Here is a 54,685-nt window from a genome sequence, read left to right on the forward strand (position 1 = left end):
CAGACGATAGAATCAAAGATGATTCGTCGGGTGGTTGGGGGTTGATTGAGTAAAGTGGATGTTTATTGAGTTCGTGTTTGTTCTGTTGAAGTTTTCGCTCTGAAATGTTGGTTAATAACTAACTGGTTGATTGATGTTTGGTTCTGTTTAAAGTTTAAAGGCGTCGATTATGACGCTAATGAATTTAAACTAGGACAGAACATGAAGATCAGAAGTGGTTCCTCTGGTAGTGCAGTTGTGGCTGCGCAGGAAAATCAGTTATGCATTAAAGCTGATGGGCTAGAGCGGAAAAAATAACGTCAGTGCTTTATGCGTTGTATAAAGTGCGACAAAGTGCAGCGTTGATCGATATGGAGTCAATTACTTTGACCTTGGAGGAAGAATCCTCTTTTTATTATGTGCACAAGACTTTCAGCAAAATGCTGGCGGATCTGATCAAGCCATACGATCGTAACGCGGTTGCAATCGTCACCAGCGCCGGGCTTGACGTCTGGATCAACAACGGAAGTGGCGCTGAAAGCATACGACAGAAAATACAATCTGACCCGAATGAGCAGGCAGTCCTGAAAATAATCATGGAGGGCGCGGCGCAAACGGGTGGAGCAGTCCGCTCGGTAACGGACGATGCCAGTTATGCTCAATGGCTGCGCTTTCACGGGCTGTTGGTCCCGACTGATGTCGAGCAACTGGAATCTCTGCTGAATTTTCTGCAATGGGAATTCCGCCGTAGTGACCGTATCGCCAGTTACTGGGACTACATCAACGGCCACGATGGTGGCTCAGCTGCATTGACCGTAACTCAGTGTCAAGAAATTCGTACAGTGACCGCAAAACTGGTTCCCGCCGGAAAAGGTTTACTGGACATGTTGTATGAAAACGTCAAGCCCGTTTTACATGACGGGATTGATTGGGAGACTGCCGACGAGGTGCTGCAGGAACTTGTGCATCATCAGTTTTCCTATGATTTGGCGAAGAAGTATATTGATGCACTGCAGTGGTGGGGCGCTCGTGCTGTCGAGGAGTGCGATGCGTATGATTATGCGCAAGTTCTCTACACGGCCATTCTTCTTCAACTTGATCCAGGTATTGGCAACAAGAAACAGCGCAACGTAATCGCTGGCTATGATATTTATCATCCAGCCGTTGCCGCCGATAAGAGCATGTCCAGTATTCGGCAGAGCTTTGAGCAGCATCTTGTCGGCCAGAAAATCGTGCCCCGCGCGTTGGTGCCTTTGGCATCACATATGCTGCTGTCCGCGGTGGCCCCGGTACTGTTGATCGATGGTGTGCCGACATGGCTGACTGCTGGTTCAATCGGATGGGTAACGTTGTCTCAGGCGGTCGGCATGATCGAGCTCAGCGTCAGAGGATCTTCACGCTTTGTTCATTACGATGACGTAATGCTATTTGCCGACATGGGCTCGATAAGTCATGCACTGGGCCAACTCCAGGGCCTGGCTGCAGTTGACGTCATCATTGATTGGGCGTTGATCAACGAGGTGATCACGCAAAGTGATCTGAATGCATCTGTCGCCAATGCCGCCGAGAAAGCTCTGGGTGCCTATCAAATACATGTAGAAACGATGGTCAACGGCGTGAAGGCGTTTTCCACGCCAGTACCCAATCGGAAGAAGCTCGCGCTGGAGGCTTTGCAAAAAGCTTTACCGGAATGTGATTTTCTCGAGGACCCGCTACTTCGGCCGGAAACTTTTTCCAGTGCACGAGTATCAATGCTGGATTTGCACATCGAGGGTGTACTGACTTCGGGCGAATGGGACTGGAATGAAACACCACACATTCTGAGCCGATATCCGCAGTTGATGAGGCTGGCGATTAATCAAGATGTTTTTGAGGCGGAGGTTCGAAAGTATCACCGCAACATTCACAAAGCGATAGCTTCCAATATAAAGCTGGCCCTGTCTGGAATGCCCCGCCCGGATCGCGATATTTTTGCAAAAAACAAGATAACTTTCTTTACTGTGCGGGCGCCAGTTACTGAAATTATCTACCCCAGTAGCAATTACAACTTGGTGGGCGTGGCCAACAAGGGGCCTCAAAGTTTCGAGGTGCAAGCGAAGAAAGATCAGGCACGGGGCGCTTCGCGGTGATCATGATCGCCTCATACGGTGATAATGAATTTCTCTGCTATGAGTTGTTCAGCCTTTTGGGCGAATGTCGAAGAAATGACGCTTTGGGTGAATTGATTCTGAAAACTCAAAAAATGAAGATGCAAGCCAGGCTGGATTTTCAAGGAAAGAGCAATGATAAGTCATCTCCTCTTCCCGCAACCCATAATGTTCCGACTGACTTTCATAGCTACACGCAGGGTACACGTCCCCGCCCTAATGCCTCCGATATCATGGTCATAGAAAAGCTGGGGACGCTTGCTGCGCCGACAACTCCGCCAGCGGGCAAGCACAGTCTTTATCAGTTCTTCATGGACGAACATATAAACAATATCGCGCAATTCGTGATAACGCACCGGCCTATCGGCAGCCTCGATGAACTGAAGTTGGCGTTTACTGATCTTACGGAAAGAGAGTCTCTGACCAAGAAGACCGACGAATGGGTGACGTTTGTAGTTGATCTGGTTGTGCCCTTCAAACGATGCATTGAAGACATTGCTTCGGGTGAGCGCAACAAAGTCGTGGATGGCATTTATGCCTGCACGATGGATGCGATCGGGATTTTCTTCACTGTCTTGGGCGCCCCGGCAAAGATACTGACTATTGCAGCAAGAACAGTTTCGCTGACGGCGAAACTCGCCAGCGTCGTGAAATATTCCTTGAAGTTGACGGTGTCGACATTCAACCCCATAGATGGGTTACCGACGGCCGGATACCTCGCGACCAAGTCACTTTTGAAAAGCGGCCTTGAATTAAGCAGGCAGGGCGTCAAGCTACTCGACTCAGCGACCTCGCAATTGCATCGATTGACCGGTAGACGTCAATCCGTGGACTTTCTGAAGTTATCCAGTTTGCCCCAAGCCGGTCAGGGCAAATGGAAACCCCGGGCAGGTGCCGCCGATGTGGTTAACGTATGTGCGTTGAACAGAAACAATCAATGGTATGCGATAAGCAGTCGCGGTACTCCGTGGGGAAAACGCTGGCTGACTTCCAGTTTCAGCACGCGTTCACTGTGCCTGGCGTGCGTCCCGAGAGCTATACGCGACATATCGTCCAGAACAGTCTGCCGATTGCGCGGGAAAAGGTTGACGCGGCAGTCAACCTGCTCAGCATGCCAAAGCTCAATACCAAGACCGATTTTGCCATTGGCCTGTTTTTAGGCACCACCCCTGGAGGGCGAGATGAGTTTGCGACTTTATTGACGGCTGTTCGATTGAACGTCTGCGACACCTCCGCCAGCAATTTCGTGCTGGACAGTGCAAAAATCGGTGATCAAACCATTGAAGTCAGCCAGACCCAATACAGCGAATGGAAAAAGGCCGGCTTGCACGAGAAGGAAAGTGTCGAGTACTTGATCATCAACAACCGAAATCTCAATTCCCGTTTCAATGCAGCAGGTTTTAATTACGGTGAGGTTGCGGACGATCTGCTTCATGAGATGTTCCGCGCAGGGGCAGGCAAAACTGATTTGATTACCGCCCCGGCCAGTATGCAGAACAACACTGCCGTCCTCGATGTGGCACCGTTGCTGAATCTCGCGGCTGGGCGCCTGCCGAAACCGGGTGGCGGGTTTCACAGTGCTGCTGAAGCTCGTTCGAATGCCGACTCCTATGCAGTGTTGACTGCGCTGCTGAGTCAGGTGGAAACGGATGCTGCTGCATACTTCAAGAACGTCCAAATCCTCAATGCAGCGGTCAACCGTCACATCGGTCGGACGATAGAGAGTGAAGTTCTCATTGAATTGAACGGTGATTGATTCGTAACCCTGCCCCATGCTGGCACGGGGCAGCGTTGCTTCATGGCGCGCAGTCGCTGAGCTCACGCCGATCCCGAAACTGCTCCAGCGCTTCGGGATTGGCCAGCGCATCGGTGTTCTTCACCGGCCGCCCATGCACCACGTCTCGCACCGCCAGCTCGACAACCTTACCGCTGATGGTGCGTGGAATATCCGTCACCGCAACAATCTTCGCCGGTACATGCCTAGGGGTGGTATTGGCGCGGATAACGTCACGAATGCGCTGTTGCAGCTGGTCGTTGAACATCAGTCCTTCGCGCAATCGCACAAATAACACGACCCGCACATCATCCTGCCACTGCTGGCCAATGGCGACGCTGTCCAGCACGTCGGTGATTTTCTCGACCTGACGATAAATTTCCGCCGTGCCGATCCGCACGCCACCCGGATTGAGCACGGCATCCGAACGGCCATGAATCATCATCGCGCCGTGGGGCAATTGTTCGGCGTAGTCACCCTGTGCCCAGACGCCAGGAAACAGGCTGAAATAAGACTGTCGCAGCTTCGCGCCGTCAGGGTCATTCCACAAACCAATCGGCATCGCCGGGAAATGCCGAGTGCAGACCATTTCGCCTTTTTCACCGATTACCGGCTGGCCTGCGTCGTTCCATACCTCCACGGCCATGCCGAGGCTTTTGCCCATGATTTCCCCGCGCCGTACCGGTGACACTGGGTTGCCGTTGACGAAACAGGACACGATGTCGGTGCCACCGGACATCGAGGCCAGGCACACGTCGGTTTTCAAGTCGCGGTAAACGAAATCGTAACTTTGCGGCGACAGCGCCGAGCCTGTACACAACAGCGTTTTCAAGCTGCTCAAGTCATGACTTTCCCTGGGCCTGGCGCCGCTGCTCTCCAGCGTGGCAAGAAACTTGGGACTGGTGCCAAACACGCTGATGCGTTCGTCGTCGATCAGGTCGAGCAGACGCTGAGGGTCCGGATGAAACGGTGAGCCGTCGTAGAGCACGACAGCGCTGCCAACCGCGAGCGCCGAAACCAGCCAGTTCCACATCATCCAGCCGCAGGTTGTGTAGTAGAACAGGCGATCACCAGGTCCGAGGTCGCAATGTAGGCCGTGCTCTTTGACGTGTTGCAGCAGCACGCCGCCGGTGCTGTGGACGATGCATTTCGGTACGCCGGTGGTGCCGCTGGAGTACAGCACGTAAAGCGGATGGTTGAACGGCACCGGGGTGAAATCCGGCTCGCAGCCGGGTAGATAAAAATCTTCCCAGAAGGAGACGCCGGCCAGGGTTTGGTAATCCTCGATGCGAGCTTGCGGGCGAGCGTACGGCACGATAATCAACTGCTGCAGCGACGGCAGTTGCGCCAGGATTTCGTTGAGCTTGGCGGTCTGATCGAGGGTTTTTCCGGCGTATTGATAACCGGCGCAGGTGAGCAGCACTTTCGGTTCGATCTGGCCAAAGCGATCAATCACGCCATGGGTGCCAAAGTCGGGCGACGAGCAGGACCAGATCGCGCCGAGGCTGGTGGTGGCCAGCATTGCCACCAGCGTCTGCCAGGTGTTGGGCATGCACGCCGCCACGCGATCACCTTGAGCCACACCGGCCGCGCGCAGGCTCGCCTGAAAACCGGCGACGTGTTCGGCCAGTTCGGCCCAGGTCAGCTGTTCGCGCTGGCCATTTTCCGCGACGGCGACCACTGCTACCGCATCATCGCGACGGCGCAGCAGGTGTTCAGCGAAGTTCAGCGTCGCGCCCGGAAACCATTCGGCGCTGGGCAGCTCTGCACCTTCACGCAGAATGGCGTCTGGCTGAGTGTGGAAGCGGATGTCGAAGAAATCGACGATCGCTTGCCAGAAAGCGGGGCGCTGCTCGATGCTCCATTGGTGCAGGGCAGGGTAGCCATCGAGCTGCAGCGAATGCCGTTGATTGATCTCGCGCCGAAAGGCGTCCAGACGCGAACGGGCGATACGCTGGGCGTCGGGTTGCCAGAGGATCTCGGACATGGGGTTGCCTCTTCTTATCGGATTACACATACCCTGTACGAGTGAGCCTGCTCGCGATAGCGGTGTGCCAGACCCGTAACAGGTGACTGATGTACCGCTATCGCGAGCAGGCTCACTCCTACAGAGGGCCAGGTGTTTATTGCGCCAGCCAGCCACCATCGATATTCCACGCCGCGCCGCGCACCTGGCTGCCCGCTTCGCTGCACAAGAACAGCACCAGCTCACCGAGATGCTGCGGCGTGACGAACTCCAGCGACGGCTGTTTTTCGGCGAGCAGATCATGCTGAGCCTGCTGAGGATCGATGCCCTTGGCCGCGCGATCATCGATCTGCTTCTGCACCAGCGGCGTCAACACCCAGCCCGGACAGATCGCATTGCAGGTGACATTGCTGGTCGCGGTTTCGAGCCCGACCACTTTGGTCAGGCCGATCACGCCATGCTTTGCGGCGACATATGCGGCTTTGCCGGTGGAGCCGACCTGACCATGCACCGAGGCGATATTGATGATGCGCCCCCAGTTTTTCCGACGCATGCCCGGCAGGCTCAGACGCGTGCTGTGAAACACCGACGACAGGTTGATCGCGATGATCGAATCCCAGCGCTCCACCGGGAACTCTTCCACTGCCGCGACATGCTGAATACCCGCGTTGTTGACCAGAATGTCGACGCCTCCAAACTCACGCTCGGCGTAAGCAACCATGTCGGCAATCTGCGCCGGGTCGCTGACATCGGCGGGATGATGGCCAACCTTGCCGCCGTACTGAGCGACGTCAGCGATCACTTTCGAGGCGTCGCCGAAGCCATTGAGAATCAGATTGGCGCCGGCCTTGGCCAGGCTCAGCGCGATGCCCAGGCCGATGCCGCTGGTGGAGCCGGTCACCAAAGCTGTCTTGCCGGAAAGAGTGGTCATGAATACCTCACACAATGCCAGTGGCGTAGAAAGTGCCGATCACCACGAAAACTGCCAGGGTCTTGATCAGCGTAATACAGAAAATGTCTTTATAGGCTTCGCGGTGGGTCAGCCCGGTCACCGCCAACAGCGTGATCACCGCGCCGTTGTGCGGCAGGGTGTCCATGCCGCCACTGGCCATCGCTGCGACGCGGTGCAGCACTTCCAGCGGAATATTCGCCGCGTGCGCCGCACTGATGAACTGCTCGGACATCGCCGCCAGCGCAATGCTCATGCCGCCCGAGGCCGAACCGGTGATGCCGGCCAGCAGCGTCACGGTGATCGCTTCGTTGACCAACGGATTGGGAATCTGCTTGAGCCAGTCAGCCAGCACGAGGAAACCGGGCAGCGCCGCAATCACCGCGCCAAAACCGTATTCGGAAGCGGTGTTCATAGCCGCCAGCAGCGCACCGCTGACCGCGCTTTTGCTGCCTTCGGCAAGCTTGCTGCGAATCGCCTGAAGGCCGAACGCCAACACCATGAGGATGCCGACCAGCAACGCCGCCTGCACCGCCCAGATCGCCGTGAGTTTGGCGATCTCGGTGGCGACCGGCGCGGCCATGCCCGGCAGCGCGAGGCTATGAGTCTTGCCGTACCACTGCGGAATCCACTGGGTAAACAGCAGATTCATGATGCCCACCGCCAGCAATGGCGACAGCGCAATCCAAGGGTTCGGCAGCTTGAGATCTTCTGCCGTTTCCGGTTCGTTGCGCAGTTCTGTGCCGTAACCTTCGCCGGCACGCTGCGCCTTGTTGCGCTGACGCTGCAGGAACAGCATCCCGGCGCAGAATACGAAGATCGTGCCGATCACCCCCAGCCACGGCGCCGCCCAGGCGGTGGTGTTGAAGAAGGTGCTGGGGATGATGTTCTGGATCTGCGGCGTGCCGGGCAGGGCGTCCATGGTGAACGAGAACGCACCGAGGGCGATGGTCGCCGGTATCAAACGCTTGGGAATATTGCTCTGGCGAAACATCTCCGCTGCAAACGGGTAAACGGCAAAGACCACGACGAACAGCGACACGCCGCCGTAAGTGAGCAGGGCGCAGACCAGCACGATCACCAGCATCGCTTGCCTGGTGCCGAGCAGGCGAATGGCCGCAGCGACAATCGAGCGGGAGAAGCCCGACAGTTCGATCAACTTGCCGAATACGGCGCCAAGCAGGAACACCGGGAAATACAGTTTGATGAAGCCAACCATTTTGTCCATGAACACCCCGGTGAACGCGGGTGCGACGGCAGACGGATCGGTGAGCAGCACCGCGCCGAGGGCGGCGATCGGGGCGAAGAGGATGACGCTGTAGCCACGGTAGGCAGCCAGCATCAGCAGCGTCAGGGCTGCCAAGGCAATGATCACACTCATGGTGTGTCTCTCCAGGATTGTTATTTTTGTGGGTGGAACGGGTGTGGAGATGTGTTAGCGATTATTGTGCCAACTACCTAACATGTTGATATCTATAGATATTTCATGAAGTACTGAGATTGTGCCGGAAAATTTGTCTCGTTTGTGAGACCAAAAGATCGCAGCCTTCGGCAGCTCCTACAAGGAAATACGTATCAACCCTGTAGGAGCCGCCGAAGGCTGCGATCTTTTGATCTTAAAAACACTATCCAAGATAAGAGATCAGTGTCTCTTTATGTAGACTCAACGATCCCCAGCGCAGCCATTTTCTTGTACAGGGTCGACCGCCCCAGCCCCAGCCGAGCGGCAGCCTCCGGTACTTTCCCATCGCATTGCGCCAAGGTCGACTCGATCAACTGCCGATCAAACCGCGCCCGCGCCTTGGCAAATGTCTCACCGGCCGGCGCTTGCAGACTCGGTTCGGGCGTTCGCTGAACCGGAGTAAACGTGCCAATCGCCGCGCGAATATCCTGTTCGGTCAAGATCAGATCATCACTGAGCAACGCCGCCCGCTCCAGTACGTTGCGCAACTCGCGAATGTTGCCCGGCCACGCATGCTGGCCCAGCAACGCCAGCGCATCGCGGTGCAGTTCATGCTGGCTGCGCAGTTCTTCCAGAATCGCCTCGCTCAGCGCCGGCAGATCATCGAGACGTTCGCGCAGCGGCGGCACCTGGATCGGCAGTACGTTGAGGCGGTAGTACAAATCGGCGCGGAATTCGCCGCGCTTGATCGCCGCCTGCAGATCCGTCGAGGTCGCGGCGATTACCCGCACATCGCTCTGGATCACTTCGTTGGAGCCGACCGGTTCGTACTCTTTTTCCTGCAACACCCGCAGCAGTTTGCTTTGCAGCGGCAGCGGCATGTCGCCGATCTCGTCGAGAAACAGCGTGCCGCCCTGAGCGACCTGCAGTTTGCCGGTGCGCCCCTTGCGATCGGCGCCGGTAAAAGCGCCGGGTGCCGTGCCAAAGAATTCGGCTTCCAGCAGCGCTTCGGGAATCGCCGCACTGTTGATGCTGACGAAGGCTTTGTGTGCCCGTGGCGAGGCGCTGTGAATCGCTTGGGCAAGCAGCTCTTTGCCGGTGCCGGTTTCCCCAGCAGCAAAACGGGCGAATCAGCGCTGGCACTGCGCCGGGCGCGGCGTTTGACTTCGAGGCTGGCGGCGCTGGTGCCGATGAAATGGGCGAAATTGTATTTGGTCTGCCGCGCACGCAGCAGCGAGCGGGTCGAGGCGAGTTCTTCCTGCATACTCAGGTAGCGCTTGAGCATCGGCGACAGCGTGCGCAACTCGTCGAACAGGGCAAAACCGATGGCGCCAATCACGCTGCCGGCGTCGTCGTGGATCGGCAGGCGCATCACCACCAGCGGTTCCTTCGGCGTGTCCTGCATGTCCAGCAGAATGGGGCGACCGGTGCGCACCACTTCGCGCAGCAAGCTGCCGGGGATCACACTTTCGCAGGATTTGCCGATGGCGCCTGCCGCCGATTCGAGACCAAAGCGCCGCGCGTAGCGTTCGTTCATCCAGACGATGTTCGCTTCGCGATCGACGATCACCGTGCCTTCGCTGGACTGCTCGATGATCTCGAACAGCGAACGGATCGCCAGGGTGCGAACCCGTTGATAGTCCTTGAGGCTTTCGGTGGTGTTCATCTGCAGGGTCCTGAAAATATTTCGCCTGTTAAAGGCCTCATCGCGAGCAGGCTCACTCCTACAGGGGAACGCATTCCAATTGCAGGAGTGAGCCTGCTCGGGATAGCCATGACTCGGTTCCGAGGCGAGCGCCGATTATGCCTACCCCGGATGCGCCGCCGCCAACAGCTCTTTGGTGTACGGATGCTGCGGGTTGTCGAACACGTCGTGACTGGCGCCCCGCTCGACGACCTGGCCGTCCTTGATCACGATCATGTCATGGGCGAGCGCGCGCACCACCGCCAGATCATGGCTGATGAACAGGTAGGTCAGACCGTGTTTTTCCTGCAGATCACGGAGCAGGGCGACCACTTGTTTCTGTACGGTGCGGTCGAGGGCCGAGGTCGGTTCATCAAGAAGGATCAGCGCGGGTTTGAGCACCAGTGCCCGGGCAATGGCGATGCGCTGGCGCTGACCGCCGGAAAATTCATGCGGGTAGCGATGGCGGCTCTCCGGATCCAGACCGACTTCCTTGAGAACACGAATTACCTGCTCGTCGCATTCGTCAGCCGTCGATTCGCAATGCACTTCCAGGCCTTCGCTGATGATCTGTGCTACCGACATGCGCGGGCTCAGGCTGCCAAACGGATCCTGAAACACCACTTGCATCTTTCGGCGCCACGGCCGCAGTTGCTTCTGATTGAGACCATCAAGTGCTTCGCCCTGAAAGCGGATACTGCCTTCGGAGTCGAGCAAGCGCAGAATCGCCTGCCCCAGCGTCGACTTGCCCGAACCGGACTCGCCAACAATGCCCAAGGTCTTGCCGCGCTGAATATTCAGGCTGATGCCATCAACTGCGCGCAAATATTGCTTGCGGCGAAACAGTCCGCCACCGACCTGGAAATCGACACGCAGGTCAGCGACTTCCAGCACATTTTCACGTTCGTCACGGGGCAGGGCTTCACCTTCCGGTTCTGCGTTCAACAGCACGCAGCTGTAAGGGTGTTTGGGTTCGGTAAACAGGGTTTCGCAGGGTGCCTGCTCGACGATCTCGCCAGCCTTCATCACGCACACCCGCTGCGCGATGCTGCGCACCAGATTGAGATCGTGACTGATCAGCAGCAGCGACATGCCGAGCCGCTGTTGCAAGGACTTGAGCAGCAAGAGAATCTTGCGCTGCACGGTGACATCCAGCGCCGTGGTCGGCTCGTCGGCAATCAACAACTCCGGTTCGCAGGCCAGGGCCATGGCGATCATCACCCGTTGCCGTTGCCCGCCAGAGAGCTGATGCGGATAAGCTTTCAAGCGTTCCTTGGGCTTTTGAATGCCGACCAGTCCGAGCAATTCGAGAATACGCTGCTGCGCTTGCTTGCCGCCGAGGCCACGGTGCAGCAACAGGGTTTCGCCGATCTGCTTTTCGATGGTGTGCAGCGGATTGAGCGAGGTCATTGGCTCTTGAAAGATCATCGCAATGCGATTGCCGCGCAGCTCACGCAAGACTTTCGGCTCGGCACCGAGCAGTTCCTGTCCGCGATAGCGGATGCTGCCACGGGTTTGCGCCTCCGTATCGGGCAGCAGTTGCAGGATCGAATGCGCGGTCACCGATTTCCCCGAGCCCGATTCGCCGACCAGCGCCAGGCACTCACCGGGGCGGATATCCAGGCACAGTTCTCGCACCACCGTCTGGCCATGGAAGGCGACATTGAGGTTGCGGATTTCGATCAGGTTTTCAGTCATGGTCACGCTTCAGGATCGAGGGTCGAAAGCGTCACGTAACGCTTCGCCGATGAATACCAGCAAGGAGAGGATCAGCGCCAGGGTGAAGAATGCGGTCAACCCGAGCCACGGCGCTTGCAGGTTCTGCTTGCCCTGGCCGATCAGTTCGCCCAGCGAGGCACTGCCGGCCGGCATGCCGAAGCCAAGAAAATCCAGCGCGGTCAACGTCGAAATCGCCCCGGTCAAAATGAACGGCAGATAGCTCAGTGTCGCGTTCATCGCGTTGGGCAGGATGTGCCGGAAAATCACTTTGCGGTCAGTCAGGCCCAAGGCGCGTGCGGCTTTGACGTATTCCAGATTGCGCCCGCGCAAGAACTCGGCCCGTACCACATCGACCAGTGCGAGCCAGGAAAAGAGCGCCATGATCCCCAGTAACCACCAGAAATTCGGCTCGACGAAACCGGAGAGGATGATCAGCAGGTAAAGCACCGGCAGTCCCGACCAGACTTCCAGCACCCGCTGCCCCAGCAGATCGACCCAGCCACCGTAATAGCCCTGCAACGCGCCGGCGGCGATACCGATCAGCGCGCTGACAAACGTGAGCATCAAGGCAAACAATATCGATACCCGAGCGCCAAAGATGACGCGGGCCAGCACATCACGCGCCTGATCGTCGGTGCCCAGCCAGTTGACCGATGTTGGTGGGCTCGGCGCCGGTTTGTTCAGGTCATAGTTGGGCGTGTCATCGCTGAACGGAATCAGCGGGAACAATAACCAGCCGCCGTCCTTGTGGATCAGGTTTTGCACATATTCGCTGCGGTAATCAGCCTGGAAGGGCAGTTGCCCGCCGAACTCCTGTTCGGTGTGGCGCTTGAACACCGGGAAGTACCACTGGCCCTGATAACTGACCATCAACGGCTTGTCGTTGGCGATCAATTCACCACCCAGCGTCAGGATGAACAGGCCGATGAACAGCCACAGCGACCACCAGCCGCGACGGTTTTTCTTGAAACGTTCGAAACGTCGGCGTCCTAGAGGCGAGAGCTTGAACATCAGGCATTCCTCGCAGCGAAGTCGATACGCGGGTCGACCAGGGTGTAGCAGAGGTCGCCGATCAGTTTTATCAGCAGGCCAAACAGGGTGAAGATGAACAGCGAGCCGAATACCACCGGATAGTCCCGCGAAACCGCCGCTTCGTAACTCATGCGCCCAAGGCCATCGAGGGAAAAATCACTTCGATCAGCAGCGAGCCGGCGAAGAACACGCTGATGAACGCCTGAGGTATGCCTGAGACCACCAGCAGCATCGCGTTACGAAAAACGTGTCCGTACAGTACGCGGCGTTCGCTCAAACCTTTGGCCCGGGCCGTGACGACGTACTGTCGGGTGATTTCATTGAGGAACGAGTTTTTCGTCAGGATGGTCAGGGTGGCGAATCCGCCAATCACGAGTGCGGTGACCGGCAGCACCAGATGCCAGAAATAGTCGGCGATCTTGCCCAGCGTCGACAGCGATTCGAAGTTGTCCGAGACCAGTCCGCGCACCGGAAACCAGTTCAGCGAAGTGCCGCCGGCAAATACCACGATCAGGAACATCGCAAACAGAAACGCTGGCATTGCATAGCCAATGATGATCGCCGTGCTGCTCCAGATATCGAAATGGCTGCCATGGTGGACGGCCTTGCGGATGCCCAGCGGGATCGACACCAGATAGGTGATCAGCGTCGCCCACAGCCCGAGCGAAATGGTCACCGGCATCTTTTCCAGAATCAGGTCGGTGACGGTGGCGCCGCGAAAGAAGCTCTTGCCGAAATCCAGCTGCGCGTAGTTTTTCAGCATCAGCCACAGGCGTTCGTGGGCAGGCTTGTCGAAGCCGTACTGTTTCTCGATGTCCTTGATCAGCTGCGGGTCGAGGCCACGGCTGGCGCGCGACGCGTTGCTCGATGTCTCGCTGGCTCCGCCGCCGACGCTGGCACCGCCGATGCCTTGCAGATGGGCGATGGCCTGTTCCACCGGTCCGCCGGGCGCGGCCTGAATGATCACGAAATTGACCAGCAGGATGATCACCAGCGTCGGAATGATCAGCAGCAGGCGCCGCAGTATGTAACCCCACATCAGTGCGGCCCTCCGGGTCTGCTGCGACTGATTTTCTCAGCGGTCATTTGTTGGTTGGTCAACGGCGTCCGGCTGATTTCCCACCAGCTCTCGATGGCTTCGTCATTGCTCGCCTGGACCGTGGGAATGCCGAAGCGGTTCCACCAGACGGTCGAAGTGCCCGGCGGGTAGTAATTGGGAATCCAGTAGTAGTTCCATTGCAGCACTCGGTCCAGTGCATGGGCGTAATGCAACATGTCCGATTGAGTCGAGGCGCGGATCAGGCCGTTGATCAACGTGTCGACCGCCGGGTTTTTCAGCACCATGTAATTGTTCGCGCCCGGATCGTTGGCCGCTGCCGAGCCGAAGTAGTTGAGCAGCTCGCCGCCCGGAGACGTCGTGACGGGGTAGCCGGTGACGATCATGTCGTAATCGCGGCTCATCAGGCGATTTACATACTGCGAAGAGTCGATGCGGCGGATGTTGAGCTCAATGCCGATCTGCTTCAGCGTGCGCTTGTATGGCAGCAGGAGGCGGTCCATGCCGTTCTGGCTGACCAGAAAGGTGAAGCTCAATGGCTCACCGGCGTTGTTGACGAGTTGATCGCCGTCCGGTTTCCAGCCGGCCTGCTCGAGCAAATCGAGCGCTTGCAATTGCTTGTCACGGATGATCCCGCTGCCATCGGTCTTCGGCGCTTCGAAGACTTGAGTGAACACTTCCTCAGGAATCTGATCGCGCAGCGGTTCGAGGATTTTCAGTTCCTGTGCGTCGGGCAACTGTCTAGCGGCGAGGTCGGTGTTGGAGAAGTAGCTCTGCTGGCGGATATACACGTTGCGCATCATCTGCCGGTTGCTCCACTCGAAATCCCAAAGCATCGCCAGTGCCTGGCGCACGCGACGGTCCTGGAACATCGGCTTTTGCAGATTGAACACGAAGCCCTGGGCGGATTGCGGCGCTTCAGTGGCGAGGTGGGCTTTCTGCAAACGGCCATCGCTGAGGGCCGGGCTGTCGTAGCCGATCGAATAGCCGGTCGCGGAAAACTCGCGGTTGTAGTCATAGGCACCGCCGCGCAGGACCTGACGAGCGACATCGGTGTCGCCGAAATACTCGATACTGAAATGGTCGAAGTTGTACAGGCCGCGACTGACCGGCAGGTCCTTGCCCCACCAGTCGCCATTGCGTTCGAAGGTGATGCTGCGCCCGGAGTCGACCTTGCCGACCCGATACGGCCCGCTGCCCAGCGGCGATTCATAACCACCGCCGCCGGCGAAATCGCGACTCTTCCACCAGTGTTCGGGAAACACCGGCAGGGTCGCGATATCCAGCGGCAAGGTGCGGTTTTCATTGCTTTTGAAGTCGAAGCGCACGGTCAGTGGGCCTTCGATTTCAACGCCTTTGACGTCGGCGAACTGGGTGCGATAGCGCAGGCTGCCCTGGGTCATCAAGAGATTGTAGGTGTAGCGCACGTCTTCAGCGGTGATCGGTTTGCCATCGGCAAAGCGCGCCTTCGGATTGATGAAGAAACGCAGCGAAAGACCATCGTCCGAGCGCTCCAACTGTTGTGCGACCAGGCCATAGACGGTGTATGGCTCGTCCAGTGAGCGCTGTGCCAGTGGAGAGTAAAGGAGCCCGTCGATCTGTGTTACACCGATGCCTTTGTCTATATAAGGCAGCAAATGGTCGAAGTGTCCGATTTCGATCGCCGAGCGACGCATTGTCCCGCCCTTCGGCGCTTGCGGATTGGTGTAGTCGAAATGGCTGAAGCCGGCGGAGTACTTCGCCGGTTCGCCGTAGACGGTCAGTGCGTGTTGCGGCGCAGCGACCACACCGGCGGCACCCGTGAGAAGGGCGAGGGCGGTGAGCATCAGTGTGGGAAAAACCAGTCGCATCGTCAGCCTTGGAACGGAAAATCGATAAGCGCAAGTTGTACGCGAGCCGCGCGCCACTCGCCAGCCGTATATGTAACTGAAACACAACGGCCCACCAGAAGGCGGGCCGTTGTAGCAATCGGACGACGAATCAGTCCTGACGGCTGGTGACTTCCAGCAGGTGATAACCGAACTGGGTTTTCACCGGGCCTTGCACGACGTTGATCGGCGCGCTGAACACCACGGTGTCGAACTCCTTGACCATCTGGCCTGGACCGAACGAACCCAGATCACCGCCCTGACGGCTGGACGGGCAGCTGGAGTTGGCTTTGGCGACTTCAGCGAAATCGGCGCCGCCTTCGATCTGGGCCTTGAGTTCGTTGCACTTGTCTTCGCTGGAAACCAGGATGTGGCGGGCAGTGGCTTTAGCCATGGGAAATTCTCCGAACTGTTTCAATAAAAGGTGGAGCCTACCGGAATCAGTGGGCGAATTCTCGGCAAAGTTCCATTCTGCGTCCCTGACTCTATTCAAAGATCCGCCGCACGCAGGCGCCGGGCATGCTCGACGTACAGTTCGATCGGATCGGGTGAAGAGATCTTCGTGCCCGCAGTTTTTCGCAGACTGGCCAAGTGATCCATCGGATAATCGGAGCGGATCACATGGCCGAGGTGAGCGCTGAAGCGTCCGACAAAACCGTCATTTTGCTGGGGTTCGGTGGTGAAGTATTGCGACAGGGCCCGGCATATGCCCTGGACCGGATCCAGTGCTGGCTGCGCCGATTGCGGAACAACTCCACTCCACGAGTAATAACGCACGCCGTTGACTTGCTCAGCACCGTGGCCTCCCCAGGTTTGCGGCAGACCCTGTGGGAATTTGTCATTGAATTGACCAACGCCAACGGTAGTCAGCGCATTGAGTGCGGCGAGCGCATTCTGCGGTAACGCCACGCTGCCGCTGAGCAAGCACAGAAGATCGGCAAATTGCGTCGCAACATTTTGCGCAACCACTTCCGGCAGCTTGCCGGGGACCAGCGCCTTGCGCAGAAAGTCGGCGAGCTCCGAACCATGATTCGGGCCGCTGACGGAGGTAACTGAAGCGACGAGGTCTGGTGCAAGCGCTGCAGCATAGCGTGCAGCCAAGGCGCCCTGACTGTGTCCTATAAGGTTGACTTTCCTGGCGCCTGTGCCTCGCAGCACGCAGGCAATCTGTGACAGCAATTGCTCACCCCTCATTTCGTTGTCGTGAGTGGCGCAAAGGTGTGGAACAAACACTCGACAGCCGGCCGCTTTCACCGCGGACTTGACGTCATGGAACAGCTCGAAATGACCGATACGCTCGAACCCGAACAGACCGTGGACCAACAGGATGGGATAACGAGTTGTAGCATTCCGTTGCATGTTCTTACCTTTTTCGTAGAAGTTCATCGGGAAATCACCGGGCCACTCTAAAACACTCATCCCGTTGAAGAAGTACGAAGAAGCTTCACTTCGTGTTTGAAAATGGACTACGAGGTGTACGAAATTTCGGAGACCTGTGAAATCCGAATCGGAAGTTCGCCGGGTCGTTTGTCGTCATAACTGCGCGAACTCCTCAGTTGCCTACTTTGCTGGTAGCGGTTACGCCGTCGTCGCGGTGTATTCGGCTGACATCCAGAACATCCAAAGAAGTCCTCAATGTAGATGTCAGTGTCGTCGTTCGGAACGGCACGCTTTCCAGGGAGTGGAGACGAAAATGAACAGCCATGAAGTCGAGTTTTGCTGGCGGATGCGTCAGCCGGCAGTTGCCAAAATGTCTATCGAGCCTCTGATGGCGCCAACGATTGATGGGGTGGAGGGCAGCGTTCTGGAGCCTTCGTTGGCCAGGGCCGTTGTTCGCATTTCTCCTTATGCCAACATGCATTGTGGTGATCAGTTGACGTTGAGCTGGGAGGGGCTCGATATCGAAGGCTTCGCCTATCAATACGAGAAGGTTCGATTCGTCAGCCAGGCTCAGGTTGGCAGAGAAGTCATCTTCGTCATCAAGGGCATGCATGTGGCTGCGCTGGATGGTGGTTCGCTCGAGGTTTACTGGACACTTCAAAGTGCGTCCGCACCCAACGCAGTGGAGTCTGTTCGCCTGCAACTGTCTGTGGGAGATGTCCGCGCGCAACTGTTGGCACCGCAGATAGAAGGCTCGGTAAGCGGAGCGCTGGAGCCGTCGCGAGTGACCGAGGGCACATTGGTTACGTTGCAGCCCTACGCGAGAATGTCGCCGGGGGACCGGGTGATGTTGTCCTGGCACGGTGATACCTCGCCCGAGATCTTTACCGACACGTTGAACGTGGAGGCCTACGCCGTTGCACAAAATCTGTCGTTCTGGGTGCCGGGCTGCTATATCGAAGCGCATCGCGGCGGTGAGGTCGTCGTCGCCTACCGGGTCGAACAACCCTGTGGAACGGTTCGCACGTCGGAGCCAGCGAAAGTTTTCATCGGGCCGGCGGTGCGTGCTCGGCTGGCTGCGCCGGATGTCGTTGAAGCGATTGAAAATGTGTTGTCAGTGAAGGATTCGGTAGACGGGGTTTCCATTCTCATTGAGGACGCGCAAGTGCAGGAGGATGAGCTGGTCTATCTCAAGCTTGACGGCGAATTTTTCAGTCACCGCGATGATCTTGAAATCACTTCGGAGCTGGCCGGGCAACCGCTGAGTTTCATTGTCCCTCACCGCTTCTGGCGGGAACATCATGGGACAACGGTCGAGATTGCTTACACCGTAGAACGCCTGGATGACGTCAGTCAGCAATCTGCGGTGAGACGGATCAGCGTAATGGCATAGCGTGGGAACGTCAGCCCTCCACGCTCTGCATGGAGCGGGAGGGCGACTTGCGATCACATCCTGGTGTGTGCGAGACGGTGTGCGGCGTCGGTCAGCAGTTGTTCGGTTGCGCCGAAGCCGAGGCAGCCATCGGTAATCGATACGCCATAGCGCAAAGAAGTGCTCAGCGGCTGGCAGCCTTCGAACAGGTGTGATTCAAGCATCATGCCGATTAGCGAATGGTTTCCACGCAGGCGTTGGTCAAGCACGTCGTTGAACACGGCTGGCTGACGCAGTGGATCCTTGCCGCTATTGGCGTGGCTGCAATCGACCATAATTCGACTGGGGATCTTCAGTCGGCTGAGTTCGGCGCTGATTTTGGCGACGCTGGTTGCGTCGTAGTTTGGCCCATGATGGCCGCCGCGCAGCACCATGTGGGTGTCCGCATTGCCAGCGGTTTGCACGATCGCCGGATGCCCTTGGCTGTCCACGCCGAAATGCCGATGCGGATGAGCTGCCGAGCGCATGGCGTCGACGGCAACGGCGGCGCCGCCGTCGGTGCCGTTTTTGAAGCCGACCGGCATGTTCAGGCCGCTTGCCATCTCTCGGTGAATTTGCGATTCGGTGGTGCGGGCACCAATGGCCACCCAGCTCAGCAGGTCATCGAAGTAATTGGCAGCCATGGGTTGGAGCAGTTCGGTGGCAACCGGTAGTCCGAGCCGGATCATTTCCAGCATCAGTTCGCGGGAAAGTATCAGGCCGGCGGCCATGTCATCAGTGCCATCCAGATGCGGATCGTAGGCCAGGCCTTTCCAGCCGATTGTGGTACGTGGCTTTTCAACATAGGCGCGCATGACCAAGAGCATTTCACCGCTGACATCCTCAGCCAGACGAGCGAGCTTGCTGGCGTATTCGATTGCCGATTGCGGGTCGTGAATAGAACAGGGACCCACGATGACCAGCAGGCGTGGATCTTCACCGTTGAGGATGGCACGCACCGCCTGACGGTGAGTATTGACTTGTTGTTGCAGGGAATGACTGAGCGGGAACTGCTGTTTGAGCTGCAACGAGCTCGGCAGACGCAGGGTCAGCGCTTCGTTGGCAGAATCGAGGGCGGACAGCGGCAAAGCGGAAACGGAGGAATTCATATTCGGTCTTCCTGGGCGGATGGCGGGCATTTCCCGCGCGCTCGGCCCTACAGGGGTGTTCGACAAATGGCCGTACTGGCTGGGCGTGTGTGTTTGCCACCTGTGGGTGACCGATCGGAGGCGGCAGGCTGTCCCGAGCGGAGGCTGGTAAATCGCCAGGCGCTGAAGCAGTCGTAACGGTAATAAGTGCTGTAGTTCATGGTGTAATCCTCAAAGTGTCTGGTGTGGTGCTCGAAAATGTCGGGCCTGAAAAAACAAAACCCCCGGTCGGGAGGCCGACCGGGGGTTGAGAAATCTCTGGTAGGCGACCCGTTATCATGGGCGCCGTTTGGGTATCAGGCGCGCCAGTGGCTAAACCAATACCCAAAATAAAAGTTGACTGGAGCGCACACGTCATTCACCCGGACAGGCGCAATCGAGCGCGGGGCGCTGGCGATGCGAATCTGTGGAAGGGCGTTGAACATGGTTTTCTCCGTTGAATGCGCCGAGCTTACTCGACGCCGATGCGCGTCAGCAATCGGAAAATGCTATTGCCTGCCGGTCGATATGACTATCGAGTTGCAAGCGATGCGGGTGAAATGAACTTTTTTGCAGTTAATGGAGGCGGAGAATGAGCTACCGGACTCGGCATGCCACCGGTGATGACCTGGCTTTCTCGCGGGATCTGACATGCCGGAACATGCTGCGCTATTACATTGACCACGATCTGTTGTGGCAGGACGAAGCGTTCGACGCAGGCTGGCAGTACCGTGATAACTGGATGATCGTTCAGGATGAAACGCTGATCGGCTTTTTCAGTCTGAGCCAGGATGCGCGGGCGCTGTACATACGCGAATTACAGATTGAACAGGCCTGGCAAGGGCAGGGCGCCGGCTCCTGGGCCATTGGTCAGGTTGTCGAAATGGCTCGTCAGGCGAGGCGACCGGCACTGCGGTTGACGGTGTTCGATAACAACCCGGCCCAAAAACTCTATGCGCGCAAAGGACTTCGCATTGTGGGCAGGGATGAGTGTTTCCTGCGGATGCAGCTCGATCTGAGTACAGCTGTGCTCTGAAACCCGCAGCCGGCAAGCCCTGAATGATGAATTGAAACTTTTTAAATGCGGCTTTCCGCTAGGTCTGTCTGGCACTTTTTGCTAAGGTGTCCGGCATCCCAATAAGACCATATCGCGAGGTGTCTGCTTGATTAGGGTGCTAGTGGTCGACGACCATGATCTCGTTCGCACAGGCATTACACGGATGCTGGCCGATATTGATGGCCTGCAGGTGGTGGGTCAGGCCGAGTCAGGTGAAGAGTCCCTGATCAAGGCCCGTGAGTTGAAGCCTGACGTAGTGCTCATGGACGTCAAGATGCCCGGCATCGGCGGCCTCGAAGCCACACGAAAACTGCTGCGCAGCCACCCGGACATCAAGGTGGTTGCCGTTACGGTGTGCGAGGAAGACCCTTTCCCGACGCGTTTGCTGCAGGCCGGCGCCGCCGGTTACCTGACCAAGGGCGCGGGTCTGCCGGAGATGGTTCAGGCCATTCGGCTGGTTTTCGCCGGGCAGCGTTACATTAGTCCGCAGATTGCTCAGCAGTTGGCGATCAAATCATTCCAGCCAACCAATGATTCGCCGTTCGATGCCTTGTCGGAACGGGAAATCCAGATCGCCTTGATGATTGTCGGCTGCCAGAAAGTCCAGATCATTTCCGACAAGTTGTGCCTGTCGCCGAAAACCGTGAACACCTACCGCTACCGCATTTTCGAGAAGCTTTCGATCAGCAGCGACGTCGAGCTGACACTGCTCGCGGTGCGTCACGGCATGGTGGATGCCAGCGCCTGACCATGACCGAGACATTCGATTCCAGTGCTTTCCTGTCGACCGTCAGCGGTCGGCCCGGCGTCTACCGCATGTTCGACAGCGAGGCGCGCCTGCTGTATGTGGGCAAAGCGAAAAACCTGAAGAAACGTCTGGCGAGCTACTTTCGCAAAACCGGGCTGGCACCCAAGACTGCCGCACTGGTCGGGCGTATCGCTCAGGTCGAGACGACCATCACCGCCAACGAAACCGAAGCGCTGCTGCTTGAACAGACACTGATCAAGGAGTGGCGGCCGCCGTACAACATCCTGTTGCGCGACGATAAGTCCTATCCCTACGTGTTTTTGTCGGACGGGCAGTTTCCTCGCCTGAGCATTCACCGCGGCGCCAAAAAGGCCAAGGGCAAGTACTTCGGCCCGTATCCAAGTGCCGGCGCTATCCGCGAAAGCCTGAGCATTCTGCAAAAACCTTTTTCGTCCGTCAGTGCGAAGACAGCTATTACAAGAACCGTACGCGGCCCTGTCTGCAATACCAGATCAAGCGCTGCAAGGCGCCTTGTGTGGGTCTGGTCGAGTCTGACGTTTACGCCGAGGACGTGCGCCACTCGGTGATGTTCCTTGAAGGTCGCAGTCATGCGTTGACCAACGAACTGTCCACCGCGATGGAAGAGGCGGCGATCAATCTTGAATTCGAACGCGCCGCCGAATTACGCGACCAGATTGCCTTGCTGCGTCGGGTGCAGGACCAGCAGAGTATGGAAGGCGGAACCGGCGATATCGACGTCATTGCCGCATTCGTCAACCCTGGCGGCGCCTGTGTCCACTTGATCAGCGTGCGCGGCGGCCGAGTGCTGGGCAGCAAGAATTTCTTCCCGCAGGTCGGCATCGAGGAAGACGTTTCCGAAGTCATGGCGGCGTTCCTCGGCCAGTACTACATCAGCAGCCTTGAACGCGACCTGCCGAGCGAACTGATCGTCAACGTGGTTCACGACGATTTTCCAGCGCTGATCGAAGGCATCCATACCTTGCGCGGCCGCGAGTTGGCAATCAGCCACCGGGTGCGCGGAACCCGCGCACGCTGGCAGCAACTGGCCGTGACCAACGCTGAGCAAGCGTTGGGCGCGCGCCTGGCCAACCGTCAGCACACCGCTGCGCGATTCGACGCGCTGGCCGAGGTGCTGAATCTGGATGAGCCACCACAACGCCTGGAATGCTATGACATCAGTCATTCCAGTGGTGAGGCTACGGTTGCGTCCTGCGTGGTGTTTGGCCCGGAAGGCGCGATCAAGTCGGATTACCGCCGCTACAACATCGAAGGCGTCACCGCCGGCGACGATTACGCGGCCATACATCAGGCGCTGACCCGCCGTTTCAGCAAACTCAAGGACGGCGAGGGCAAGCTACCCGACATCCTGCTGGTCGACGGTGGCAAAGGCCAACTGTCGATGGCCCGCGATGTGCTCAACGAACTGGCCGTACCGGATCTGATCCTGTTGGGCGTCGCCAAGGGCGCCACCCGCAAGGCGGGTTTCGAAACCTTGTATCTGAATGATGCAGCGCATGAGTTCACCTTGCGTGGCGATTCACCTGCCCTGCACCTGATCCAGCAGATCCGCGACGAGGCGCACCGCTTCGCCATTACGGGGCATCGCGCGCGTCGCGGCAAGACACGCCGCACCTCAACGCTGGAAGGCGTGGCAGGGGTAGGGCCGACTCGTCGTCGGGATCTGTTGAAACATTTTGGTGGATTGCAGGAGCTGTCTCGTGCAAGCATCGAAGAGATCGCCAAAGCCCCGGGGATCAGTAAAAAGCTCGCAGAGTCGATTTATGCGAACCTGCATAGTGAGTAGAATGCCCCTTCACCTCGTAGCCAGTTGTGCCGATGAATATCCCTAATCTGATTACCGTTCTACGCGTCCTGCTCATCCCGATCTTTATTTTGCTGTTCTATCTGCCCTACGAATGGAGTTACATGGCCTCCGCTTCGGTGTTCGCCTTCGCGGCCGCAACCGACTGGCTTGATGGTTACCTGGCGCGCCGACTGGAGCAGAGCACACCGTTCGGTGCGTTCCTCGATCCGGTCGCCGACAAACTGATGGTCGCTGTTGCTCTGGTCCTGCTGGTGCAGGAACACGGTAATCTCTGGCTGACGTTGCCAGCCGCGGTCATCATCGGTCGCGAGATCGTTATTTCGGCGCTGCGCGAATGGATGGCCGAACTCGGCGCCAGGGCACAGGTTGCAGTTTCAAATCTGGGCAAATGGAAAACCGCTGCGCAGATGCTCGCACTGGTGATTCTGCTGGCCCATCCAAAGGCGTTCAGCTTCTGGGTTGTGCTCGGTTATACGCTGCTGATAGTGTCGGCAGGGCTGACCCTGTGGTCGATGGTTCAATACCTTCGCGCCGCCTGGCCGCACCTGAAGACCGATGTCGAAAAGAAATAAAACTTTTTTGAATCAAGGGGTTGACGGGGCTTCTTAATTCTATAGAATGCGCCACACCAAGCGGGAATAGCTCAGTTGGTAGAGCACGACCTTGCCAAGGTCGGGGTCGCGAGTTCGAGTCTCGTTTCCCGCTCCAATTTGTACAGTGTTTGTTGTTGCGCTACTGACAGCGAATACTTTGAGGCCGAGTAGCAAAATGGTTATGCAGTGGATTGCAAATCCACCTACGCCGGTTCGATTCCGACCTCGGCCTCCACTATCAAAAACCCCGTAGATCAATGATCTACGGGGTTTTTTATTGTCTGCAAAAAACGTGGTGTTCACATGTTTGCGGAGGGTCAATCAGCGAAGCACGATCCGGTCTGAATGTGGCTGGCACCTTCCACCGTCAGATTCGAGAAAAAGATGCAGCCAATGAGCCGCGCGAACAGCGTCAATGTCTCTGCAAGATCGGGGTTGTCAAACAGAACAGCCCTTGAGTCCAGAGCACATAAGGCCCCCCAGAGTCTCCCGTCCGGCAGGAAAACAGGCGCGCCTGCGTAGCTTTCAATTGAATACTGCTTCACCACAGGACGTGACGACAGTCGTCCATCCTTGCTGATTTGTGGAAGGAAGAGGGCTTGGGGATTTCGTCGAAACTCACTGCAAAGGGTGGTTTCCAGATCCAGCGTATCGCCGACATTTATTCCCAGTTCAATCGGATCGTACGCCGAACATACAATCCATTCCGTTTCCGTGAATTTTGCGATTCCGGCAAAGCGTGTACCGGTCAGACGGGTGACGAGCTGCAGGATATTGGTGGTCGCTTCGATCTCGGCGATCGCCGAGCGCTCCTCTTGGCTTAAAGACGCTTTTAGAACGGTGTCACTCATTTGCATGGAATCAAATCTCCTGATTGCTTGTACATCCCTGAGCTCTGCTCTGGTGACGTTCTGTGAGGCGTGATCGTGGTGAAGGGGCGTGCTAATTACCTTTCATCGCTTTCGAGGCCATCCTTTAGCGTAGACATCCCGTCCAGTCTTGGGTTGCCTGCTCATAATCTCAATCGATGAAACATCTGTCACCCGTGCAGCTAACGTGATCGTGAGCATCTGAATCTTTTGAGTCTATCGGCCCAATTTCCAGTCGGGTTGCTGCGATTTGCCAGTAACCTCGGCGTCGACTTCAAACAAACTCCGTAGCTCCCTGATTTCTTGAGCTTTTTGATTTTTCGCGGTCAGCGATATTTAGTTCTCAAATCGCGCGCTCCAAACTTGCTTCACCGGGACGTGATGTATATATTCCCCGCTCGGCTTTTCAAGCGGCCATCCTGTCAGGACCGCAACCGCAAGGCTGAACAAAGCAACACCGCGCTACCGCCCGAATGGCGAAACTGGTAGACGCATGGGACTTAAAATCCCCGCTCGTAAGGGCGTGCCGGTTCGATTCCGGCTTCGGGCACCATCTTAAATCAAGGGTTTGCGGGCGAAAGCTGATGCAAACCCTTGTTTGTTTCTGGTCCGCTATTCCGGAGTTGGTCCGCAATTCACTTGGTCGGCATGACTTTTTTGCCTTTTCGATTGCGGATGTACTGCTCGGTCATAACCACCGTCGTATGCCCAAGTTGATCTCTGGCTTGCAAGATATCGCCACTGGATTCAGCCTTATCGGTACCCGCCTTGGCGCGCAAGTCGCGCATCTGAAATTCAGCTTTCGGCACGCCGGCCGCTTCCCTGGCCAAGTCGAATCTCCTGCGCAACATCGCCACCGTCATCGGTGTGCCGTCCTCTGTAACGATCAGCCGCGTCGAGCGGACCTTGTGTTCTGACTTGCGGGACATGATTCGATCAATCAAAACCTTCAGCTCCCCCGTTATCTCGATCCGCCGCTTCGCCTTTGTCTTGCCCTGCAAAACCCAAATCTGCCCGTCACGCACGTCGCGCTCATCCATCAGCCGGGTATCTGTTACCCGTTGCCCGGTCAGATAGGCGAGGTCCATTGCGTCTTGCAGGCCCACATCTGCCTTGTCGTGCACGCGTTTGAACAGCGCATCCTCGACATACGTATCCCGCCCGGTTTCCTTGTTTCCCTTGATGCCGGCGCATGGATTGGCAAGAGACGTATAACCCTTGTCCCGAGCGTAATTCCAGATGGCGCTGAGCAGCGCTTTCTCGCGGTTCGCGCGCACCGGCGCGGCCTTGCGCCATGTCAGGTACTGGCGTACGTGCAACGGCTCGATCGTTTCCAGCGGCGCTGGCGGGTCGTCGAAGAAAGCGATCAGATTCTTCAGCTCGCGCTTGTTGTCAGCCTGGGTCGCCGTGCCTTTGGTAGGGACGACGTCGACCATGTATTTTTCGGCGACGTAGCGGAACGTAATGACCTTGGCGACCAGATCGGTTGCGGTGCGATCACGCTCAAGCTTCGCGTACTCCATGATCGCCAAGCCGTAGTCGCTGCCCAGTGGAATTTCCTTTCTGTCTTTGCCGCCCGTGTCGTAGTAGTAGAACACCCGGCCGCTGGCTTTCTTGCGCTCCCGCAGCCTGGCGATCGAGCCGGGTTTACTTGGTCGTCTTCCCATGTCAGCTGGCCTTACGTGATTTCCATACGGGCTTTTCTGATTCAAATGCGCCGACGGCGGTGACCGCCATCGCGGTGACGCTCGGCCAGCCGTTCACTTTAATCGTATGGCGGACGCCGTTCTTTTTCAGGTTGAGGATCTGACCTGCCTTGGTTCGCGCGCCGGTGAGCTCGCAAACCTCCTCGTGCGATAGAAACTGAATGGTCATGTGATGCTCCATGCCGCGCGTGGCGCGCAGAAGGTGGTGTGGGCTACAGGTTCACTACCTGACTGTTCGGATCGAAAGGTTTGCCGTCGGGATCTACCACCAGGCGCGGCACGTTCTTTTGAAGAAACTCATCGAAACACTGAGGGCAATAACTGGCCTGAGTGGTCTGAAGCTGAGCGTGCCCGGTGTAGCCGCACTTCGGGCACTTGAGTGCTGTGGGGATAATGAAAGCCATGAGGATTCCTCGCCCGCCGTACACCGGCAGGCTTTTGAGTTGGGGGAGGGGTTAGGGCTTGGTGGTGTGCTGGCGTTTGCGTGCAGCGGCAACCAAAGCTTTGGATGTTTTCGCCACGCCGCCGGCAACGTCCTCGGGGAGGATTGCGGCATTGCAGTGAGGGCAGAGCGGCGCCATCTTCGTGCTGCGCCAGGCTTCGTCCATCACCTTTGCGGCGCGGCTACGGATCTGGAACTGTTCAGCTTCTGCCAGCTCACGGCGCCGAGTATTCAGCTTGGTCATGCCGGCGCTGAAAACCTCGACTATTCCAACAAAGGCGTCGAAAGCCTCAACCTCTACTTCACAGTCTTGGCACCAGACGCGCCGCTCTCCTTGGTCATAAACCAATTGTTTGTGTCGGCAGGAGGAAGCTGGGCGCCGTGTTAATCCTCTGGCTACGCGCAGGTCTTCGATCTGAACGACCTTCACGCCGTAAATGTAATCCTGCGGCTCAATCGGGGCCTCACTCATCACCGCGGCCCCTTGTAGCAGTACACGTAGGCGCACCAGGCGAGGGCGATCATGGCGTCACCCGCTTGAACTCGACGACCCAGACCCACGGGTTTGCGTCCCAGTCGCCGCCGGTGGAGTTCCACAACTCCTTCCACGCCTCCGGGTACCAGTCTCGGTAATTCGGCGAAACATCATCGCTTGCCAGCTCCGGCGGACACTGCAGGCCTTCCGCCCGGATATCGGCGCGGCTGATGTCCTGCAACCGCTCGACGCGCACGTCAGTGATCTCCAGCAGGATGCGGCTGGCCCAGCGCGGCATGTGGATGCTTGGCTTCCAGACTGGCTGATCGGCTTCATATGGGGTAAGCCCGTCGGCGGCGTACACCAGCGTGCCGTCGTCGCGCGCCTCGCTGACATCCAAGTCGTCCGGTTTGAGGTAGGGGCCGCGCATGACCTCGCTGTGATCGCAGTACCAGGTCTCGCGAACCCAAAGGCGATCGCCTTGCCGGCCATACGGGCATCCCCCGTACATGGCCAGCTGAGCGGCGCATTCCTCCTCAGTCGCACCGAATGCAGCGAACCCCCAGCGCGGATGGTCTTGAACCACTGCGATCCACTGATGTTCCAGTGAGTCAGATTTGCTGCGGCTCGGGATCTGGTTGCCTTTGACTAGCCTTCGCGTGACCGTCTTCTGCCCGGACAAGATCGAGCGAACCATCGCTCCGTTGAAAAGGATGGGGCGCTCTTTGTGGAAGGGTTCCGGCGCCGGGCGGGGCTTGGCCATTTTCGCCTGGCATCGCTTGCAACTGACAAGATCGCGGTTGTGGGTACCGTCCCACTCGACTTCGGATTCTTCATTCAGGCCGCAGGCCGATAGCGACCAGCGCTCGTTGTCCTGCGTGCAGCCGGAGTCGACTATGAGGTGGTTTTTCCTGGGCATGCCGGTTCCTTGCCGCTATAGCGGCTGACTTTGAAGGGGAGGGAGATACTGCGGGGTGCTGGTGAATACGATGCGGTCGATGCGCTTGAACTCGGCAAGCATCAGGGCGCCAGCTTTTATTAGTTAACGAGCTGGAGTCGACAGCTTCTAGAGAGCTTCATCGTTTGAATTGGATGGTGGATAATGCCAGAAACCACTTTTTGGAGTTTTGTATGGCAGGGAATAATGAATGGTCAATTTTCTTGGAGAATCTTGGCAAGGTAGCCGCTTGTTCTGTTGTTCTGGTTGGCGTCTCTTTTTGTGCTGGATACTTTTCCCTAAAGGGCTATCTGAACTCATTAGGGGCTAGTTGGTTCTTAGGGTTTTACGGTGCCACCGAGTTTGTAGTTGGTGGTATTTGGTATGCTGCTTTTTTGTTTTTGGTATGGTTTTAGTGCTGCTTATCGCCAATCTGGGTTGGTTGTCTCAGTTGTCTTTAAGGATTGCTAGTTTTATTTTAGGAACGTTAGTGGTGGTAATTGGGCTTGTACTTATTATGGGTTTCGGTCGGCAGGAAGCCATGTCATATCTTGGCACTACGTGGGCTTTTGCCTTGATTACATTGGTTTGTGCGATAAATATATCTGTTGCCGTTCATGACCAAAGTGGTGGCACTCCGTATTACAGACTTCTTGGACTGCTGTCTGGTAGTAGCTATCTTATCTGCATTGTAGTGGTTATTCCGTTGATTAATGGAGATTCGTCTGCTCAGCTCTTGCGCAACAAAGATTCTAAGGTCACGAGCTACGTTTATAAGGTAGAGGGCGAAAAAAATTTATTCTGGTTTCAGCTGGCGGTGGAAAGATACTTGTAGTTGACAATGACATGACAACATTTAGCGTCGTTGACCCGTCTACTATCTGGGGGTCAGATAAAGAGTGTAATATCTGCGGAATTGTAGATCGCTTTCGTTGCAGGCCATCAAGGTGGCGATGTCGAGGCGCATGAAGTCGCTCCAGTTGCCGCCGTCGGAGTTGATCTCGGCGGGGTTTGTAACGGGGTGGCCGCCGGCTCGAAGCTAGCGGTCATGGAGAGGAGCAGCAGGAAGTTCAGGTCCAGAATGTTGCTCATGGGACCGCTGAGGTAGATGCGCTTCATGCTGCCTCCTGCTGCGGTTGTTCTTGGCGCAACGCGCCCTGTACCGATTCCACCACCCGGCGCAGATAGTTGAATTCGTGATTCTCCTCGACCGCCTTGTCGCCAACCGGGTAGTGCCACTCATCACCAAACAGTTCAGTCAGCAGCCTGTCGTGATGCCAGCATTCGCTTGGCGACTCGACGCTTCGCAGAGCGTCGATGTCGTGCCAGAGCTCACGCGCCTCATCCTTGCTCAGCTCATCCAGCTCCCAGTCATGTCGGCCGGTCTGTTGCCGGCGCCGCTGGACGATGCACTTTTTCGCGAAGGTGTGAAGGGCGTTCCCGCTGAACCGCGTACTGCTGATACCGCGATCGAGGCAGTTCAGGACGTAGTGCCAATCACAGTCGGCCACGAACTCGGCCACCGTGCGCGGACCCATGCCGCCCCAGTAGGCGCTCCAGCTGTGGTCCCAGCAATTGACCGTGATTTTGCCCTGGGCGGTCTGATAGCTCGGGTCGGATTCAGTGGGGCAGTCGCGGCGGCCGAAGTCCTCGAGGAACACGGTAATAGCGTCGAGACGCGGCGCGCCGGTGATCACCAGCTTGGTCACAGTCGAGCGCTCAACCTTCAGCGGCTCGGCCGGTTTGTTTTCTGTGGGGATGACGGATACCTATGCCGGGGCATGCCCGGGCGGTGGAGGGTGGCGAGGGATCAGCTACAGTTCAGCGTTCAGTCAATGGAGAAACTTATGAGCTGCTTTATCTGTGGTGGTGCGGCAAGGACTGTCCCTTCGATCGGGGACTATCAAGAAAGAGTGTGCGCCGGCTGCGGGCATTACCGGATAAGCGGAACAGTGGTTGATCAACTAGAGCGTTTCAACCGCAAACTCGATATAGATCTCATGCGCACGTTTGTTCAGCGGGATGCAGCTAAAGGGATCGTTCCCAACATTACGACCTATGTGGCAAATATCGAGTGATTGTCAGGCGGCTGCTTTCAGCGCTTCGATGATTCGCTGACCGGCGAGCGGCGGAACAGCGTTGCCAGCCATGTGCATGGTCAGCCGGTGGTTGTCGGGACGTAGGGTATCAGCGGGGAACGACATGGCGGCCAGCGCTTCGTTGGCCGAAAGCATCCGCATTTCATCGCCGCGAACCAGCGCCCAGCGATCCAGCGTAGTAATGGTGCCGATCGGTCGGTTGATATCACGACCGGTCAGCCCTGAGCCCTTGCCGTAGTAGGGCATGATGAACTGATCACCGAATCGCTCTCGGCCGTTGCGCACCCGGTCCAAAGTGGCCTGCGCGCGCCCTGGCTTATCGATTGGTGACCAGCGCCCAGCGTCGAACTGCAGGAAGCTGGCGGCGGGAACGTGCTGTCGCCGGTGCAGTTCGAGCATCAGCGGCGACTTGCTGCGTGTGCAGACCAGGAACAGACGCACGCGGTGCTGTGGCACGCCGAGATCAGCGCAGTCGACTACGTGCGGCGCGATCATGTAGCCCAACGCTGCCATGGCCTGCGACCAGGCTGGATACAGTGCCCAGTCCGTGAACTCTTCGACATTCTCAACCAGCACAACTTCGGGCTTGTGGTACTCGGCGGCGGACACAACCGCCCATGCTGTCGAGCGGGATGCGTCGTGCTGTGCATTGCCTGACTTTTTGCCCCGGGCTTTCGAATGCCCCTGGCAGCACGGTGACGCGAGCATGATGTCGTGAGCTGGGACCTTCGACCAATCGGCCTGATGCAGGTCTTGGCAGATGTGGATGGCGTCCGGGTGATTGGCGCTGTGCCACTCGACGGCGACCGGCCAGTGGTTGGCCGCCCAGATAACTTCGATGCCGGCATTGCGGGCACCAGTGGACCATCCGCCAAGACCGGCGAATAAATCGATTGCAGTGGGCATGGGGATACCTCGCCGCGTATTATTTGCGGTCAAAAAGGGGGGATATGCTCAACGACTACGGGAAAAGTTTGTTTAAACCATGGTGCTCGGTGCAGAACGTTGTGTGGTGTCTTGCGTTGTTTTACATGGGCTGGCTGTTGGTCAGAATCTACGATCTTAAAAATTCTGATGTTGCCAGTTGGGTCCAGGCATTTGGATCTATAGCTGCGATCTTGGGTGCTTTTGCTATTAGCAATCGTCAGGCGACACTACAGCGAGAAAGCGTAGCGGCAGCGGAGCTGAAACGGAAAAACAGATTCAAATCGATTATGTTGCTCTTAGCTGGGAAGCATTTAGATGACATACGACGGCTGAAAAGGGTTGTTCAGGAGGCAAATTATGGTTCGGATCCTTCAGAGGCATTCGAGCCTTACATTAAAAGCGGATACCCCTTGAAGTGGCCTAGCCATCTTGAGGCTCTGAAGAATATCGATATCAATGAGCTTGATGCCAATCACATAAGTGTGCTCATGGACATGCAAGTAGCTGCTCAGTTTGCATTGTCACTTTGTGCTCGACTTGAAGATTGGAAGGCATATGGAGACGATGAAGTGGAAGCTATGGAACGCCTTGAGCGCTTCAGTGATGAAACTCAGGACAACATTCTCTATATCCAGACTGAACCGTGGGACTTTTGATGGAGCTTCAGTCCCCGCAAAAACAATCTATATCTTCGGCGATATAGTCAAAATTGAAATCGGTCTGACGGGATCGTTGCTCTGCAGACCAGCCCATCGTCTTGTAATCGGCTCGATCCTGTCGAAAGACCTGCCGGAATCGCTCTTCAGTGCCTGACCACCAGATCACCCGGGATGGGTCATCCATGATGGTCTTGATCAGCTTGCCTTCGTTTTTTCCAGCAGAGGTCGCAGTTGCCGAAGTCAGAGTCCATTCCCAGATCGAATGGCTGCGCCGTCCAGAACGCACCGACATCCTCCTTGGTGACGCCGGCGGTGTAGGACGGGCACACGTTGTCCCAGCGGGTGCCGCCGCGATCATTGGCAGCCATCATTCGGTGATACCGCTTCGGCTCGTCGTAGCGAATGCCGACAACGCAATCCCACTCGGTGTATCCTAGGGCGCGCATGTGTTTCTCGCCGATCTTCACCTTCAGATACGCGGTGCACATGTTGTTCGAGAAGTTCGGCAGCACCGGAGGCAGGTTCTTTTCGGCCTTCCGGTATGCGGCGTAATACTCGAGCATCATCGTGAAAGGCTCGCCGTTGCGGCTGGCAGTTTCGAAGTCCACCAGCCTGTACCAGGGCGCGTCATCCGGCTGGCCGTACTTGCGGCACCATTCCATCCAGACGATGTTCACGTTCCAGCGCTTCGCAATCTGGTCGATGAAGATCAGCGTTTCCTCGCGCTCTTTGCCGGTGTTCTGGAAGAATAGGTGCACATCAGGCGGGAGGGTGCCGCCGTGTGCTTCGAGGATCTTGTAGACCATGTGCCCGCTGGTGCGACCACCGCTGATGCCGATCTGGGCCGGGCCGGTGATCAGGTAGGGATTCATAATTGCTCCAGACAGCCGATTGCCTCGCCGGCTGGCGTGATACGTTGATATGAGGTGATATGCTGATTAAAAATTGGTAGCTGGGGGCTTAAGCAATGCAAGTAAATATAATCTCTACCTTACGTTGGCTTAATGTAGATGCTGAGCCGGGGATCTACGAAATGATGCCCGGAGTCTCTATCGTCAACGATCGCAAAGTAATCAGGAATCTTCTCGATTCCAAGTTCAAGTATTTTGCCGGGCATATTGAATATGATCACTTGCTCAATGCTGACCACTTAGTAGTATGTATGCCAGAGCACGTTGATGCATGGGAAGGGTATGATCACAGCGAGCCCTTGCTTTATACATGGCTGATATGGCTTTCGATGATTATTGAGGACTCTTGGTTAGTGCAAGATAATGCAATAGGCTGTGAGCTAGCGCATTGTAATTTGAAAAATGATGGCCAGGATTATTGGACTAGTAACGGATTGTACTCAACCCTATCTAAAGCGAATGGCGAAGCTTTAGTGTCTACGACTTTCACCGCGTCACAAATTGAACAGTGGCGGGATGTAAGTTTAGAGTTAAGAAGTCACCTCCATGACAAGGGCTTTACCATTTTCCAATCGCCAGTTTCGAAAAAAGCACGCGGTTTGACCGCTTCCTTAGCTTCATAACGTCAGCGCGAAAAACTCGTTATCCATCCCTGAAAATTGCTCAGATATGCAGTGCTCTAGAAAGCCTTTTTTCAACAAGCACAGGCGAACTAACACATAGGCTATCTGAGCGAGTAGCTCACTTTCTAGGTGGTTCAGCTGAGGAGATGGAAGCTACATACCAATTCATGAAGAAGGCCTATGCGATTCGCTCCCAAGTAACTCACGGATCTCATATAAAACAGTCGGATATCGATGCCTCACCTTCAATAAGCGAAGGGTTGCAGGATATTTGCAGGGAGATTGTATTTAAAGTTCTTCGCGATCCGACTAAGCAGGAGGTTGTTTACGGATCAAATGAACTAATTGAAGATTACTTTAGAAAACAACTATTTGCTTGAGGTGGTGTTACCTATAGCGCGGGGTGTGTATTTCGTCGTCAGGCTCTGGAGGATCGTCGGCGAGCGACTTCATGCCAGCCTCCCTGATCAGTCGCGACACCTTTTCGGTAACTACATATGGTGTCGTGACACTGCGAAGCATCTTGGCCTGGGTTTCGAAGTCGGCGGCGATCAGGTTCATCAGCAGCAGCTGGTAAACCTCCTGCTGGTTGTTGATGCCGTGCGCTGCCATGACCCGCTTGAGGTCTGGCTTGAACACCCGGGCCACCTCAACCGTAAACTTCTCGACGCCCAATGCAGCGTCCTTTGCTGCTGCCTTCTCGCGCTTCCTGCGCTGCTTGATGGCTTCCGCTGTCGGCTGCGGCTCTTCCGCCGTCAGTTCCTGTTCCTCGGCCATGGACTACCTCTTCAATTCCGCTGGCCGGCAAGTCCAACCAGGTCTGTCGTTTGCGTTGTTGGGTGCGAAAACGTCTCACGCTGCGACCTTCACCTGATGCCAGGCGCCGGCGGCGTAGAACAGCTTCGCGGCTTGGGCTTCGTCCATCGATATCTCGTCGGGAATGGCGATCCAGCCCGAGGCGACCAGATGATTCGGGTTCGCGCTGTTGCGCAGCTCCAAGTAGTAATGCTCGATGGCATCTGTCAGGCGCTCGACCTTGTAGATGCCCTCGGGCGAGATCTCCACCGACTTGATGTACTCGGCGCCGCGCTCGTCGCGACACATGGCGGCGATGTAGATCGTCCAGCGATACGAGAAATCGAATATCGCGTTGGCGATCGCCAGACTGCGGATCTGCTTGCAGCTCTTCCAGCTCGCCATGATCTGGCTGCCGCTGGGATCGATGTTCACGACCGCGACAAGGTTGGTGCGCAGCAGCGCCCGGCAACTGCGCTCAGCCCGGGCGAAACCGTTTGTTGGGTTTGCGTTTCGACTTCATAGCGAGTCCGCCATTTTGCGCAGCGCCTTCCGTTCGGCGGCCGATATTGGCTTCGGGCGCCGCTTGAGGACCGTTTCAGGGTCTATTTTGTTAGAGCGCGGAGGCTTTGGCTTCATGCGGGCGGTTGGCAGCTCTTTGAAGCTGGCGCCGGGCCGCGTCCAGAAGTCAGCCATCGCAGCGGCGATTTCATCCGACTTAGTCTGTTTTGCGCGAACTGCGTTGAGGTTGAGGCTGATCATGCTCAGGCTCCTAATCGATGCGCTTGTGCCCGCGCTTTATCCGCTACTTCGTCAACCATCCGGCCTAGCTCCAGGTTGAACTGGACCAGCTCTTGATGAAGCATCGCGATGTACTCGTCGTCGCGCTTAATGGTCTCGATGTACAGGCGGCAGTCTTCATCTTGTCGCGGATCGAACGACAGGAAATCCCACCATTCCCGGCCCGTGACGAACATGCAGCCCTGAACCTGCGGCTTGTGTTCGTCGGGCATTCCTTCGAGCCAGGTACGGACGTGGACGGCCTCATTGAAAGGGCACTTCGACTCAATGCCGCCGTCTTCGCCAATCAAACCGTCCGGCGAGCAGCCCAGCCAGTCGTATTTTGGGTGAACCACCAAGCCCGACTTGATGACGGTGTTGCCGGTCAGAATTTCGTAATAGTCGTGACTCGACTGCTCAACCTCGGTACCCCACGCCATCGACTTGCTGCTGACCGAATGCTTCGATCGGTTGGCCAAGCGCTCGAAGGCAAGCTCGCGCATGTAAGTGGTGCGGGCCGCGAGCGGCTTGCGCTTCCCGTGCTTGTCGCGATCCCCCCAAGCAATCACATCCTTGAACCTGCTTGCCGTTAGGCGCCCGCTGCGGTCTTGATGCCACTGCTCGGTGCGCTGAAGGTCTATTGAGGCGTTCATTGCTCGCCGCCTTGCACATCGTCGTTCGCATTTCCGTTTGAGCTTTCGTTGAGGGTTGTGAACTCTGCCTCAATTGTCTGTGCAATCGACTTCAGCTCACCGTGACGTGTCACGCCAATAGCGCCGCGCTGCTGCGGCTTCAACGCCTTCCAGGCCTTTTCGTAGCCATCAATTCCTTGTTCTTGAGCGATCTTTTTCAGCTGCTCGAAAAGGTCAGTTGTTGCGTCAGTTGTGTCGCCCTGAGGAACCGACGCAGCTCCCACATCAGCTGGCTTTTCGTTGGCAGATCGTGGTGTAACATCCGTTTCCGGAAGCGCGTAGCCGTCGTCCAGCTCGTCACGGGTGTACACGCCTAGAATCACGTCGGGGCAATACAGGCGTGCCCATTTTTTCAGTGCCAGGTATGCGATCTGCTGCTTCGGATCGTCCGCCCAGAGCGTGGAGTTTCGGGTTCGAGCCTGAGTCATCAAGGTGGTCAATTCGCGGGGAGCGTCTTCGCCAACGAACGTCGCCCAAACGCGGACGCCGAGGCCCTTCTCGTCGTTGATATTCCAGTTTGGGACTCGGTATTTCTTCGGCTGCCCGTGATCATCCGTTTGCTTTTTGCTTTCGATTTCACGGAAGTTGCCAATGATCTTGTCCCAGTCGCCAAACCACTCGTAATGGATTCGATCAAGGGTCGGCGCTCGCGTGGTAATCACCGCGTTGACGAGCTGTGCTTCATAGCTGAGCTGGCCGCCGTTGACGATGAATGTCTTCTGCGCCACCTGGAAGGGGTTCATGCCCCATTGCATGGACTGCATGATCACTGCCATGCAGTCGGCAGTGTTGCCGTGAAAATGCTTCGGCAGGGTGGTTTTGCCGCCTGCCATGATGCCCGCGAGCTCAGTCATCGACTGCATGCTGTCGCGATTGAGGATCAGGCCCGTCGGGCTGGTGTCCATTGGTACAGTAGCGATCTGGGTTTGAGCGTTCATTCCTAACTCCATAGCCGACGACTTTGGCCGGCCTCCGGGTTGATTTCAGGGTTTTTAGAACGACAGGGCGCGCAGCCAGGCCGATGCCTCGTCATTGGTGACGCAGAAGGCCATGGCCACGACCTCGACCACTTCGCCGGCGCTCGGCATGTTCGAGTCAGCAACTTCGTCAGCCACTGGAACCGGATCAACTCGCACTGCATCTGCCGGCGCTGTGTCGGTAACGGCGGGTGCTGTGATGACGTTTGCAGCCGAAGCGGGTGCTGCAGCCAGTGCGCGCAAGCGAGCCAACTCTTCTTGGTCACGCTGATACTGCGCATCGCGTTCGCGCTGCTGGCGCTGCTGTTCTTCTTGCTGCTCACGTTGCTGGCGTTGTTGCGCTTCCATATCGCGGCGCTGCTGGTCGAGCTCATCCTGCTGCTTCTTCAAGCGCAGGCGATCTTCCTCGGCGCGCTGCTTGCGCAACTCCTCTGCTTCCGCATCGGCGATGCGTTGCTTCTCACGCAGTTCATCCAGCTCTTTTTGTTGGGCCAGCAGCTTGGCTGCCGCCTCTTCGCGGTCAACAGCAGCCCTTTGCAGTGCTTCAAGCTGATCAATAGCGTTGTCGCGGGCAATGGTGGCTTCCGCTTCGAACTCGGCGTATTCGTCTGGCAGGATTACCGACTCTTTGACGCTCAGAAGCACGTTGGCAACATCGGCAGCGCTACGGCTTGCATATGCAGCGGCGACTGAGCTGAATCGGGTGATTTTTGCTCGGATGGCTTCGATGCGCTCAGCTTCGATGCGCTCGCGTTCGGCCTTGGCGTCAGCTGCGCGCTTTTCTTCGGTCTTGATGGCTTCGTCGACAGGCGCTTCGATCGCTAGTACGCGATCCTTCAACGCCTCACCGAATTCCTTCACTTGGTTGACGCGAGCCTGGGCGTCTTTAACCGCCTGTTGATAGGGAATCAGCGCCGTTTTCGTGGTATTGGCCAAGGCGTAGCGGACATCGCGAATATCCACGCGAACTTCCTCGCGTTCGCCAAGCCCTCACTTGTAGAGCAGTCGACAACGAGGTTCGCGTAGGTCGTTTCCAAGCGGACGATTTGTTCTTCATGCGGCCGATATTCGGCGATATCGGTGACAGCTACTTTTGGCGCTCCAGCGGTCATTTCGATGGACTCTTGCAAAGGTGCTTGTTGGGCTTTTGCGGACATGACGGTTCCTTGCCGCGCCGAGCGCAGCTTGTGGTGGTGTTGTTTATTGAGTGATGCGATCGGCGAGAGCGCTGAGCAGCATCAGGAAGGTGTAAATCGAGAGGACTCGAAACGAGCCGCGCCGAATCAGAGTGCGCCGAGCGCGCTGAAGGCTGGTCATCGGAATACGTGGTAGGTGGTGGAGCGCGGAACCTGGCAAGTGCCCGAGCCGTCTTTCACGATGCCGTAGGCGCCGGCACCGGCAATCAAGATCACAACGAGAAACCAGTACAAGAGATTCATGGCCGAGCCCTCACCGCGATGCGTCCGCCTTTCATTGTCACCGACAGGCGCTGCGGGAGGCTGTCGACCAGATCCTCGCGCTTGCGACCGATCACTTCGTTGAAGGGCAGGCCGAAGCCGAGGATCGCGATGCGGCGCTCGATATCGTCGAACTGCTCATCGACCAGCGATTTCACCAAAGGGGTTGTCATGCTGCAGCTCCTTGCGAGGCGGTGGCGTTGTAGGTGGCGTAGATCTGGTCGATGCGAGCGCGGTAGTGACGGTGCTCGCTGTCGTCGATGGCACGAAGCATGAAGGCCAGGGTGATGCAGGATGTCGCGGCGGCGCTGGCGTTGGGCTTGCCGAGGTCGCGGATCATGTTGCTGATCTCGCCTTCGATCCAGGTCACCGCTGTTTGATGGTCACGCTGCTGGATGTTCATTTGAGCCCCAGAATTCGCCGTAGGCGACCACCGCTGCCGCGACTCGCTTGGCCCGCGCCTTGCGGTCGACGAGCTCTTGAGCTGCCATCAGCGCCTGACGCTGTGTGAGTTTTTGCGCCACGGCTTCGTAGTCGTGGAAGTCTTCAACCTGCGGCGCTTTCGGGCGCCCCCAGTCGTCGTAGCGCCTATCCCACTCTCGGGCCTGCGCACTGTCTGCATAGCTGGTTGCCATGGTCGCCTCCGTGGTGGCGGGTGTTGATCCAACAAAACTCGGATGCACTCATCCGCTCCGCTGGTTGCCGTTGGGCGCGGAGGAGTGCATTCGGGATTGGTCGGAGGGAGGGTGGCCCGGTCTCGCTGCTGGCGACAGACCGGGTTTGCAGCGTCAAGTTGTCTTCGTGCGCTGGGGTGGCCTACCTCATTCGGCCGATGCGCGGTGACATCGACGGCCTACTGTCCGCTGCCTGTTCATGGAGTCTCGAGTGAATACTGCAGGCTTTCTTCGCTACCCAAGTTGAAGCATTCGTCTATTTCATGGTGGTCATCCTCCAATGCGCGCCGTTGGCATCTTGGCGGGCGCTCGCCGGTCTCTGGTGTTACTGCATGCAGGTGGGCGGTTATAGGCCGCAGCTTCGTCCGCATCGGGGTGTGATCTGGCCGGGGCTCACCCGGCATTCGGCGGAAGGGTGGCCCTATAGGCAACCGGTTGGCACATCCGCTGCCCGAGGCTTAGCTTCAGATCACACCCCGATGCGCTCTCATAGAGAGGATCGGGCAGTTAACGACAGGCTGTCGTGGCGCTGGTTGTTCAGTCGTCGTCGCCGGCTTCGATCATCTTTTCGATGTCGGCAGAGGCCGGCTTCTTCCAGTTTTTGATCTGCCCTGTCTCCAGATCGATGTTCAACATCAGGTAGTCGCCGTAGTGCTCGCCCGGGAAAAAATCCGGGACATAGCCGGTATAGGCGGCCACCTCATCGCCCTGCGCGTCGTGAAGCGTTACGCATACCTGATCACGAACCTTCATACAGGTGCGCAACTCGGTCACGTCGACCTGCACCGTCTTTTGCTGGTTGATTTGCATGCTGCTGTCTCCGTTTGATTTCCCGTCTGGCCCTGTCGCCAAGGCCAGCCAGTGAAATCGTCACGCAGCAGCTTTGCAGTCAGCCGCCGTCATTCGATGGCCGTCTTCGCACTCAATGACGCGCACGCCGCTGGTGAGTCCGCGCTCAGTGTTGAGCCTGTTCGCCTCTCGTATGCAGGCGGCCAGGCTCTCGTCGGCAAACACCTGCAGCTCACCCCGCCCGGTGATGTGAATGACTTTGTTCATCGTCACGCCCTCGTTTCATGCAACCTGTTCGAGAACTTTCCGGCTGAAGGCCTGAATGTTCATGTGCGCCTTGACCGTCATTTCATGGCGCTGTTTGAGGTGGCTTCGCATCGCGAGGTCTGCCATGTCGGCAGGATCAGCCTCAAGTGCTGCGATCGCTTCATCGACGCCGCCGAACCACTTTTCCAGAAGCCTTGCGCAGGAAGCGGCGGCTTCGTTGACTACCTCATCACTTGCTTCGAACGCTGAATTGCTCATCGTCTTTCTCCGTTGATTTCCAATGCCGCCTCATCGAAGCGGCATCAGTAAATCTTTGGTCTTTCTCCGCACCCGCTTACCAGGTCATTCACTCAGTTCGGTCAACACCTCGTCCGCCGTCGCAGTGGGCTGCGCGTGGGCAGGCTTTCGGGCCTGTCGGATCGCCGGTCGCCGGTAGAGGCAAGTGCGGTTTTGTTCATCGGTTTACTGACCTCCCACCGATGTAGCCGGGAGTGACCTAACCGGACTGGCCGGGTAGTCGTTCATGGCGCTGGTTGTTAAAGAGCGGCGGGTCTGTCGAGGCCCTTCGCAGTGGCTGTGTGTCGCTGCGATGAGTGAAATATAGGCACTCCCATATTTTGTGTCAATGGGTATACCCATAAAAGTTTCTGCTCCCATATTTTTGCGCGTAAAAAGCCTGCGCTTGGCACGCTTCATGTAACGTTGATGCTACTTAAACGGTCTGCTGCTCCAAGTCAGAACCGCAATAGCGGCATTTCTTGGCGGCGGCCTTGATGGTTTCCGCGCAGAAGGGGCAGTCTTTCATTTCTGATACGGGCTCAGGTGCCCGTTGTGTCGATTCCGGAAAATCACTTGCCCTTGCGAACTCTATGGGGGTAGGCCTGCTCAAAGCCCAGATAAAAGCAGCGACCCAGCCGATAAAGGTCCAGCCAGCGAGAAGATTTAGCGCGAATATCGGCGTGGCCTTGGGATGTTCCCCGACAGCGCAGATAGCAGGGTAGAAGTACAGCGCGATCGCACAAGGGAAGAAGACGATACTTGCGACCAGTGCAAAGCTGTTGGTGCCGCTCCCGATCAGGTAGCTGACCAGGCAAACAATTCCGAGCAGAATCAGGCCTACGATCTTCATTGGTTCCCTCCATCAGTTAAGCTCAGACTTTACCATTCGTGACTGTGCGCCACCATTGGCGTGAGGGAAGGGCAGGCATGAAAAAGCCCGGCGCTGGGCCGGGCTTGAAGGTTAGCTAAGGTCAAGAGTTCTTAGCCTTCCGCTTGCGGAATTAACTCCATCTCTTGCTGGCCACCGAATCTCGTCGAGAAGCGCGCTTCGTACTCAGAAGCTGACGATGATGATTCCGCCATTTCTAAAATTCGGCCCATGTGCATTCTGAGTGCACGAGCTCCTATCTCGTTTAAAAATTGGAATAGTTTTTTCTTGCCAGGGTCTTTGTCACGCAAGGCTCTGAGAAGATCCAAAATCCTTCCACTACTTTGCGCAAGAGGATAGTAAATGTGTCGTCGAGTAAGGTGCATCAATTTCCAAGGCTTGCCGCGAACAGGAATAGGGATCTTGTACAAACGATGCCATGCAAGATAAAGCTCATTTGGGAATTCCTGCTCGTACTTGCGGGCTTCATCCTGAACAAATGCTTTGAAAGCCTGGATGATCTCGTCGACCTCCGGCTGATAGCCTGCAAGTGCATAAACTAGGTTGGTGATGCCACTCTTAGCTGAGGCATTTACGATGATACGAGCTTGTATTGCGAGATGAGCCTGTGTTTTGGACAGCTTATTATCGGAGTCCGCTTGTAATATCGCGTTGCATACGTCAATTAGCACATCTGCGCTGTAGCCGCGAATGGTGACTTCAAGCTGGTTGGCACCAGGGTAAATCCATTTAAATTCAACAGGATGAGTGATTTTGTGAAGCAGTTCAGCACCAACGTAAGGTGCCAGACTTTTCCTGCTCATCATCCGCTCGAAATCGTTCCCCCCAGGATTCTTAGCCCCTAATGCGGCGGCTATTCCCCGCTGAGTCATTACTGCAGTCTTATTTTCGTCACCCAAAACGTAGCATTCAGCGTCAACGCCAAAGTGCTGCAAAAAATTACCTTTATGAATAGCTTTTAATCCCCAGCGTGCGGCCGCTGCTTTCTTGGCTATAGCGCTCCTGGCAGTTTTGGGTAGGGAAGCTGCCCGAGCATTCCCGCCTGCAGCTTTGGATTTATTCTTCTCGGACATGCAAGCATCCTCTCATAGTGATGCTTGCATGATGCTCCTAAAAATATGCGAATTGCAAGCATAAAAAAGCGCCATGCTTGCGAGCTGACGCTTTTTAAATCTACCTGTATGGTTAACCTCACGTTAGCATACAAGGCTCGCACATCGCTTCCAGCCTTCAACTCATTCGTCCGTCATAGAAGTGATTGAGCAGCATCAGCTCTACAACAGCTGCGAAAACGGCCGGCACGATAAAGCCAGGACTGAAAACACGCTTGCGAGCCGATGAGCCTCCACCCATCCATCTAATGCCTGTTTCGCTAGCTGTCAGTATGAGGAAAGCCACGCAGAAACAAGCCCAGACCTTTCCCCAGACGCTAAGATATTTCCATCTGCTCATCTCTGTTCTTCCGAATGCTATATCCAGTGTGTCAGCTCGCCCGCTGTATGACCTGGTAACTACGGCTAAGAATCATGGTACAGAAACATTCCTTCCTCGCCGGATTCGTTTGAAGCCGTCAGAGCTCGAGCTGCAAGCGCCGTGGTTTCATGATGGTCGAAATCATAGCGCGGAGGCATGACTAATACGCTAGTCCACCAAGGCTCTCCGTCGATCAGCAGGGAAGCTCGTGACACTGCAGATCATCCTCATCAGATCTCGGACCGAGCGCAATTCGAAGTGAACTTGTGAGGATTGAAGCCCCAGGGCGATTGTGATGGTTAGCCACCACACATCCATAAGCCTTCAAAACGCTGACAATCCGATCTAGATCTGACTCATCATTCAAAACGGCCACAACCGGCATATCGCCCTCCTTTGCAATGCTGATAAAAGTTCCTCGCCCGACGTCGCAGCGGCTCTAATAGAGGAGTTCAGCCTATCTGGAATACATCGCCCACCAGAACACATGCCCCAGAATCGAGATCTGCTGCTCTTGGATCTGCTGGAACGTGTAGTCCTCGTCCGGATGCTCATCGCGGTTGAAGCTACGCAGGCGAATTCCGATCGGGATGCGGTAGACCTGCTTCACGCGAAGCTGGCCATTGTGGTTTATGGCGTACATCTCGCCGTCGACGATATCGCTCAGGAGTTTTTCCCCACGTTCACGCCTACAGTGGCGCCGTCGCGCAGTACAGGCATCATGCTGTTTCCGCCGACCTTCACGCACTTCGCGTTGCTGAACTGAACGCCGTTGTGGCGCAGATCCTTCTTGTTGAAGCGGAGTCGCGAGTTTGCGTTTTCCTCAATCGCAAACCTGCCAGATCCCGCCGCCAGCTCTACTTCATGAAGGAAGGGGACATAGACCTCGTCGTCATCGAGTGGGGTTTCGTCGTCCCAAGTTTCGATGGTGCCAAGTTTCACGCTGGGCTGGATGCGTTCAGCCTGATGATCAGGCACACCCTTGAGCATGTCACCGACACCTTCAGCCAGCCACATCGGGGACACGCCACATACAGAGGCGATCTGAGCTGCGAAGGCGGTAGCCTTCGATTTCCCCTCTCCAAATCGGAGATCGAGGTTTGCGTGAGTCCAGCGCGCTCAGCAAGCTCAGTCTGATTGAGCTTGGCGTGGCGGCGGGCGGTTTTGAGTCGGTCTTTGAATTCCATCCGCGAAGTATTACGGGCGCTCCCATACCCTTGCAAATCGGTATTCCCATAACCTATTATATGGGCATTCCCGTATGGAGGGGCATCATGAACGCAATTTACAAGGGCCTCGTTGACTACTTCGGCACCCAGGAGGCCACCGCCGAAAAGCTCAAGGTTGATCAAAGCACCGTTTCCGGTTGGGTTCGGGGAAGCACGGCATGTCTCCGGTTATTGCCAAGCGAGCGGAGGCGCTGACCGAAGGTGCTTTCAAAAAGAAAAGCTGTGTCCGTCGTTTCCTTGGGCCGAGATGGCCGCCTAAGCGACATCCCTGTCCGCCAATCCGTTGAAGCCAGATTAGAAGAGAGCAGTCCCCATGCAAACGTCCAGTTCCAGACACCCCGTACAAACCCGTGATCAGGTGCTGGTCGCCCATGCTGCAAACCAGATCGCGCGCACGAGCCTGAGCCAAGACGACTTCGCCCAGACACTGAGCCGCGAGCTGCACCTGTCGTGCCCGGAAAAGGCCGCCGCCAAAGAGGTCCCGGACTTCGCGGCGCTGACTACACAGAACGACGTGGCCGAGTTCGTCAAGGCAACCGGCCGCTGGCTCAAGCGTGTTCAGCGCTGGCTATCTGGTGATCAGGAAATGCCGTCATGGCTGGAAGAGGCCTGGGTGAATGCTCTGGAACCTGAGTTCCGCGACAACTGTATCAACGAGCTGGCCGGCCGCCATGGCTTGATCGGCGCCCGCCAGATGCAAAGCGACCAATGCGCCAACAAAAGCTTCGGTGCGTTAATCCGCGCACTGGGCGACGTGATTAATACCGGCAGCGAAGTCTTTGACGACCAGGTGATGTGCGAGGAGGACCTTCCGCACCTGCCGGCGTTCGCCGAGCAATGCCGTCAGGTTGAAGCGCGGGCAGGGAGCTTGGCCGGAAGGCTGAAGCGCTGATCGCAAAACACCGACCGAATCTGAAGATCGCCTGATTTTCCGCGCATGCGCGGAAATCCTGAGTTCACCACCAAAAAGGGGTCTTTGGGTTCGCACTCTCAAGTAGCAGCCCCAGAAAGCCCAGGCACAAAAAAGCCGACGGTCGAGGTCGGCTGATTCGTAAACTAGAGAGGCCCGATTATGCAGAGCCAACCCAATTCAAGCAATACCCCCAAAAGTGTCGCGAGAAGTTTTTCGAATTCTGAAAACGTGTCGCGTACCACGATGTCCTCCCGCGAGATCGCTAACGTCACCGGCAAGCGGCACGCCAACGTGAAACGTGACATCGCTGCGATGCTGAAAGAATTGAAATTAGATGTACTCAGTTTTGAGCACATCTATCTGGACGGTCAAAACCGGGAGCAGGTGGAATACATGCTCGACCGCGAACACACCGACTGCCTGCTCACCGGCTACAGCGCCCCGATGCGCATGAAGGTGATTCGCCGTTGGTGGGAGCTGGAGCAGCAGCAGGGCGCCCGCGAGCAGGTTCTGCTCAATGGCACCAAGGTCGTCGGCGAGATCGCCATCATGGAGTGCTTCACGCGCCTGCTGAAGCCCGCGCCATCTTGCCAGATGGCCATGCTCACGAAGATCGCCCAGAACAACGGTCTTGACCCGAAGTTTCTCCCAGGCTACGCCGTCGACGCCGCGCCAGATGCTACCGGCGGATCCTCGATGCCCACCAAGTCAGCCACGGCCTTGCTGAAAGACAACGGCATCCGTGTGTCTCCCGCTGCGTTCAACCGCGCACTGGAAACCAAGGGCTTTCTGAAGAAACTCCAGCGCAAGAACTCCAAACAGGAAATGGTTCCGTTCTGGTCGGTGACCGAGAAGGGCATGACCTACGGCAAGAATTTGACCACCCCTCAATCCCCACGCGAGACGCAGCCTCACTGGTACGTCGATCGCTTCCTCGAACTGGCCAAACTGGTCGGGAAGGCCTGATATGCAATTCACCGTCACGATCAATCAGGTGAAGGCGTTGGAGTGGGGGCTGAATTCTCAGCAGGCCCTGCTGTTCGCCTTCGTCTACGGCTGCCCGAGCTGGACCAAGCCAATCAAGACTGACGACGGGATCTTCTTCGCGCTGAGCAAGGCCAAGATCATCGAGGAGCTGCCGCTGCTCACTGACAAGCCAGACACTGCTTACCGCATGCTGAAGGCCCTGGAAGAGGCCGGTCTGATTGAGCTTTCCAGCACTTCGAACATCACCCTGTTTCGTCTGACCGAGAAGGCGATCGAGTGGAATCAGAAACTGGATGGGTCGGAAAAATATCCGACCCCACCAAAGAACGAAGGTCGGAAAAAATCCGATCTACCTCGGAAAAAATCCGAGCAAGGTCGGAGAAAAATCCGAACAAGGGTCGGAAAAATCTCCGACAAATCAGGATACCAATCATCAGGGTACCAATCAGGATACCAGTCAGGACTTGCAAGGCAGCCCGGACAAGCCGGCCCGCAATCTGGTTCTGGTGGTTGATCGCACCGACGCGCCACGGGTCGAGATTCCCGCTGACATGCCGGGCCCAAAGACCAGTCCTGCAAAACCTTCAAGGTCTGGGCGAACTACGCCATGGCCTACCGCAAGCGCTACAGCACCTGGCCGGTATGGAACGCCAAGGTCGGTGGCCAGCTGGGCCAACTGGTCGACCGCCTCGGCGCCGATGTCGCTCACCACGTCGCTGCCCACTTCCTGAAAACCAGCGATGCCGCCGTTCTGCGCAAATGCCACAGCCTCAACGAGCTGCTGGCCAACGCCGAGAGCTACCACACCCAGTGGGTTACGGGGCAGCGCATCAACGGAACAACCGCGCGCCAGATGGAGCGCACCGAAGCGAACGTCTGCGCTGCCGAGCAAGCCGCGCAAATGGTCTTGGCCAAGCGCCAAGCAGGGAGCGCAATGAGTACCTTTGAAATGAACGACCAGCAGGTTGCCGGGCTCGCTGCAGCGATCTGCGCCACCGCTGAGGCCATGGGTCAGGAAATGAACCCAGGCACCGCGGCGATCATGGCCGAAGATCTCTGTGCCTACCCAGTACCGGTTGTGAAGGCCGCTCTGAAGGCCTGTCGCTTTGAGGTGAAGGGCAAGTTGGCAATGGCTGACATTCTTCAGCGGGTTCAGATTGCCGACGGCCGGCCGGGAAAGGACGAGGCCTGGGCGATCGCGATGACCACCAACGATGAATTCGAAACCGTGGTGCTGACGGACGAAATTCAGCTCGCGCTGGCAGCCGCGAAACCTGTCCTCGATGCCGGCGACAAGGTCGGTGCGCGCATGGCATTCAACAGTGCTTACGAGCGTCTGGTGGGGCAGGCCCGGGAGGACAGCAAGGAAGTGAACTGGCATGTGTCGGTCGGCTTCGACGCCAACCGCCGCACACAGGCGATCGCCAAGGCCGTGCAGATGCAGCGAATCCCTCAGGAGCGCGCTCAGCAGTACCTGGCCGACTTGAGTGTCGTGCCGGTCACTGAAGACGGTCGGGCCGTCGTTGCGCTGCTCACCGGTGAGGTTGCAAGGCCGTCGCCAAAGCTACGCGAGAGGCTCGCCGCGGTGAAGGATTCGATGCTTTCCATGCGCCAAGCATCAGCCGAGGAAAAAACAGAAATGCGAATTCAGGCAGCCAATGAGCTGGCGGATCGCCGGGCGCTGCTCATTCAGCAGGCCGAACAATTGGAAGCAAGGAGTGCGGCTCAATGAGTATCGATAAACAAAAACTCCAGAAGCTGCTGTGGGCAGAAGCCGCGTCGTACCGTGCCGACTGTGCAGACTGGAAGCGCAACACCGAGGCTCTGCAGGACTTCCTCGGGGAAAAGACCGTGGAGGAGGTGGCGCTGGAGCTGCTGGCCGAGAACAACCGGCTTGGGCAAATCGAGTACGCATTTTCGGAGTGGATCGAGAAAACCGATTGGGTGCAGTCCACCGTGCAAGCGTCCGAACTTGGCCGCCATCGCGCGGATGTGCTGCGCACACGGATCGACCAGTTCAAGGCCGAGAACGAGGCGCTGCGCAAAGCCATCGCCGACGTCGACGGCGCGCTGGAGCGTGAATACTGGAGCGAGTACGCCGGGCTTGAAGAAGCTCGCTCCATCCTTGACGCGGCCATTGGCAAGGCGGCTCAGGCATGACTGACAAGATCAGCGTTAACTGCCAGGCCAAGCTCTCCGAAGCCATCACACGGCTCAGCGCCATGTTCCGCGACAAGAAGTTCGTCGTGGTATCGCTGCGCCCGGGCAAGGACCGCACGCTAGACCAGAACCGGCTGTGGTTCGCAATGTACAAGCGCATCGCGGAAATGACCCAGATCGGTGATGAGGCTGAAGCCCGGCGCTACTGCAAGCTGCACATCGGCGTGCAGATCCTTCTGAACGAGGATGCCGGGTTTCAGGCTGAGTGGTACCGGGTGATGCGTCATCTGCCATACGAAACGAAGCTGGACATGATGGGCGAGTGCCATTTGTTCGGCCCGGATGGCTTCCCCGTGACCAGTCTGTTCAATCGTTCCCAGGGCATTGCCTACACCGATCGCATCGTCGCGCGCTTCGCACCGCAGGGCGTGTACTTCGATGATTTGCTGAGCCAGGAGGCCGCATGACAATTGAACGGAAGCAGCCCAAACCGAAGAAATGCCGAGTCGCTACTTGCAGGGCCTCATTTGTCCCGTCGCGGATGGGGCAGGCGGTTTGCAGTCCGGCCTGCGCGGCGATTGATGCACCGCGCCACATGGAAAAAGCCCGCAAGGCTATCGCCCAGCGCGATCGCCGCGAGATCCAGGTACGCAAGGAGAAGCTGAAGAGCAGGGCGGATCACCTGCGCGAAGCCCAGGCCGCCGTGAACGAGTACGTCCGCCTGCGTGACGCGCAGCTGCCGTGCATCAGCTGCGACTCGATGCCGAACGACAACGACCTGATGACCGGCAGTCGCTGGGACGCTGGCCACTATCGATCTGTCGGCGCCTGTCCTGAGCTGCGTTTCGAGCCGCTGAACATCCACCGCCAGTGCGTGAAGTGCAACCGCAACCTGTCCGGTAACGCGGTCGAGTACCGCATCCGGTTGGTGCAGCGCATCGGCGCCGAAACAGTGGCTTGGCTCGAAGGGGCTCATGAGCCCCGCAAGTACACCGTCGAAGAAATCAAAACCATCAAGGCCGAATACCGGGCCAAGACCCGAGAACTGAAGAGGGCTGCAGCATGACCTATCGCAACGTAATTTCCGCCGTGGTCCGCGCGCTGGCTGCGGAGACAATCAGCTCCGCCGGGGCTGCGACTTCGAGCCCAGGGTGCAATGCGCCAAGCAGAAAGGGGAGATCGTCGGCAAGGAAGCCGCGCGGCTCCAAGACTGCTGGGTGTTCGGCCGTCTGCACAAGTCGCTCACGCCGGCGCACTGGCGTGCATTGGTAGCGAAATACTCGACGCACGAAGAGCGCAAGCACAGCGCGATACTCGAGCTGCTGAGTTCTGTGAAGTCGCCGGCACCGCAACGGTTTCGTGAGTGTGCCGTGCTGACCTGGGCAATACCGCAGGTTGGTGGCACTGACGGTAAGCGCTCGTCTGCAGTCTTGCCTTCAGCCTGGTACGACATCACCAACTGGGATAACGACGGCAAGCCGGAGTCGACCCGGTACCGGTGGAGATCTTCGATCCGAAAGGCGCTGGACGACCAAGTGAATGAGGCACTCACAGCGGCGCAGGAACTGCTCGATGCGGAGGGCTTGATCGAAAGTTGCGCTGCGTAGCAAAAAACCATTGCAATGAGTGAGAAAGTGAGAGAGCATTTACCCATCCTGTCGATCTTGCGCGTAACGGATTGACACAGCAAACCCGGCCACTGTGCCGGGTTTTTTGCTCTTGAAATTCATCGCGCTAACCATATATACGGTGCCATCACCTAACTATGGATGGTCAAGATGCGACACCTCAGAAGCCGCCTCATCAGTATTCTTCAAGATCCTCACACTACCTTTTTGCCGGACGAAGAAGCTGCGTTTTTAGCTCGTGTACAGCTTTCGAACGGAAGCAAATACGATGACTTCCATGAGCGCATGGCCGAGCAAGGGTTTTCTCAGACCATCAAAAGTATAAGCGGGGAAACGAAGCAGCTTCCCGATGCAACGTATTTCATATCTGGCCTACCAGATAAAACCCGTGCTGAAGTTGTATTCGATCGAGCCAAGAAAGCGGTTGAAAAGCACAAGAAGCTATCGGACCAGATGAATATCCAAGAACACATCATTGTGGTTAAGGCTTCGGACGCCTGGTTTGATCTTGAAGATTATGAAGAAAAACCAGATTGAGACAGTCAAGTCGAAGATACCCGGCCAAGTGCCGGGTTTTTATTGCCTTGAATTTACCTGTAGCCAGGGCAGCCTTCGGGAAGGCCTGGGCGTCGATAGCCGGATAGTGCTACGTACGGAGTCAACACGTGCAGCCCGCTCACCCTGACCTCAAACTTGCTTTCAGGGTGCCGCAAGACAGATCGGCGCTGGGATTGTTTTTGGCCGACAGCTCGGAAAGACGAGCGCGCCTATTCATGGCCTTAAAATCCTTCTTTTCGAAAGTTTGATCGCCCGCCTGATCATTACTTATCGTCAATACGCCATTCGAAATGGAATACGTTGTTGAAGCGTCACCTTCGGAGTATCTGGTTCGCCACCTTCCCCATTCTCCGGTGTCATCCATGAACGCTGACCATATAACGCGATCCTCGGACACTTCGCAGCGATATCGGAAGGCGTCCCCATCCGGTCGACGGTAGGAAATTTCCGGGGTTGATCCTGCGCTTTTTGTTTTCATCGTTTTCGTAGGTCGGCCCATCTCCACCGAGATTGCGGCCTTGCAGATGTCGGCGCTTGAGAAGTCAGCGGCCTGTGCCGCGACTGATAGTCCGAGTGATGCAAGTAGTGCCAGCGATATTGTTATTTTCATGCCCTTGTCCTTGGGTTGGTGACGAGAAAGTCTAGTCGGTCTGATTCGCGTCGATGCGTGCGCAGATGACTTTCTGTAGGCGCAATGCCATCATCAATTTTTTTGAGCAGAAGGGAATCGCTATGGTTGGCCTGATCCATGGTTTTGCAGCATCAGATTGGATTCGAGCGCGCGACACTGCACGTGCAATCCTCATCAAGCAAGCGAGGCGACCCAACCCATTTATCGCTTACTCGGACTTGGTTGCTCAGCTTCCGATCGCTCTTGAGGCGCATGATCCTCGGCTTAGCGCTCTACTGGATGAGATATCGACGTCTGAGTACGACCAAGGCAGAGGCTTTTTGACCGCGCTGGTGGTTCACAAAAATGGCTCTGTGATTCCAGGGCCTGGTTTTTTTGAAATGGCGCGGAAGAATGGTAGGGAATTTGATGACAGCGACCGCTTTTTCATTGATGCCTACACTGAAGTGACTAACTACTGGAAAGCCAATCGTCAAGAGAATTAGTGCGTTATTGATTTGACTTTTAGTTCATGAGCCTCGGCATTTGCCGGGGCTTTTTCGTTTTCGGCTCCCCACACCCATTGCCCCGAGCTGGGAGTGCAGCGGACGCCGGATTTATCAATCTCCCCGAGTGGGAGGCAACCCGGATGCCAAACATGCCTGACAAGCCAGACACATGGGCCAAGATCTGGCTGGCGTTGAGCAATCCGCTCTGGCAGGGCGTGATCATGTCCATCACCGTATCGTTGCTTCGAGTCATGTACGACGCGAAGGAAACCAGTAAGCGCCGGATTGTGTTCGAGGCGCTGATCTGTGGATCGCTGAGCTTGGTCGCGTCCAGCATTATCGAGTGGATGGCCTGGCCTTCCAGCCTGTCGGTCGCTGCCGGTGGCACGATCGGCTTCCTCGGCGTGACAGCCATTCGCGAGCTGGTGACCCGCTTCCTCGGTCGCAAGGCGGATGCCGCATGAAGGCCTTCGCTGCTGCAATCATCATCGCCCTGGTCGGCCTGCTCCTCATTGGGATTCAGCAGTCGCGCGTCGTCGCCCTTCGCGGGGAGGTGGCATTCGAAGCCAGCGAGAAGAAGAAGGCGGTCGATGCCAACCTCGAAAGCCAAGCCACGATCACCACCCTGCGCGCCGAAGCCCAGCGCAACGCCGATTACCAGAAAGACTTGAACAAGCGGTTACAGGCCAGCCAGGCCAAAGCCAGAAAGGCGGAGAAGAACTTTGAAGAACTCAAGCGCAACAGCAAGCCTGTTCGTGATTGGGCTGCTCAGCCTCTGCCTGACGGCCTGCGCGGGAAAGCCGGCGGTGGTAACAAAGACAGCGGCGGTAAGAGTCGAGTCCCCTGAGCTGGTACCCTGTGAGCGGGTAGCGGATGAAGACCTCGCCGACAACGGCCAGCTGTGGGAGCTGAAGAACCAAGCCATCAACCTGCTCGACACCTGTGCAGATCAGGTGGACGCGCAGATCAAGCGCAGTCAGAGCAAGTAGGTCGCGACACGTTTCGCGAGAGTGCAAATTGTGTCGCGACACTAGCACTTACTGACTGTTTGCCCAATTGATTGCGGCTGTGGTAGCGAATCCATAGCCTTTGCTTAGTACTTCGCTGGCCAAGTCTTTGAGTTTCGATGTCGCACCGTCTTTCACAGCTGCTGCTAGCGTTCCTCCAAGTGTTTCTCCGCCGAGGCTCGAGGGTGTTGCCTTCAGAATTTCGAGCGCTTTGGCAGTGAGTGTGCATCTCTCAAATGTGTAGGCATACGCAGAGTCTTGCCGAGAAACGATGTAGCCCGCCTCTATGAGCCATTCGATTGTGTTAGTAAAAAAATCAAAGACTTCTCCTCCGGCATAGATGCTCGCCGGATCCATCGCCATGTTTGGACTTAAGATTTCGTCGAACTCCATCACGTTTAGGTCAAGAGTGATTGGGAAGCTGTTGTAAAGCCGGGAGAAGACGACCCCTGTTAGCTGATCGAATCGTTCGATATTGGATTCCGACACCTTTCTGTCCTCTGAGGTCGACAATGAAAGCACTTCATAACCGGCATTCAGTCTTCATTACAAGTGCAAGGTGAGCTATGAGCAGGCCAATGCCGCCGGAGTCGCTGCTCGAACTGTCTGAGCTTTCCAGCTTCGGTATTCGCCTGATCCCTGCGCCAGAAGTGTGGGAGTGGCTCCAATCCGAAATCCTTGCCGACACCGGCAGCATCCACAACGAAGACCATGCCCATCTGATCGATGCCGACGTGAGAGTCATGTGGGCGTCTGCCGCCTTCACGAAAAAGGGTCGCACGGTAGTAGGTCAGGCCGAGCAGGTAGCATTCCGCGCGGGTGGTTGGCAGAAAGCCCGGATGGAGCAGCAGATGCTGGATTGGTTCGGCGACGTGCCGGCCTACATCATTACCCTGGCTGCTGACTACTGTGCCCAGTGCTCCGATGCTGACTTCTGCGCACTGGTAGAACATGAGCTGTACCACATCGCTCAGGCGACCGATCAGTACGGCGCACCCAAGTTCACCCAGGAAGGATTGCCCAAGCTTGAGATGCGCGGACACGACGTTGAAGAGTTCGTCGGTGTGGTGCGTCGGTACGGGGCGAGTCCTCAAGTGCAAGAGCTGGTGGACGCTGCAAACACTCCTGCTGAGGTGGGGAAATTGAACATATCGAGGGCCTGCGGAACCTGTCTGCTCAAGTCGGCCTGATTCTGGACAGGCTCTGGACGGATGAAAATCTATGGCAGCCCTTCAAAACGACGTGAAGGCCTTTATCGTTCAGGCCTTGGCGTGCTTCGACACGCCTTCACAGGTTGTTGAAGCCGTCCAAAAGGAATACGGGATATCGGTGACTCGCCAGCAGGTGGAAACACACGACCCCACGAAGACATCAGGGAAAGGCTTGGCCAAGCGCTGGGTGACGATGTTTGAAGATGCCCGGAAACGCTTCCGCGAAGAGACCGCAGAGATCCCGATCGCCAACCGAGCGTTCCGGCTTAGGGCCATGAACCGTTTTGTCGAGCGGGCCGAGACGATGAAGAACATCGGTCTTGCCATGCAGATCCTCGAGCAGGCGGCTAAGGAAGTCGGCGACGTCTACGTCAATCGCCACCGGAAGGATGAGCCAGACGATGAGCCGGCGATCCCAACGCGCATTCAGGTCGACGTAGTGGACGCGAGGAAGCCGAATGCCGAGCCTTAACGTTCCGCAGTCGCAGTTCCTCCTCTTGCCCCACAAGTTTCGCGCATTCGTTGCTGGCTTCGGCTCGGGGAAGACCTGGGTCGGATGCTCGGCTTTGAGCAAGCATTTCATGGAGTGGCCGGGCGTAAATGCTGGTTACTTCGCACCGACCTACCCGCAGATTCGGGACATCTTCTATCCCACCATGGAGGAGGTGGCATACGACTGGGGGCTGAAGACCAAGATCAACCAGGCGAACCATGAGGTTCACATCTACAGCGGCCGGCAGTATCGCGGCACTGTGATTTGCCGGTCGATGGAGAAACCGCAAACCATCGTCGGCTTCAAGATCGGTCACGCGCTGGTCGACGAACTGGATGTGCTGACGTCGATCAAGGCTCAGCAGGCGTGGCGCAAGATCATTGCCCGGATGCGTTATAACCTGCCCGGGTTGAAAAACGGCGTCGACGTGACAACGACGCCGGAAGGCTTCAAGTTCGTATTCCTCCAGTTCGTGAAGCAGTTGCGCGACAAGCCAGCGCTGAAGGAAATGTATGGCCTGATCCAAGCCAGTACTTTCGACAACGAACTGAACCTGCCTGACGACTACATCGCCTCGCTGATGGAGTCATATCCTGAGCAACTGATCCGCGCGTACCTGAACGGCCAGTTCGTCAACCTGACGTCCGGGTCGATCTATCACGCCTACGACCGAAAGCTGAACCAGTGTTTCGACACTGTGCAGCCCGGCGAGCCGTTGTTCATCGGCATGGACTTCAACGTCGGCAAGATGGCTGCGATCACCCACGTCAAACGTGATCAGGGGCTGCCGCGCGCCGTGGACGAGTTGATGGATGGCTACGACACGCCGGACATGATCCGCCGGATCAAAGAAAGGTATTGGGAGCACACTGGCAACGATTACAAGAAGACCTGCGAGATCCGGATCTACCCGGACGCCTC

63 protein-coding genes, 3 tRNA genes and 8 pseudogenes (2 of these 74 cut by a window edge) are annotated in these 54,685 nt (G+C 56.9%); 35 read left to right on the plus strand and 39 right to left on the minus strand.

What is annotated here, in order from left to right:
- From LJU32_16715 to LJU32_16730, 4 genes and pseudogenes are all read left to right on the plus strand, one after another.
- A pseudogene (locus LJU32_16715) lies at positions 1-53 on the plus strand (PilT/PilU family type 4a pilus ATPase); it begins 1,053 nt to the left of the window's first position.
- A gap of 249 nt (positions 54-302) precedes the next feature.
- Positions 303-2,108 (plus strand): hypothetical protein, encoded by a 1,806-nt coding sequence (locus LJU32_16720; GenBank protein ID WKV87375.1) that lies wholly within the window; start codon positions 303-305, stop codon positions 2,106-2,108.
- The gene (locus LJU32_16725) at positions 2,105-3,286 is read left to right on the plus strand and encodes a hypothetical protein (GenBank protein ID WKV87376.1); all 1,182 of its coding nucleotides are present in this window, start codon (positions 2,105-2,107) and stop codon (positions 3,284-3,286) included. The genes LJU32_16720 and LJU32_16725 overlap by 4 nt, the downstream gene beginning before the upstream one ends.
- A complete protein-coding gene (locus LJU32_16730) occupies positions 3,238-3,882 on the plus strand; it encodes a hypothetical protein (protein WKV87377.1) in 645 nt (214 codons plus the stop codon). The genes LJU32_16725 and LJU32_16730 overlap by 49 nt, the downstream gene beginning before the upstream one ends.
- Before the next feature lie 40 nt (positions 3,883-3,922).
- On the opposite strand, the gene LJU32_16735 is transcribed toward LJU32_16730, so the two are convergent.
- From LJU32_16735 to LJU32_16780, 10 genes and pseudogenes are all read right to left on the minus strand, one after another.
- The gene (locus LJU32_16735) at positions 3,923-5,887 is read right to left on the minus strand and encodes an acetoacetate--CoA ligase (protein WKV87378.1); all 1,965 of its coding nucleotides are present in this window, start codon (positions 5,885-5,887) and stop codon (positions 3,923-3,925) included.
- A gap of 136 nt (positions 5,888-6,023) precedes the next feature.
- Entirely contained in the window at positions 6,024-6,797 is a 774-nt protein-coding gene (gene hbdH / locus LJU32_16740; protein WKV87379.1) for a 3-hydroxybutyrate dehydrogenase, read from the minus strand.
- Between the two features lie 7 nt (positions 6,798-6,804).
- Positions 6,805-8,196, minus strand: coding sequence for a GntP family permease (locus LJU32_16745; protein ID WKV87380.1), 1,392 nt, complete (start codon positions 8,194-8,196; stop codon positions 6,805-6,807).
- Positions 8,197-8,468: 272 nt separating this feature from the next.
- A pseudogene (locus LJU32_16750) lies at positions 8,469-9,883 on the minus strand (sigma 54-interacting transcriptional regulator).
- 141 nt (positions 9,884-10,024) lie between these two features.
- Entirely contained in the window at positions 10,025-11,599 is a 1,575-nt protein-coding gene (locus tag LJU32_16755; protein WKV87381.1) for an ABC transporter ATP-binding protein, read from the minus strand.
- Between the two features lie 9 nt (positions 11,600-11,608).
- Positions 11,609-12,631 (minus strand): ABC transporter permease, encoded by a 1,023-nt coding sequence (locus tag LJU32_16760; protein ID WKV87382.1) that lies wholly within the window; start codon positions 12,629-12,631, stop codon positions 11,609-11,611.
- A pseudogene (locus LJU32_16765) lies at positions 12,631-13,691 on the minus strand (microcin C ABC transporter permease YejB). Before LJU32_16765 ends, LJU32_16760 begins: the two are co-directional and overlap by 1 nt.
- Positions 13,691-15,559, minus strand: a complete 1,869-nt coding sequence (locus LJU32_16770; GenBank protein ID WKV87383.1) for an extracellular solute-binding protein — start codon at positions 15,557-15,559, stop codon at positions 13,691-13,693. The pseudogene LJU32_16765 and the gene LJU32_16770 overlap by 1 nt, the downstream one beginning before the upstream one ends.
- Positions 15,560-15,689: 130 nt before the next feature.
- Complete coding sequence (locus LJU32_16775; protein WKV87384.1) at positions 15,690-15,971, minus strand: peptidylprolyl isomerase; 282 nt, start codon at positions 15,969-15,971, stop codon at positions 15,690-15,692.
- A gap of 95 nt (positions 15,972-16,066) precedes the next feature.
- Positions 16,067-16,936: a triacylglycerol lipase gene (locus LJU32_16780; protein WKV91129.1), complete on the minus strand. Its 870-nt coding sequence runs from the start codon at positions 16,934-16,936 to the stop codon at positions 16,067-16,069.
- A gap of 334 nt (positions 16,937-17,270) precedes the next feature.
- On the opposite strand from LJU32_16780, the gene LJU32_16785 reads away from it, so the two are divergent.
- The gene (locus LJU32_16785; protein WKV87385.1) at positions 17,271-18,350 is read left to right on the plus strand and encodes a hypothetical protein; all 1,080 of its coding nucleotides are present in this window, start codon (positions 17,271-17,273) and stop codon (positions 18,348-18,350) included.
- 53 nt (positions 18,351-18,403) lie between these two features.
- Here the strand turns inward: LJU32_16785 and LJU32_16790 are convergent, their stop codons facing one another.
- On the minus strand, positions 18,404-19,477 hold the full coding sequence (locus tag LJU32_16790) for a 3-deoxy-7-phosphoheptulonate synthase (GenBank protein ID WKV87386.1): 1,074 nt from the start codon (positions 19,475-19,477) through the stop codon (positions 18,404-18,406).
- A gap of 610 nt (positions 19,478-20,087) precedes the next feature.
- Between LJU32_16790 and LJU32_16795 the strand changes: the two genes are divergently transcribed.
- The 6 genes and pseudogenes from LJU32_16795 (at position 20,088) to LJU32_16820 (ending at position 23,974) form a co-directional block, all read left to right on the plus strand.
- Positions 20,088-20,531, plus strand: a complete 444-nt coding sequence (locus tag LJU32_16795; GenBank protein ID WKV87387.1) for a GNAT family N-acetyltransferase — start codon at positions 20,088-20,090, stop codon at positions 20,529-20,531.
- Between the two features lie 127 nt (positions 20,532-20,658).
- Positions 20,659-21,300, plus strand: a complete 642-nt coding sequence (gene uvrY / locus LJU32_16800) for a UvrY/SirA/GacA family response regulator transcription factor (GenBank protein WKV87388.1) — start codon at positions 20,659-20,661, stop codon at positions 21,298-21,300.
- Positions 21,301-21,302: 2 nt separating this feature from the next.
- A pseudogene (gene uvrC, locus LJU32_16805) lies at positions 21,303-23,125 on the plus strand (excinuclease ABC subunit UvrC).
- Positions 23,126-23,157: 32 nt separating this feature from the next.
- Positions 23,158-23,718 carry a CDP-diacylglycerol--glycerol-3-phosphate 3-phosphatidyltransferase gene (pgsA, locus tag LJU32_16810; GenBank protein WKV87389.1) on the plus strand — a complete coding sequence of 187 codons (561 nt, stop codon included), beginning with the start codon at positions 23,158-23,160 and terminating at the stop codon, positions 23,716-23,718.
- Positions 23,719-23,778: 60 nt separating this feature from the next.
- Positions 23,779-23,854: transfer RNA gene (locus LJU32_16815), tRNA-Gly, on the plus strand.
- A 46-nt stretch (positions 23,855-23,900) separates the two neighbouring features.
- Positions 23,901-23,974: transfer RNA gene (locus LJU32_16820), tRNA-Cys, on the plus strand.
- Positions 23,975-24,056: 82 nt separating this feature from the next.
- On the opposite strand, the gene LJU32_16825 is transcribed toward LJU32_16820, so the two are convergent.
- The gene (locus tag LJU32_16825) at positions 24,057-24,596 is read right to left on the minus strand and encodes a GAF domain-containing protein (protein ID WKV87390.1); all 540 of its coding nucleotides are present in this window, start codon (positions 24,594-24,596) and stop codon (positions 24,057-24,059) included.
- 479 nt (positions 24,597-25,075) lie between these two features.
- Here LJU32_16825 and LJU32_16830 point away from each other — a divergent pair.
- Positions 25,076-25,161, plus strand: a tRNA-Leu gene (locus tag LJU32_16830).
- Positions 25,162-25,243: 82 nt separating this feature from the next.
- Here the strand turns inward: LJU32_16830 and LJU32_16835 are convergent.
- The 5 genes from LJU32_16835 to LJU32_16855 are packed head-to-tail and all read right to left on the minus strand — an operon-like array spanning position 25,244 to position 28,150.
- Positions 25,244-26,275 (minus strand): tyrosine-type recombinase/integrase, encoded by a 1,032-nt coding sequence (locus LJU32_16835; protein WKV87391.1) that lies wholly within the window; start codon positions 26,273-26,275, stop codon positions 25,244-25,246.
- 1 nt (position 26,276) lies between these two features.
- A complete protein-coding gene (locus tag LJU32_16840; GenBank protein ID WKV87392.1) occupies positions 26,277-26,483 on the minus strand; it encodes a DUF4224 domain-containing protein in 207 nt (68 codons plus the stop codon).
- A gap of 43 nt (positions 26,484-26,526) precedes the next feature.
- On the minus strand, positions 26,527-26,718 hold the full coding sequence (locus LJU32_16845; GenBank protein WKV87393.1) for a hypothetical protein: 192 nt from the start codon (positions 26,716-26,718) through the stop codon (positions 26,527-26,529).
- Between the two features lie 51 nt (positions 26,719-26,769).
- Complete coding sequence (locus LJU32_16850) at positions 26,770-27,228, minus strand: hypothetical protein (protein WKV87394.1); 459 nt, start codon at positions 27,226-27,228, stop codon at positions 26,770-26,772.
- Between the two features lie 49 nt (positions 27,229-27,277).
- A complete protein-coding gene (locus tag LJU32_16855; protein WKV87395.1) occupies positions 27,278-28,150 on the minus strand; it encodes a hypothetical protein in 873 nt (290 codons plus the stop codon).
- A 212-nt stretch (positions 28,151-28,362) separates the two neighbouring features.
- Between LJU32_16855 and LJU32_16860 the strand changes: the two genes are divergently transcribed.
- Complete coding sequence (locus tag LJU32_16860) at positions 28,363-28,584, plus strand: hypothetical protein (protein ID WKV87396.1); 222 nt, start codon at positions 28,363-28,365, stop codon at positions 28,582-28,584.
- On the plus strand, positions 28,584-29,003 hold the full coding sequence (locus tag LJU32_16865; protein ID WKV87397.1) for a hypothetical protein: 420 nt from the start codon (positions 28,584-28,586) through the stop codon (positions 29,001-29,003). Before LJU32_16860 ends, LJU32_16865 begins: the two co-directional genes overlap by 1 nt.
- Before the next feature lie 107 nt (positions 29,004-29,110).
- Here LJU32_16865 and LJU32_16870 read toward each other — a convergent pair whose 3' ends face one another.
- Positions 29,111-29,287 (minus strand): hypothetical protein, encoded by a 177-nt coding sequence (locus tag LJU32_16870; protein ID WKV87398.1) that lies wholly within the window; start codon positions 29,285-29,287, stop codon positions 29,111-29,113.
- A complete protein-coding gene (locus LJU32_16875) occupies positions 29,284-29,877 on the minus strand; it encodes a hypothetical protein (GenBank protein WKV87399.1) in 594 nt (197 codons plus the stop codon). Before LJU32_16875 ends, LJU32_16870 begins: the two co-directional genes overlap by 4 nt.
- A gap of 138 nt (positions 29,878-30,015) precedes the next feature.
- On the opposite strand from LJU32_16875, the gene LJU32_16880 reads away from it, so the two are divergent.
- Positions 30,016-30,246 carry a hypothetical protein gene (locus tag LJU32_16880; protein WKV87400.1) on the plus strand — a complete coding sequence of 77 codons (231 nt, stop codon included), beginning with the start codon at positions 30,016-30,018 and terminating at the stop codon, positions 30,244-30,246.
- A gap of 3 nt (positions 30,247-30,249) precedes the next feature.
- Here the strand turns inward: LJU32_16880 and LJU32_16885 are convergent, their stop codons facing one another.
- On the minus strand, positions 30,250-31,173 hold the full coding sequence (locus LJU32_16885; protein ID WKV87401.1) for a DNA cytosine methyltransferase: 924 nt from the start codon (positions 31,171-31,173) through the stop codon (positions 30,250-30,252).
- Positions 31,174-31,217: 44 nt separating this feature from the next.
- On the opposite strand from LJU32_16885, the gene LJU32_16890 reads away from it, so the two are divergent.
- Complete coding sequence (locus tag LJU32_16890) at positions 31,218-31,850, plus strand: hypothetical protein (protein ID WKV87402.1); 633 nt, start codon at positions 31,218-31,220, stop codon at positions 31,848-31,850.
- Positions 31,851-32,029: 179 nt separating this feature from the next.
- Here the strand turns inward: LJU32_16890 and LJU32_16895 are convergent, their stop codons facing one another.
- Positions 32,030-32,725: a hypothetical protein gene (locus LJU32_16895; protein ID WKV87403.1), complete on the minus strand. Its 696-nt coding sequence runs from the start codon at positions 32,723-32,725 to the stop codon at positions 32,030-32,032.
- Positions 32,726-32,820: 95 nt separating this feature from the next.
- Between LJU32_16895 and LJU32_16900 the strand changes: the two genes are divergently transcribed.
- Together LJU32_16900 and LJU32_16905 are read left to right on the plus strand one after the other, a co-directional pair.
- A complete protein-coding gene (locus tag LJU32_16900; protein ID WKV87404.1) occupies positions 32,821-33,387 on the plus strand; it encodes a hypothetical protein in 567 nt (188 codons plus the stop codon).
- A complete protein-coding gene (locus LJU32_16905) occupies positions 33,336-33,767 on the plus strand; it encodes a hypothetical protein (protein ID WKV91130.1) in 432 nt (143 codons plus the stop codon). The genes LJU32_16900 and LJU32_16905 overlap by 52 nt, the downstream gene beginning before the upstream one ends.
- Before the next feature lie 7 nt (positions 33,768-33,774).
- On the opposite strand, the gene LJU32_16910 is transcribed toward LJU32_16905, so the two are convergent.
- The 16 genes and pseudogenes from LJU32_16910 to LJU32_16985 all read right to left on the minus strand — a co-directional run bounded on the left by LJU32_16910 (position 33,775) and on the right by LJU32_16985 (position 43,646).
- Positions 33,775-34,164 (minus strand): hypothetical protein, encoded by a 390-nt coding sequence (locus LJU32_16910; protein WKV87405.1) that lies wholly within the window; start codon positions 34,162-34,164, stop codon positions 33,775-33,777.
- Positions 34,165-34,239: 75 nt separating this feature from the next.
- Positions 34,240-34,617, minus strand: coding sequence for a hypothetical protein (locus LJU32_16915; protein WKV87406.1), 378 nt, complete (start codon positions 34,615-34,617; stop codon positions 34,240-34,242).
- 84 nt (positions 34,618-34,701) lie between these two features.
- Positions 34,702-34,944: a hypothetical protein gene (locus LJU32_16920; GenBank protein ID WKV87407.1), complete on the minus strand. Its 243-nt coding sequence runs from the start codon at positions 34,942-34,944 to the stop codon at positions 34,702-34,704.
- A gap of 2 nt (positions 34,945-34,946) precedes the next feature.
- Positions 34,947-35,615, minus strand: a complete 669-nt coding sequence (locus tag LJU32_16925) for a YqaJ viral recombinase family protein (protein ID WKV87408.1) — start codon at positions 35,613-35,615, stop codon at positions 34,947-34,949.
- Positions 35,612-36,592 carry a recombinase RecT gene (locus LJU32_16930; protein WKV87409.1) on the minus strand — a complete coding sequence of 327 codons (981 nt, stop codon included), beginning with the start codon at positions 36,590-36,592 and terminating at the stop codon, positions 35,612-35,614. Before LJU32_16930 ends, LJU32_16925 begins: the two co-directional genes overlap by 4 nt.
- Positions 36,593-36,646: 54 nt before the next feature.
- On the minus strand, positions 36,647-37,594 hold the full coding sequence (locus LJU32_16935; protein ID WKV87410.1) for a hypothetical protein: 948 nt from the start codon (positions 37,592-37,594) through the stop codon (positions 36,647-36,649).
- Between the two features lie 472 nt (positions 37,595-38,066).
- Positions 38,067-38,261, minus strand: a complete 195-nt coding sequence (locus LJU32_16940; protein WKV87411.1) for a hypothetical protein — start codon at positions 38,259-38,261, stop codon at positions 38,067-38,069.
- The gene (locus tag LJU32_16945; protein WKV87412.1) at positions 38,258-38,491 is read right to left on the minus strand and encodes a hypothetical protein; all 234 of its coding nucleotides are present in this window, start codon (positions 38,489-38,491) and stop codon (positions 38,258-38,260) included. The genes LJU32_16940 and LJU32_16945 overlap by 4 nt, the downstream gene beginning before the upstream one ends.
- Positions 38,472-38,723 carry a hypothetical protein gene (locus tag LJU32_16950; GenBank protein ID WKV87413.1) on the minus strand — a complete coding sequence of 84 codons (252 nt, stop codon included), beginning with the start codon at positions 38,721-38,723 and terminating at the stop codon, positions 38,472-38,474. The genes LJU32_16945 and LJU32_16950 overlap by 20 nt, the downstream gene beginning before the upstream one ends.
- Positions 38,724-39,299: 576 nt before the next feature.
- The gene (locus LJU32_16955; protein WKV87414.1) at positions 39,300-39,572 is read right to left on the minus strand and encodes a hypothetical protein; all 273 of its coding nucleotides are present in this window, start codon (positions 39,570-39,572) and stop codon (positions 39,300-39,302) included.
- A 60-nt stretch (positions 39,573-39,632) separates the two neighbouring features.
- Positions 39,633-39,818, minus strand: a complete 186-nt coding sequence (locus tag LJU32_16960; GenBank protein WKV87415.1) for a hypothetical protein — start codon at positions 39,816-39,818, stop codon at positions 39,633-39,635.
- 15 nt (positions 39,819-39,833) lie between these two features.
- A complete protein-coding gene (locus tag LJU32_16965) occupies positions 39,834-40,076 on the minus strand; it encodes a hypothetical protein (GenBank protein ID WKV87416.1) in 243 nt (80 codons plus the stop codon).
- Positions 40,077-40,530: 454 nt separating this feature from the next.
- Entirely contained in the window at positions 40,531-40,947 is a 417-nt protein-coding gene (locus LJU32_16970) for a superinfection immunity protein (GenBank protein ID WKV87417.1), read from the minus strand.
- 131 nt (positions 40,948-41,078) lie between these two features.
- A complete protein-coding gene (locus LJU32_16975; GenBank protein WKV87418.1) occupies positions 41,079-42,059 on the minus strand; it encodes a P63C domain-containing protein in 981 nt (326 codons plus the stop codon).
- 157 nt (positions 42,060-42,216) lie between these two features.
- Entirely contained in the window at positions 42,217-42,438 is a 222-nt protein-coding gene (locus LJU32_16980) for a hypothetical protein (GenBank protein ID WKV87419.1), read from the minus strand.
- A 478-nt stretch (positions 42,439-42,916) separates the two neighbouring features.
- A pseudogene (locus LJU32_16985) lies at positions 42,917-43,646 on the minus strand (helix-turn-helix transcriptional regulator).
- A gap of 87 nt (positions 43,647-43,733) precedes the next feature.
- On the opposite strand from LJU32_16985, the pseudogene LJU32_16990 reads away from it, so the two are divergent.
- The 10 genes and pseudogenes from LJU32_16990 to LJU32_17035 all read left to right on the plus strand — a co-directional run bounded on the left by LJU32_16990 (position 43,734) and on the right by LJU32_17035 (position 49,913).
- Positions 43,734-43,947 (plus strand): annotated as a pseudogene (locus LJU32_16990) (helix-turn-helix domain-containing protein).
- Between the two features lie 54 nt (positions 43,948-44,001).
- On the plus strand, positions 44,002-44,580 hold the full coding sequence (locus tag LJU32_16995) for a hypothetical protein (protein ID WKV87420.1): 579 nt from the start codon (positions 44,002-44,004) through the stop codon (positions 44,578-44,580).
- Positions 44,581-44,844: 264 nt separating this feature from the next.
- Positions 44,845-45,567 (plus strand): Rha family transcriptional regulator, encoded by a 723-nt coding sequence (locus LJU32_17000; protein WKV91131.1) that lies wholly within the window; start codon positions 44,845-44,847, stop codon positions 45,565-45,567.
- Position 45,568: 1 nt separating this feature from the next.
- Positions 45,569-46,536: pseudogene (locus tag LJU32_17005) on the plus strand (phage replication protein).
- Positions 46,523-47,320: a hypothetical protein gene (locus LJU32_17010; protein ID WKV87421.1), complete on the plus strand. Its 798-nt coding sequence runs from the start codon at positions 46,523-46,525 to the stop codon at positions 47,318-47,320. Before LJU32_17005 ends, LJU32_17010 begins: the two are co-directional and overlap by 14 nt.
- A complete protein-coding gene (locus tag LJU32_17015; GenBank protein ID WKV87422.1) occupies positions 47,317-47,748 on the plus strand; it encodes a hypothetical protein in 432 nt (143 codons plus the stop codon). Before LJU32_17010 ends, LJU32_17015 begins: the two co-directional genes overlap by 4 nt.
- A complete protein-coding gene (locus tag LJU32_17020; protein WKV87423.1) occupies positions 47,745-48,215 on the plus strand; it encodes a hypothetical protein in 471 nt (156 codons plus the stop codon). The genes LJU32_17015 and LJU32_17020 overlap by 4 nt, the downstream gene beginning before the upstream one ends.
- Positions 48,212-48,814: a recombination protein NinG gene (locus LJU32_17025; protein ID WKV87424.1), complete on the plus strand. Its 603-nt coding sequence runs from the start codon at positions 48,212-48,214 to the stop codon at positions 48,812-48,814. The genes LJU32_17020 and LJU32_17025 overlap by 4 nt, the downstream gene beginning before the upstream one ends.
- Positions 48,811-49,355 (plus strand): annotated as a pseudogene (locus LJU32_17030) (hypothetical protein). The gene LJU32_17025 and the pseudogene LJU32_17030 overlap by 4 nt, the downstream one beginning before the upstream one ends.
- Before the next feature lie 171 nt (positions 49,356-49,526).
- The gene (locus LJU32_17035) at positions 49,527-49,913 is read left to right on the plus strand and encodes a hypothetical protein (GenBank protein WKV87425.1); all 387 of its coding nucleotides are present in this window, start codon (positions 49,527-49,529) and stop codon (positions 49,911-49,913) included.
- Between the two features lie 139 nt (positions 49,914-50,052).
- Here LJU32_17035 and LJU32_17040 read toward each other — a convergent pair whose 3' ends face one another.
- Positions 50,053-50,544 carry a hypothetical protein gene (locus LJU32_17040; protein WKV87426.1) on the minus strand — a complete coding sequence of 164 codons (492 nt, stop codon included), beginning with the start codon at positions 50,542-50,544 and terminating at the stop codon, positions 50,053-50,055.
- Between the two features lie 53 nt (positions 50,545-50,597).
- Between LJU32_17040 and LJU32_17045 the strand changes: the two genes are divergently transcribed.
- From LJU32_17045 to lysC, 4 genes are all read left to right on the plus strand, one after another.
- A complete protein-coding gene (locus LJU32_17045; protein ID WKV87427.1) occupies positions 50,598-51,050 on the plus strand; it encodes a hypothetical protein in 453 nt (150 codons plus the stop codon).
- A gap of 152 nt (positions 51,051-51,202) precedes the next feature.
- The gene (locus LJU32_17050) at positions 51,203-51,517 is read left to right on the plus strand and encodes a phage holin, lambda family (protein WKV87428.1); all 315 of its coding nucleotides are present in this window, start codon (positions 51,203-51,205) and stop codon (positions 51,515-51,517) included.
- A complete protein-coding gene (locus tag LJU32_17055) occupies positions 51,514-51,900 on the plus strand; it encodes a hypothetical protein (GenBank protein WKV87429.1) in 387 nt (128 codons plus the stop codon). Before LJU32_17050 ends, LJU32_17055 begins: the two co-directional genes overlap by 4 nt.
- On the plus strand, positions 51,809-52,042 hold the full coding sequence (lysC, locus tag LJU32_17060) for an Rz1-like lysis system protein LysC (protein WKV87430.1): 234 nt from the start codon (positions 51,809-51,811) through the stop codon (positions 52,040-52,042). The genes LJU32_17055 and lysC overlap by 92 nt, the downstream gene beginning before the upstream one ends.
- A gap of 48 nt (positions 52,043-52,090) precedes the next feature.
- Here lysC and LJU32_17065 read toward each other — a convergent pair whose 3' ends face one another.
- Positions 52,091-52,549 carry a hypothetical protein gene (locus tag LJU32_17065; GenBank protein WKV87431.1) on the minus strand — a complete coding sequence of 153 codons (459 nt, stop codon included), beginning with the start codon at positions 52,547-52,549 and terminating at the stop codon, positions 52,091-52,093.
- A gap of 77 nt (positions 52,550-52,626) precedes the next feature.
- Here LJU32_17065 and LJU32_17070 point away from each other — a divergent pair, with 77 nt between their 5' ends.
- The 3 genes in view from LJU32_17070 to LJU32_17080 are tightly spaced (at most 31 nt apart) and all read left to right on the plus strand, a layout consistent with a single transcriptional unit that may run on beyond the window.
- A complete protein-coding gene (locus LJU32_17070; GenBank protein WKV87432.1) occupies positions 52,627-53,250 on the plus strand; it encodes a hypothetical protein in 624 nt (207 codons plus the stop codon).
- Between the two features lie 31 nt (positions 53,251-53,281).
- Positions 53,282-53,743, plus strand: a complete 462-nt coding sequence (locus tag LJU32_17075) for a DUF2280 domain-containing protein (GenBank protein WKV87433.1) — start codon at positions 53,282-53,284, stop codon at positions 53,741-53,743.
- Positions 53,730-54,685 carry the 5' portion of a terminase large subunit gene (locus LJU32_17080; GenBank protein ID WKV87434.1) on the plus strand. The gene runs 346 nt beyond the window's last position, so only the first 956 of its 1,302 coding nucleotides appear in the window; its start codon is at positions 53,730-53,732; its stop codon lies beyond the right edge, outside the window. The genes LJU32_17075 and LJU32_17080 overlap by 14 nt, the downstream gene beginning before the upstream one ends.

This window comes from Pseudomonas sp. B21_DOA, from assembly GCA_030544685.1.
Taxonomy (GTDB): Bacteria; Pseudomonadota; Gammaproteobacteria; order Pseudomonadales; family Pseudomonadaceae; genus Aquipseudomonas; species Aquipseudomonas fluorescens_AO.

Bases quoted from the DNA above. Each gene is read 5' to 3' on its own strand.
- LJU32_16910 (WKV87405.1), bottom strand. From the start codon at position 34,164: ATGGCCGAGGAACAGGAACTGACGGCGGAAGAGCCGCAGCCGACAGCG.
- LJU32_17015 (WKV87422.1), top strand. From the start codon at position 47,317: ATGAGTATCGATAAACAAAAACTCCAGAAGCTGCTGTGGGCAGAAGCC.
- LJU32_17020 (WKV87423.1), top strand. From the start codon at position 47,745: ATGACTGACAAGATCAGCGTTAACTGCCAGGCCAAGCTCTCCGAAGCC.
- LJU32_17010 (WKV87421.1), top strand. From the start codon at position 46,523: ATGAGTACCTTTGAAATGAACGACCAGCAGGTTGCCGGGCTCGCTGCA.
- LJU32_16955 (WKV87414.1), bottom strand. From the start codon at position 39,572: ATGCAAATCAACCAGCAAAAGACGGTGCAGGTCGACGTGACCGAGTTG.
- LJU32_16930 (WKV87409.1), bottom strand. From the start codon at position 36,592: ATGAACGCTCAAACCCAGATCGCTACTGTACCAATGGACACCAGCCCG.
- LJU32_16890 (WKV87402.1), top strand. From the start codon at position 31,218: ATGCTCAACGACTACGGGAAAAGTTTGTTTAAACCATGGTGCTCGGTG.
- LJU32_16770 (WKV87383.1), bottom strand. From the start codon at position 15,559: ATGCGACTGGTTTTTCCCACACTGATGCTCACCGCCCTCGCCCTTCTC.
- LJU32_16885 (WKV87401.1), bottom strand. From the start codon at position 31,173: ATGCCCACTGCAATCGATTTATTCGCCGGTCTTGGCGGATGGTCCACT.
- LJU32_16950 (WKV87413.1), bottom strand. From the start codon at position 38,723: ATGGCAACCAGCTATGCAGACAGTGCGCAGGCCCGAGAGTGGGATAGG.
- LJU32_16975 (WKV87418.1), bottom strand. From the start codon at position 42,059: ATGTCCGAGAAGAATAAATCCAAAGCTGCAGGCGGGAATGCTCGGGCA.
- LJU32_16795 (WKV87387.1), top strand. From the start codon at position 20,088: ATGAGCTACCGGACTCGGCATGCCACCGGTGATGACCTGGCTTTCTCG.
- LJU32_17050 (WKV87428.1), top strand. From the start codon at position 51,203: ATGCCTGACAAGCCAGACACATGGGCCAAGATCTGGCTGGCGTTGAGC.
- LJU32_16855 (WKV87395.1), bottom strand. From the start codon at position 28,150: ATGCCCAGGAAAAACCACCTCATAGTCGACTCCGGCTGCACGCAGGAC.
- LJU32_16900 (WKV87404.1), top strand. From the start codon at position 32,821: ATGCAAGTAAATATAATCTCTACCTTACGTTGGCTTAATGTAGATGCT.
- LJU32_16895 (WKV87403.1), bottom strand. From the start codon at position 32,725: ATGAATCCCTACCTGATCACCGGCCCGGCCCAGATCGGCATCAGCGGT.
- LJU32_16965 (WKV87416.1), bottom strand. From the start codon at position 40,076: ATGAGCAATTCAGCGTTCGAAGCAAGTGATGAGGTAGTCAACGAAGCC.
- LJU32_16920 (WKV87407.1), bottom strand. From the start codon at position 34,944: ATGATCAGCCTCAACCTCAACGCAGTTCGCGCAAAACAGACTAAGTCG.
- LJU32_16850 (WKV87394.1), bottom strand. From the start codon at position 27,228: ATGAGTGAGGCCCCGATTGAGCCGCAGGATTACATTTACGGCGTGAAG.
- LJU32_16780 (WKV91129.1), bottom strand. From the start codon at position 16,936: ATGCAACGGAATGCTACAACTCGTTATCCCATCCTGTTGGTCCACGGT.
- LJU32_17040 (WKV87426.1), bottom strand. From the start codon at position 50,544: ATGAAAATAACAATATCGCTGGCACTACTTGCATCACTCGGACTATCA.
- LJU32_16835 (WKV87391.1), bottom strand. From the start codon at position 26,275: ATGGGAAGACGACCAAGTAAACCCGGCTCGATCGCCAGGCTGCGGGAG.
- LJU32_16775 (WKV87384.1), bottom strand. From the start codon at position 15,971: ATGGCTAAAGCCACTGCCCGCCACATCCTGGTTTCCAGCGAAGACAAG.
- LJU32_16790 (WKV87386.1), bottom strand. From the start codon at position 19,477: ATGAATTCCTCCGTTTCCGCTTTGCCGCTGTCCGCCCTCGATTCTGCC.
- LJU32_16880 (WKV87400.1), top strand. From the start codon at position 30,016: ATGAGCTGCTTTATCTGTGGTGGTGCGGCAAGGACTGTCCCTTCGATC.
- LJU32_17035 (WKV87425.1), top strand. From the start codon at position 49,527: ATGCGACACCTCAGAAGCCGCCTCATCAGTATTCTTCAAGATCCTCAC.
- LJU32_16735 (WKV87378.1), bottom strand. From the start codon at position 5,887: ATGTCCGAGATCCTCTGGCAACCCGACGCCCAGCGTATCGCCCGTTCG.
- LJU32_16760 (WKV87382.1), bottom strand. From the start codon at position 12,631: ATGTTCAAGCTCTCGCCTCTAGGACGCCGACGTTTCGAACGTTTCAAG.
- LJU32_17025 (WKV87424.1), top strand. From the start codon at position 48,212: ATGACAATTGAACGGAAGCAGCCCAAACCGAAGAAATGCCGAGTCGCT.
- LJU32_17055 (WKV87429.1), top strand. From the start codon at position 51,514: ATGAAGGCCTTCGCTGCTGCAATCATCATCGCCCTGGTCGGCCTGCTC.
- LJU32_16945 (WKV87412.1), bottom strand. From the start codon at position 38,491: ATGAACATCCAGCAGCGTGACCATCAAACAGCGGTGACCTGGATCGAA.
- LJU32_16860 (WKV87396.1), top strand. From the start codon at position 28,363: ATGGCAGGGAATAATGAATGGTCAATTTTCTTGGAGAATCTTGGCAAG.
- LJU32_16940 (WKV87411.1), bottom strand. From the start codon at position 38,261: ATGACAACCCCTTTGGTGAAATCGCTGGTCGATGAGCAGTTCGACGAT.
- pgsA (WKV87389.1), top strand. From the start codon at position 23,158: ATGAATATCCCTAATCTGATTACCGTTCTACGCGTCCTGCTCATCCCG.
- LJU32_16825 (WKV87390.1), bottom strand. From the start codon at position 24,596: ATGCAAATGAGTGACACCGTTCTAAAAGCGTCTTTAAGCCAAGAGGAG.
- LJU32_16995 (WKV87420.1), top strand. From the start codon at position 44,002: ATGCAAACGTCCAGTTCCAGACACCCCGTACAAACCCGTGATCAGGTG.
- LJU32_17070 (WKV87432.1), top strand. From the start codon at position 52,627: ATGAGCAGGCCAATGCCGCCGGAGTCGCTGCTCGAACTGTCTGAGCTT.
- LJU32_16870 (WKV87398.1), bottom strand. From the start codon at position 29,287: ATGAAGCGCATCTACCTCAGCGGTCCCATGAGCAACATTCTGGACCTG.
- LJU32_17000 (WKV91131.1), top strand. From the start codon at position 44,845: ATGTCCTCCCGCGAGATCGCTAACGTCACCGGCAAGCGGCACGCCAAC.
- LJU32_16840 (WKV87392.1), bottom strand. From the start codon at position 26,483: ATGACCATTCAGTTTCTATCGCACGAGGAGGTTTGCGAGCTCACCGGC.
- LJU32_16970 (WKV87417.1), bottom strand. From the start codon at position 40,947: ATGAAGATCGTAGGCCTGATTCTGCTCGGAATTGTTTGCCTGGTCAGC.
- LJU32_16980 (WKV87419.1), bottom strand. From the start codon at position 42,438: ATGAGCAGATGGAAATATCTTAGCGTCTGGGGAAAGGTCTGGGCTTGT.
- LJU32_16960 (WKV87415.1), bottom strand. From the start codon at position 39,818: ATGAACAAAGTCATTCACATCACCGGGCGGGGTGAGCTGCAGGTGTTT.
- hbdH (WKV87379.1), bottom strand. From the start codon at position 6,797: ATGACCACTCTTTCCGGCAAGACAGCTTTGGTGACCGGCTCCACCAGC.
- LJU32_17045 (WKV87427.1), top strand. From the start codon at position 50,598: ATGCGTGCGCAGATGACTTTCTGTAGGCGCAATGCCATCATCAATTTT.
- LJU32_17075 (WKV87433.1), top strand. From the start codon at position 53,282: ATGGCAGCCCTTCAAAACGACGTGAAGGCCTTTATCGTTCAGGCCTTG.
- LJU32_16925 (WKV87408.1), bottom strand. From the start codon at position 35,615: ATGAACGCCTCAATAGACCTTCAGCGCACCGAGCAGTGGCATCAAGAC.
- LJU32_16845 (WKV87393.1), bottom strand. From the start codon at position 26,718: ATGGCTTTCATTATCCCCACAGCACTCAAGTGCCCGAAGTGCGGCTAC.
- LJU32_16785 (WKV87385.1), top strand. From the start codon at position 17,271: ATGAACAGCCATGAAGTCGAGTTTTGCTGGCGGATGCGTCAGCCGGCA.
- LJU32_16730 (WKV87377.1), top strand. From the start codon at position 3,238: ATGCCAAAGCTCAATACCAAGACCGATTTTGCCATTGGCCTGTTTTTA.
- LJU32_16745 (WKV87380.1), bottom strand. From the start codon at position 8,196: ATGAGTGTGATCATTGCCTTGGCAGCCCTGACGCTGCTGATGCTGGCT.
- LJU32_16755 (WKV87381.1), bottom strand. From the start codon at position 11,599: ATGACTGAAAACCTGATCGAAATCCGCAACCTCAATGTCGCCTTCCAT.